Raw genomic sequence first — 57,671 nt, 5'->3', positions numbered from 1 at the left:
GACTTTACAATTTTAGCATTTGTAATTTTTCTAATGGTAAAGGGGATGAATAATCTGAAGAGAAAAGAAGAAGCTGCAGCACCGGCGCCAGAACCTGCTGCACCAACTAAAGAAGAACTGTTGTTAACAGAGATCAGAGATTTATTGAAAAAGTAATTTTAAATAATAAAGTAGAATAGAATGAAAAAGTATTTATTAGGCGTGTGTATTTTAATCGCCTCTCACCAAGCTTTTGCACAAGTAGATTCCATTGCATCTGCTGCACAAATGGTAAAGACAAAAAAAGGAACAGATACACTTTGGAGAAACACGATTGCTTTTGGTATTAATTTCTCAAACGTTGGCTTGAATAACTGGGCCGGTGGGGGACAAAATGCAATGTCCTTTGTAGGTGTTGTGGTTGGTACCGTTGCATATCACAAAGACAGAGTGCACTGGAATAACTTTTTAGATCTGGCATATGGTTTTCAGCGGTTAGGAAACAAATCGGCTCCTTTCAGAAAAAGTGATGACCGTATTTATTTTCAGACAAAGTTTGCTTACGAACAGACAAAGAAATTGCGTTATGCTGCTTTAGCTGATTTTAGATCTCAGTTTGCACAAGGTTTTAATTATTACGATAACGTCAAAAAAGATTCTTCGGTTAAGATTTCAGACTTCCTGGCACCTGCATACATTAAAGCTTCTATCGGTTTGGAATATTTACCATTCAAGAGTACCAGTATTATCTTTTCACCGGTAGCAGCTAAATACACGATTGTAAATGATCAAGCGCTTTCAGATAGCGGTGCATATGGTGTTAAACGCGGACAAACATTAAGAAAAGAATACGGGGTTTCTTTCATGTTAAAATATAAAGCAGATATTTTTAAAAATGTAACGTTTGCTACGCAATTATATTTATTCGATAACTACAACAACTTTAACGTAGATGTATTCTGGGATTGTTTCTTATACTTAAAAGTAAATAAGTTTTTAACTACAACCTTTACAACCAGTTTAATCTACGATGATGATATTAACATTACCAGAGATAATGGATCTGTAGGGCCAGCTGTTCAGTTTAAAAATGTATTAGCAGTAGGGCTTGTATATAAACTGAATGGATACGGAATCAAATAGAACGTAATACATATGTAATAAAAAAGTCTTCATGCAAATTTGCATGAAGACTTTTTTATTTATACAGAATCGAATATAAATTTAATACGTATCTGGTTGAGCTAATATATAATGATTTTTGTGTTTAGCTCCTGTATTGGGAAAAGCATCGATTGAAATTATCTTCAAAGGTTTACCAGTATATACTTGCTGTGCTTTTACTGCATCGCCCGTTTGCATCACTGTTATTTTTGCTTTGCTGTCTGTACCGATCTCATCGTGTGTGAAATGATATTCAAACGACTGGAGGTTCATTTTGCTATACTGGGTAGGAACTTTATAGACTTTTGCTGATGGGAATAACTGCAGTTTAATGACGTGTGTGCTATCAAAATTATGTGTAGTCAAACTCATAAAAACAGGATAGTAATAATCTTTTTCAAGTAGAATGGTATCGTTGTGTTTTAAATTAAAAGCAAAATAGCCGCTGTCGTTTGAAAAGGTTATCAGATCATGATCGTGTAACGATTTTACCTTTACTGATTTTATAGGTTGTTCTGTTGTACCATCGTATATCTTAACATGTATCGTTTGTGCAGATGCTAAACTGGTAATGAATAAGGAAAGGAAGAAATAAAGGAATTTCATATGGTTAATTTTTTAAAACAAGGAACATTTTTTTAGCTCGTTCAACGGCTGCTTTATGTTCAATTATAGGTTGAATATACGAAGAAGTTCCAAACTCCGGCACCCATTTTTTTATATAAATAAACTCCGGGTCAAATTTCTGTTGTTGCGCAGTAGGGTTGAATATGCGGAAATACGGCTGTGCATCAGCACCTGTACCTGCCGCCCATTGCCAGTTACCGTTATTAGCAGAAGCGTCGTAATCCAACAATTTCTGTGCAAAATAAGCTTCGCCCCAACGCCAGTCTATAAATAAATGTTTGGTTAAAAAACTTGCAACAACCATACGTACCCGGTTGTGCATATGACCTGTTTGATTGAGCTCGCGCATTCCGGCGTCTACCAAAGGATAACCGGTTTGTCCGTCACACCATTTTTGAAAATCATCTTCAGATGTTCTCCATTGCAAGACGTTGAATTTAGACTGAAAAGATTCGGTTAAGACAGAAGGGAAGTGATACAGGATCTGCATAAAGAATTCACGCCAGACCAATTCACTTAGCCATACTGCATTCAAAGGGAGTGCTTTTACTACTTTTTCACGGACACTGATCGTGCCAAACCTAAAGTGTATACCAAGCAGCGATGTTCCATTTTCCAAGTATGGAAAATCTCTTGTCTTGTCGTATTCTGTAATAGTCTTACGAATAACCTGAAGAGGAGGAATGGAAATATTCGTTTTTTGAAATCCCAATGTACTCAATGCGGGCATTGCTGTTGGAGCAGTCCGGATGAAGTTGCTTTGTAATGTTTCGGATGGGAAAGGTAGGATGGGAGCGGACGCCAGCTTGCTCAGCCATTTATTTTTGTAGGGTGTATATACACGATACGGCTTGCCGGTTTCATTTAAGATCTCATCTTTTTCAAAAATTACCTGATCTTTAAATGTCTTGAAGGTAATACCATGCTCTGCTAAAAAAGATTCTATTGCAGCATCTCTTTTAATCGCTGCAGGTTCGTAATCTGTATTGGTATATACAGCCTTTATATCATACTGTTTCAGAATCTGCTTAAATGCATCCAGCGGGGTATTATGGTATACATGTAAGTCGCTGCCAAGAGCTTGTAAAGTCTTCTTTATAGAATCAACGGTAGCATGAATGAATTCAACACGTGCATCTATTTTGCTTTCAAGCTTTTCAAGAATGTCTGTATCAAAAATAAAAATGGGCAATACCCGAAGTTCGTTTTTTAACGCGTGATATAAACCTGTATTATCCGTAAGACGTAAATCTCTTCTGAACCAAAAAACAGCAATCTCATTCATGTGATTAAAACTAAAGTGTATTCTTTTTAAACAATTTGTAAGTATTATTGTTTAAAAAATCAATCCTCTTCTTTATAAGGAGTCCAGTACTGTTTTGGTGCTTTGCGTTTCTTTTTCTTAGGTGTTTTCCGTTTGAAAATTTCACTCACTTTATCGAAGCCCTGTGTGTGGAAGATACTCATACCAGCAGCCATTGTTGTGGATGTAGTGGTAGAAGTTATTAAAGCATTTTGATTGATCTTATTATAAACTTTTGCTTTTAAATTTCCGCTTGGACTTAATGTATATTCTACGGTCCATTCACCAACAATATTTGCTGTGGAATTTGTTGTGTTGTTAGAATAGTTACCGCCTTGATGTGAAATTCTAAGACGTCCATCCAATGTAGTATAAGCAAAACGCATGTTGAACGTATTTAATCCGTTTTTATCAAGCGTTGTTAAGTCTACATTTATTTCAAGGTTTTCATCGAACTGAGAAACAAAGCTGCTCAACTGATTAGAAAGTAATTCGCTTAAGTTTGCGTAGGTACTGTTTGCATCCGATGCTACAACGTTACCGATAGGAGAGAGTTTCCGAAGAACGATCAGACTGAATGCCTGTTTGTTCATTTCAGATGGATTACCCGCAACGTAGGCTTCAAAGCTGGTGACATATCCTGCAAATTGTCCGGGGTATTTATCTTCGATTTTTAATCCCAGGTTAATCTCAGGAGTATTCAAATTACCTTTTAATCCCATCAATACATTTACGGGATATTTACGTTGTGCTTCAGGTGAAGAATAAAGCGGGTCATCCGGTGGAACCCCTGTGAATGTTGGTTTTAACGATGTAAAGATTCTGTAGCGTGTCTTGATATCAAGGATCGCTTCATACGGTTCGCCCTGCCATTTGATCGTACTGCCCGGATCAATTGTAAATTCTTTATTAATAATACCTGCAAGTGTGAAGTTGTATTTACCTTTTGTGATTTCATAGTTTCCGAACATGTTGAAATCACCTCTGGTATCAATGGTTAATCGCATGTTGCCATTCCCATTTCCTCTGATAATATCACCAGCTTTTTTGTCAAAAATAATTTCAGTGTACGCATCCGGAGTGATCTCAAAATTGAAATCCATTTCGATACCTGAAAGGTCCGTTGCTTTCTTTTGATCAACGGTTGTTTTTTCTCTGGTAGGATCCACAAAACGGATATAACTTTCATGTTCTATTCCAGCATACGTGTTTAATGGAATGAATATTTTTGTATTGGGTTGAGATTTCGCATTGGCTGTAATTTTAATTTTATTTAAAGCTCCGATAATCTCCCAATTGCCCGTTACATAAGCTTCTCCATAAAAAATATCTCCTTCCTTTTCGCTCAGGTTTAACACCTGGAATCCATGATTTTGTTGAAAATGCCCTTTGAAATCCAATACGAAATTTTTGAAATGAGTATGATTCAAACCTCCGGAGATGACACATGTCCTGTTGTTTACATCTTTCAATTTTACTTTATCGAACGAGATGCGATCATTTTTCAATTCGACATTATCTGAAAAATGATAGGTAGTACCAAGGAATGGAACCGTAAATTGTCCGTTGTCAACATCTATATTACCTGTTACAACGGGCTCTGACAACGAACCGGTGATCGTTGCATATCCTGTTGCATTCCCACTGATGGATGAGAAAACTCCTTCTGCAATGGTGTTTAAAGGAGATATGTCTGTTTCTGTAAAACGCGCAGTCAGATTCATTTCCTCACTTTGGGAAGGACTTTCTGGAATATAATAACCTGTAAGATTAAACACATTACTGCTTTTTCGTAACACATTTACATCCATATTCATTTGTGCGGCTGCTGAATTCCAGGCGGTCTTACCTTCAACATCTCCGATGTATAGGGTGTCCACATTGAAATCGCTTATGGTTAATTTACTATCCACGGTGGATTCTCCTAAATGTAAATTGCCATCAATGATTCCTGTTAATTTAATTGTTGTAATGAAATGTGAGAAATCAGCTATATCAATTTTATTCATTAATAAACTACCGCTTGTTTTTCCTTCAGAAGATTTACCATCCAGTGTTATTCTGTGGTCACCGTTGTATATGGATATACTATCGAATATGACACTGGAATTATTGAAATATATTTTCCGGTCATCTTCGAATGTCCAGTTTTTATCCTTGATGCTTAACGTTGAATTGTTAAATGTAATGATGTTATAAGGTTCAAACAGATCTATGGTGCCCGATACTTTGGTACTGTTCGGAGACCTTTTTTGCTTGGCGTTGAAGTAGAAGTCTGCTTGTTCGCCGGCTAAAACAGATTCAAATATTAAATTTTCTGTTTCTATGTAATTCGAATTTGTTTGGTTTTCAGAAGTAAATGTTACGTTGCCGAGTACTTCTGAGCTGTCGCTTTTTTGTGAACAGAATAGATTGATCTTGTTTTTTCTGAATTCAAATCCATTGTAATAGATGGTATCTATATAAGCCCGCGATTTTAAAATTTTTGTTCGTCCCGAATTGAAACGGCCTTTAACAACTGATTCACCTGATATATATAAACCCGGGGTATAAATATTTAGAAATGAATTTATATCATGCAATTGTATATCGTAATTAGCATGATACGGTATTTCCTGATGTTCTACTTTGTTCTTATAATAATTTACTACATCTAAGCTATCATCCGCAATGCTGCTCGTTACTTCCTGAACAAATTCTGAGAAGTCGTGAGCAATAATGGTTGGTTTGAAATTGCCATTAACAGAGGCACTGATGATATCCGATGTTATTTCAAGTGTGCGCGAAGTGTCGTTTTGAATGTTTGATGCAAGATGCAAGGTGTCAATAAATATCTCTTTGTTGCCGTTGTATAACAGATAGGTATTGGTCAGATAGCCGTTGCCATAAGCATCGTCTATTTCCGTTCCTTTAAAATCAATTGTTAAATTTGTTTTTACTAGAAGGTCTTTATTAAATGCATTCAGATTTAATTTTTTTAGTTTTGCTTTTTCACAAGCAACCGTTACCTGAAGTATTTTTTCCGGCTGACGATAATCCAGCATACCATCGATCTGCATAACCAGATTCGAGTCGGCAATGTCTACATGTCCATTGAACAATGCCTTTTGCAGAATGGCATCAGTACGGATATTTTTATAATTGTATTTATTGAACTCTAAGGAATGGATGGAGGCAACCATTTTCATTTTTAATTTATCAATATCAAAGCCAACACCTTCAACGCTGCCATCCATATTGATGATGCCCAATTGATCGTTCTGAATAAGCTTTCCAAGATTTAAACCTTTGGTCGTTAATTTTCCTGAGTAATAACTATCATCCATGATATTATCTTTCAGATGAAAAGCCATATCTGTTTTTACATAACCGATCGCAGTAGTTAATGCAGCGTTGGCTATGAAGTTTTCAGGGAATCCATTGAATTCAATAGAACCTTTAAAGTGATCGGAAATTTTTAAGGTTGTTCTTACTTCTGAACTGAAAAAAGGAGTGAGCTCTGCCTGATTGATGTTTACATCTCTGAAGTCAGCATCTATATATGTTTTTTCAAAATCAGGTAAACCATCCATATGAAGACTGCCTCTTACATAACTTTTGCCGCTATATAAATTCAGTTTTGAAATACTGAATTTACTGACCTTGCCGGACACATTTCCACTGATAGATATTCTGTAGGGATATTTTTTCAATGCGGATGCAAAATGAGAGATATCTCTTAGATCAATGAATGAACTGTCTAACGTAGCTTTAATATTGGCTTTTGTATTGAAATCTGAAAGATCGGTGATGGTACCGTAACTGATCTTCATGTAATTTTGCAGAAATGAATTTCCTATTCGTGCATACATGTTCTCAAGGTCCATGTAATGCTCACACAACGTATATACACCGGACAATTTATGTACGCGCATGTGTGTGCCACCTTCAATTGTGGTAAGATCTTTGATTCCGATTCTAAACGTATCTGCAAACACATATAGATTTTCGGTTATGCCATAAATGCTATCAAATGAAAAATGGTTATGATCAAATCCGGTTATGTGATCGTTATCAAAATCGTCGTATGCAAAACGCATGTTTATGAGTTTTACATCGTGAATCGTAAATGGCTTTGTAGCGTTTGTTGTGTCTGTACTTGGACCCAGTACTTTACTTAAACCATCTATAAATTCATTGATATTGATAATCTCTGTATTTTTGTAATTGATTAAGTGAACTTCACCATCCTTTAGTGTAGCTTCTTCAATTCGATAAGCGAATGATTTCTCAAATGTAAAAATGCGGTAATCTATTTGCGTTTCGCCCAAATGAATCATTCGGGTATTTTCATAATCATACAACGATACGCCATAAACGGTTATATGATCAAACCAATCGATTTCCAGACGTTCGATTTCAACTTTATAATGCAGATATTCGGAAAGTTCTTTACTTGCAATCTGTGCAACCTTTTCCTGTACATAAATAGTTCTGAAACCTATCACAATGATTGTGAGAAGAATGAGCAAGAGAAGCACAGTATAAGAGACAGTTTTTAAAACTGTCTTTATCAAAATTCTGCTAAAATTCTTTACTTTAGTATTCAATCTATGTCAGTTACACTATTAGCCATCGAATCTTCCTGTGATGAAACAGCTGCTGCTGTCATTCAGGATGGGAATATACTATGTAATATAGTCGCTTCTCAGCGAATTCACGAGAAATATGGCGGAATTGTCCCTGAATTAGCTTCACGGGCACATCAGCAACATATTATTCCGGTCGTATCGCAAGCACTCCTTCAGGCAAATATACAAAAAACAGACCTGAATGCAGTGGCTTGTACATCAGGTCCGGGATTATTAGGTGCATTATTGGTTGGTGTTTCTTTTTCAAAAGCATTTGCTTCTGCATTAAACATTCCTGTGATCAAGGTGAATCACATGAAGGCCCATATTCTGGCGCATTTTGTGGATGATCCTAAACCTACATTTCCATTTATTTGTTTGACGGTAAGCGGCGGACATACACAGTTGGTGATCGTAAAAAGTCATCTGGATATGGAAGTGGTGGGCGAGACCCAAGACGATGCAGTTGGAGAAGCCTTTGATAAGACAGCAAAATTAATGGGCTTACCGTATCCGGGCGGACCGCTGATTGATTCCTATGCAAAGCAGGGCAATCCGTTGGCCTTTCCTTTTCCTACCGTAGAAATGCCGGGTTATAGTTTTTCATTTAGCGGAATTAAGACGGCGTTTATGTATTTCCTGAAAAAGAATACAGCATTGGATCCGGAATTTATTCAGAAAAATTTACCCGATATTTGCGCAAGCGTGCAGCACACATTAATTGAAGTGTTGATGCGCAAATTGAAACGTTTGGTTGCAGATACAGGTATCACCCGCGTTGCGATTGCCGGTGGGGTTTCGGCGAACTCAGGCTTACGCAAAGCGATGGAACAAAAACGCGATACAGACGGTTGGGATGTATACATACCTGCCTTTGAATATTGCACAGACAATGCTGCAATGATTGCAGTGGCGGGTTATTATCAGTATTTAGAAAAAGATTTTGCAGATTGGGATTTGTCTCCTGAACCAAGATTGAGAATTGGAGGAGGTTTATAAAAATGGCTACGAAAGAAATCGTTAAAAACGTAAATATAAAAAATAAAAAGGCATCGTTCGAATACGAATTCCTGGAAAAATATGAAGCCGGAATTGTATTGAAAGGTACTGAAATCAAAGCGATCCGGTTGAGTAAAGCTTCGATCAGCGAAGCATATTGTCTATTTGATAAAGAAGAACTCTGGATCAAGAACATGAATATTTCTTCCTATGATAAAGGCTCTTTTTACAATCACGACCCCTTGAGTGCTCGTAAATTACTACTTAAAAAAGCAGAGTTGAAAAAACTGTTTATGCATTCAAAAGAAAAAGGGTTGACAATAATTGCGCTCCGTTTATTTACGAACGAACGTGGATATGCAAAAGTTGAAATTGCCTTGGCAAAAGGGAAGAAGCTGTTCGACAAACGCGAGTCGATCAAGAGCAAAGATAATGAACGCGAGATGCAACGTGTGAAGTACTAAGTTTTCAGTTGCTAGGTACTAGTTACTAGACTGCGACGAAGAACATTCTTAAAACCTATTACTTAAAACTTATTACATACTAAATTGAAACAATACGGAATTTGCCACTTAAGTGTAGTGCCCATGCGGGCTGAAGCAGGTGATCGTCATGAAATGACTTCACAACTCCTGTTTGGGGATTGTTTTGAAATTTTGGAACAATCAGAAAATGGAAAGTGGAAATACATTCAGAATGATTTTGATGGATATAAAGGTTGGATCGATGCCAAACAATATTTGCCGATAGATGAAGAATATATTCACAAATTGAATCAAACACCAGCGGTATTTTGTAAATCATTGTATGCCTTAGCAAAAAGTGAAACACGTTTTTTCCCTTTATTGATGGGCTCTACGGTACCAATGTATAAAAATGGAATCATTGTAGTAGGTGACGAACCATTTATTTTAGAAGGCGATGTTGGTTATGCAGAACCATTTAATGCAAAGAAAATAGAGCAGACTGCTTTTATGTATTTAGGAGCGCCGTATTTGTGGGGTGGCCGTACGCATTTCGGTATAGACTGTTCGGGTTTCATGCAGCAACTGTTTCGTATGTATTCCATTCCCTTACCGCGTGATGCTTCTCAGCAGGCAGAGATCGGAATTACTGTACCATATGAACATTATCAGCAAGGCGATCTGGCATTTTTCAAAAATGAATTCGATAAGATCACGCACGTTGGAATGATGTTGAATGGCAATAAGATCATTCACGCATCCGGACAAGTACGCTTGGATCTGATTGATGAGCAAGGGATCATTCACGCGGAGAAGCGTATCTACACACACAGGCTGGCGTTCATTAAGAGGGCGGGAGTTTAATAGTTGTCAGTAGTTAGTAAACAGTTGTCAGTAAAATTGTTATTTACATAGCCATGGCTTTAACCGTGGGAATGATAGCAGACTGGCCTTTATTAATAGAGCTGAAGTGTAGTTGTTCATACCTACGAGGTTTTAAAAACCTAGTAAGTATGAACGAAAAATACACCATGGTTCAGTACGCTTAATGATCCTTTAATAAATCATGTATTTTCATAGCTACATTGATTGTAGTCATAAAAATTTGGATGCCGTTCTTGAGGATCCATCTTTTGAATTTGTTTGATTTTGACATAATTTATTTTATTAATTTTTAGAGTATGAGCAAGTCTTAAGACTTATTCACATTGTATATATCTAATTATGCTTCTCTCCTGAGCTAAAATCCAGAGTTATTTCATGTTTTCTACAACTTTTTTCATCAAGGGAAAATAATTGGTTAGGGGAGATTTTAATAAACTACCAACCATCTGAAATTTGTCTTTTTTCTATTACTCCGTGCTCTTCTGGATATAATCTGGAAGTAGATACAAGGATTTGTAATTCATATTGTCTTAAAAAGCTTTGCAAACCACTTTTTTCCTCCTAAAAACTCAAACTTCCTACCACAAACTACCCTAAACTCCCCTAAATCCTTGGTATAAAAGGAATAAAGCCGTACATTTGCAGTCCGTTTTAGGTTAAACGGATCTTAAAAACAAATTTCAGTCTCTTGCCCGTAGGCTGATGTATAACAGGGTGAATATTATGCTTACTCCAAAACCAGAAGATTTTAACTGGGACTTAATTGGTGACAAAGGTTTCGGTGGTACTTATACTGCTGCTGAAAAAGAATCAATCGCTGCTATGTACGAAGGTACATTAAGTGAAGTTACTGAAAAACAAGTATTAAGTGGTACTGTTGTTGGTATTACTGAACGCGATGTTATTATCAACATCGGTTTCAAATCAGACGGACTTATTTCTTTATCTGAATTTCGTGACGTTGAAGGCGGCGTGAAAGTTGGTGAAGTATACGATGTGTACGTTGAAGATCAGGAAAACGCTTCAGGCCAATTGGTATTGTCTCGTCGTAAGGCGCGTATCGTTAAGGCTTGGGAAAATATCCAAGGCGCTCTTGATAACGATATCATTATCGAAGCTCTTGTAAAAAGAAGAACTAAAGGTGGTTTGATCGTTGATCTATTCGGCGTTGAAGCTTTCTTACCAGGTTCTCAAATTGACGTTAAACCAATTCGTGACTTCGATATCTTCGTTGGCAAGAAAATGGAAGTTAAAGTTGTTAAAATCAACTATACAAACGATAACGTTGTAGTATCTCACAAAGTGTTGATCGAAAAAGATATCGAAAAACAAAAAGCTGTTATACTTAACAACCTTGAAAAAGGACAAGTATTAGAAGGTGTTATCAAAAACATGACAAACTTCGGTGTGTTCATCGATTTAGGTGGTGTTGATGGTTTACTTCACATTACAGATATTTCTTGGGGCCGCATAAGCCATCCACAAGAAGTGTTGAACTTAGACCAAAAAGTACAAGTAGTAGTATTGGATTTCGACGAAGAGAAAAAACGTATCTCTCTTGGTATGAAACAACTTACTTCTCATCCTTGGGATGCTCTTGCTGCTGGCATTGAAGTTGGTTCAAAAATTAAAGGTAAAATCGTTAACGTTGCAGACTACGGTGCTTTCCTTGAATTACAACCAGGTGTTGAAGGTTTGATCCACGTATCTGAAATGAGCTGGTCTCAGCATTTACGCAACCCACAAGACTTCATCAAAGTTGGTGATGAATTAGAAACAGTTGTATTGACATTAGATCGTGACGAACGTAAAATGTCTTTAGGTATTAAGCAATTGACTGAAGATCCTTGGACTAAGTCTGACGCGATCTCTAAATATGCTGTAGGTACTAAGCACACAGGTCTTGTTCGTAACTTGACTAACTTCGGTTTATTCATCGAATTAGAAGAAGGTATTGACGGTCTTGTTCACGTATCTGATTTATCTTGGACTAAGAAAATCAAACACCCATCTGAATTCGTTAAGGTTGGTGATAAATTGGATGTAGTTGTATTGGAGTTAGATGTTGAAAACAGAAGACTTGCTTTAGGCCACAAACAATTAGAAGAAAACCCTTGGAATACATTTGAAACAATCTTCACTCCAGGTTCTACTCACACTGCTACACTTATCTCTAAAAACGATAAAGGTGCTGTTCTTGAGTTGCCATACGGTATCGAAGGTTTCGCTATGAACAAACACTTAGTGAAGGCTGACGGTGCAAATGCAGAACAAGGTGATTCATTAGATTTCAAAGTATTAGAGTTCTCTAAAGACGACAAACGTATTGTATTGTCTCACACGAAAACGTTCTCAGAAGTAGCTGAAGATGCTGCTGCTCCTGCAGATGCTAAGAAAAAGAAAGCTGCTCCGGCTAAAGGTGGTGCTAAAGCGCCAGCTACTGCGAAAACTCCTGCTGTAGAGAAATCTACTTTAGGTGATATCGAAGCTCTTTCTAATTTGAAAGATACAATGGACGGAAAGAAGTAATTCTTTCTTCTCTATAGATAGTTTGAAAGTCCCGCTGAAAGGCGGGACTTTTTTTTTGACCTTATTTTTTATGTACTTTTAATTTACTTATGGAAATGGTCAATAAAAAAATAGTAAGTCGTGGCTTTTCAAGAAAACTAGTTGTTGTACTTGTAAGCATTATTTTATTTTTACTGCTCATTTCTGCAGGTTTGCTGTATCAAGCTCAAAATGATTCAGGTCTTTATTTTAAAGCATTTTTTATTTTTTTATTAGCAATTAGTATTTACTTTTTTACTCTATTCCATGATATTATAGAGGATGTGGATATTGATAAATCAACAATTTGTAGACACTATCTTTATAGTTTTAAGAAAGATAAAGTTATTCCATTAACAGAAATCTTAGGCTATTACATTTATGCCGATGGTGGCCTTCGAAGAATTGTATTGGTGTTAAAAGATAAAAGTGAATTGAAATTTTCAGATACATTTGATTCTTTTTTCAAGGACTTTCAAGAATATATTTTCAAAAACTATCAAATGATATCACATAAAAATCACAAAGTTTATAGCCAAAAAAGAAAAGAGCATGAATTACATGTTTATCGTACTTTGCCGCCTATTATTGCGAAAGCTAATTATGAACACGAAACTTTTGAGCTTCATTCTTTATGGATGGCTGGAATATTTGGCTTGTTGTATTTTACTTATTACTTGGGTTCTATATTGAATGTAATTAATCTGATTTGTTTTACTATGATTGTGATTTCATATTTTTTGATAAAAAGTAGAAAGGCAAAATTGAATTCCTCAAAAGAATTTAATGATGAGTAATAATCATTCATTATTACTCATCATTAAAAAGCGTAATAATTTTTATTGCAATGTATAATTCGCATTCAATTTCACCTGTATCACCTCAGCAATTTTATTAAATACAATTTGAGGCACTTCTATTTTATGATCTACTAATTTAACATCGAATGTTGACGTTAGATTTACTTTTTTAGTTGCATCAATAGTTAGAGTTCCATTAATTGTTCTTGGTTGTGCAACACCATGGATGGTTAATGTACCCTTACTGGTGACGGGATATGTGCCAGGTTTTGTATAATCAATCGTTTCATTTATTATTCCTGAATACGTTGCTTTTGGATATTTATCACTTTCAACATATTTTTCATTGAAGTGTTCCTGCATCAGCCCATTTTTAAATTTGAATGAAGTCATTAATACAACACATGCAATATTTTTGTTGGAAGGGTTGATTGCAGAGATCATAGTTGAAGAACTGGCTTCAATATTTTCCATGGGTGTTTCAGAATAAAAACTAATTTGGCCCGTAGATGTTTTATACATTGGTTGACCTTCATTTTTAAAGGACATGGTCATTCCCAATAATAGGGCAGTAGCAAGAATTGAAATACTATATTGTTTCATAGTTAGTGAGATTTATTAAATGAAAAGACTCTTGAAATATTGAAACCTAAACGGATTTCGCCTTTGCCCCATTGTGAAACGGTGTAGGGGATGGCTTGAACTTCATTAATTCCAAAAGAATTGATAACAAATACTTGAAACACGTGTCCACCGGTTTCAACATCAAGCCCAAAACCTAAACTGTTGTGATATGCATTCATTTGTACTGTATATTGACTTATTCGAATAACATATTCTCCGGATAGAGATAAGCTTTTTGTAAGTTTGAATCTTCCTGCAGTTGCTAAGCTTAACATGTCGTTTTTATCCGTTGTATTGATTACTTGATTGTAATGAATAAATGTTGGGCTTAGTTGTACAGATAGTTTTTTAGTGAATTTTCTGGCAATCATCAGTTGATACATATACGATATCCTGCTTGAAAAATTCTCATATTTATTTATACCCGTTAAAGCTGCCGTTGCATCTTTTTCACTCGTAATATTTATTGATATTAAACCTGTTAGGGTTATTGGCATACTACCATTTGTAGTTTGGCTTAGGATTTTATATTTTAAAAATCCGTCAAACAATTTATGATCCGAACTTCTACCAATTCCAATCATGAATTTATCTGTTATGCCATAATCAAAACCAATCCGTATGTTTGCAGGCCCATCGAGTCCGTAAAAATTGTATGATCCGGAACTAAAATCACCAAAGCGATGCGATATTCTAAAATCTAAACTGTTTTTAGATAACGTCTCTACCGTTTGACAGTTAATGATTCGCGTCGCTTTAAAAGTTGCCTGGGTATATTGTTTAGTTTTATCCGCTTCTGTATTTAGGTTTTCAAGTAAATCATCTTGTGCGTTGGAAACCTTAATTGTACACACAAGTATGCTTAGTAAGATTATTTTTTTTAGATTTTTCATAATTTGAGTATTATTCAGGCATACCAGCATCAATCCATCTCTGGATTCTATCAATTTCGCATTGGTGAACTCTTGTTGAGGGAGGCATGGCCCTATAGCCGGGTTGAGCAGTCATTGTGCCGATTAGGCTTCCATTTGCTGCGGATGTTTTGACACCTTGATAACTGTCCAATACAACATTGATGGAAGATGAGGTTGCTGCCGTATGGCAAGAGACACAATTGGACTGCATAATTGCATTTATAGAGCCGTTATATGTATCAGCAAGTGCTGTATCGCAGGTGTTAATTAAAGCAGCAGCAGGATGTATTTCATCGAATTTATCGTAGTAGCAAGAATATTGCATAAATAAAAACGCACCAATAAACAGGAATAAGAATGGGTTTAATTTCATATTAATTGTATTTAGCTCCTTGCATGATCCATGTATAAATTGTTAAGATTTGTGTTTCTGACAGATGTCCAGTAATAGGCATTTTACTTTCACCTTTTAGGGTTGTAATTCTTTGGTATATATCGCTTTTTTTCGCATTAGAAGGAGTAACATAATTTATGATATCATAGTAATAGATTAATTCGGCTTGCTCGCTCATGCCATCGTGGCAACCAGCAGTTGCACAATTATTCATAATAATTGGTTGTACATCTGCTTGAAATGAAATTTCCGGTTTATCCGGAATTACTGCTGTGTGTTTGCATGCAAGTAAGACTCCGATTAATGGAATAAATAAGAAGGCGAATCCCCATTTATATTTCTTGTAATTCATCATTTGATAGGTTAGGTAAAATAATTGTTGCAACAGTTATTTTGAAAAGTATCTTTAGATTCTGAGTATTCTCTGAGTATTTCATTAAAAATGAGATGTATTAACAATTATATAATACCACAAGTACGAGGTCATTGATGTGTGTGATTAGGATCATTATGTATTGTTTTGAAATATGAAAAGAGTGTTATTGAAAAGTGTATGTGCGGTATTTTATTATGTTAAAAAGCATAGTTATGAAACATACTATTCATTTAGACATAAAGACTTAATCACCCTTCAAGCTTAATCAAGTTATAACTTCTCTAATATTTTGATAGTAAGTGATTAATGATGGGATTATAAAATTCTTTTGCAAAAGCCTTTCTTCTTCGTCCGTTTTTTATAACTTTGCAAACCTCAATAAAGGGTTTCGTGGCCGAGTGGCTAGGCAGAGGTCTGCAAAACCTTCTACACCAGTTCGAATCTGGTCGAAACCTCGTAAAGTCTCCTGATCCCGATAGCTATCGGAACGGGAGACTTTTTTATTTGTATAAAACCTGAAAAACTCACGTCTAAGCCCGGTTTGAAACATTTTTCAATATATTGTAGTACAATTAACCTATATACATTTCATTTGAGCTATGAATCCGCGCTTAGAATACATCCAGAACCGAATCGGTAAAGTAGTTCACGATAGTCCGTCAGCGATCAGCAATTGGCTTCAAATGACCCCTGTGCTTGCCGAAAACGGAAAGATCATAGTGACAGTACCGGTAAGAGCAGATATGACCAATATGATGAAAACAATTCATGGTGGCATCGTTGCTACCATTCTGGATGATCTCTGTGGTACCGTTTGTCTGATCTCTGCTGATGAATTCTTCTATGCAACTGTAACGCTGAACGTAGATTACCTGAGACCTGCACAGATCGGAGATGTGTTGACCTGTACGGCGGAAGTCATCCGCCAGGGCAAGAGCATCATAAATGTGCATGCCACCTTAGCACTTCCGGACGGAAAGCTGGTAGGTCGTGCCAGCTCAAACCTGATTAATACACAGATCAAAACGCATTAATTCTTTCCATTCTATAAAGCAGAAAAGTCCTCCGTCCCGATCCCGATCGGGACGGAGGACTTTTCTGCTTTATAGTGTTTTTTTATAGACTACCTAAATTTTTTTTGATTTTTTACAACTCTATAAGCATTGTTCCCGTTACACACTACTGAGACCCAATACATTTCAAATTTTAAACTTTACTACGCAGCTGCATGTAACAACTAAACGACTAGAGACTATGGAAGAAATTGAAAAAACACTTAAAGCTTATAACTGGAACGAAGAGTCAACAATTCGTATTCTTTTAAACAGTAATAATAAAAGTATGTTAAAAGAATTTCTACCTCTGTTTAGGAGATACACAGATGCAATCATTATAAATTATCAGGAAGGGCTTGCCAACAGAGCCATGATCAGTATAGGAAAGAATACGATTTCCCTGGCATAACAAACATTACCTTATTAACGATCTCTACACCCCATTTGCATTTATATACCATGAATGCAAATGGGGTGTAGAAGTTTTAATCAATTTGCAAATGTGTTGCTACCGCAATTCTGTTCCAGCCATTGATTGCCACAACAGCCATAATTATTTGGGCAACATAATTTTCCCCAAATAGCTCCACAGCCTTTTTATATACAGCATCCGAAACTCCATGCTGATGGATCACCGTAATTTCTTCGGTTAAACCAAGGATTGCTTTCTCTTCTTCGGTAAACAGATCTGTTTCCTTCCAAGCTGCTAATACAAATAAACGCTGCAATGTTTCACCGTTTTGGATCGATTCTTTAGTATGCATATCCAGACAATAGGCGCAACCATTGATCTGTGAAGCGCGCGTTTTGATCAGATTGATATGGCTCTTGCTAAGTTCGCTTGTTTGAAGATAGGCTTCAAGCCCGACCATTGCTTTATATCCCTTTGGCTGCAATGCTCCCAGATTTAATCTCTTTTCCATAATGTGTTTTGTTTTTGTATGGAACAAAACTAAAAGATGGGTTATTGAAAAAACTTAAACTGGTTTAAGAAATATTTTTTTTACGAATTTCACTTAAATATTCCGGAGTGAATCCTAAATAGGATGCTAACAGATATTGTGGTATGCGCTGAATAAACTCCGGGAATTTATTGCGAAAATTTAAAAACTGTTCTTCTTTTGAAAAGGTATGCTGATACTTGGAACGAAGCTGCGCTGCAGCAGCTGCTTTCTGATATACAAGCCGGAAATAACGTTCCATCTTTGGAACTTCTGTGAGTAACTTTTCCTGTGCCGTGTAAGAAATTCGTAATAGTTCTGTATGTTCTACAGCCTGAATGTAGAAATCGCCCGGCAATTGATTCTGAAAAGACATATAATCGCTGAGCCACCAATTTTCAATAGCAAACTGTGTTGTTTGTTCAACACCTTTGTCATCGATAAAAAATAAGCGCAGACAACCTTTTAACACAAAGTAATTGTGTTTGCAAACTTCTGGTGTATGCAGGAGATTTACTTTCTTCTTTACTTTTTCGCTTTCAAAAAAAGTATGTATCTGAAATGCTTCTTCATCTGTGATGTCAATAAATCTGCGAATATGAGCAGCTAGTTGATTCTGCATTGTGAAATGTATTTACAATAAATGTATTTTAAATACCAGTTATGAAAGTTACAGAATCAAATTCAATTCCTGTAATCAGTGTGTAGTATTATCTGTTAAATGGTTGATAAATTAATATATAGATCAACAACCGTGGGCAATGAAAGGCGTTAATATCTTAGCGTTCGCATTAACAAAAGATAATTTAATACATATTTCAATCTTAACTTTTAACCCCTAAATTGAACAGTTATGGAACAAGTAGAAAAAGAATTAAAATTAGTTAAATGGACAAACGAATCCTTTATCGAAATACTAATGAACAGCAATAATAAAGAACGTTTAAATGAAATTTTGCCAATAATAAGAAGATATACCAGCGCGATTGTTGTGCATTATAAGATGGATCTGGAATCTGCAGCTCGTGTTAGCATTGGCACAAAAGTATTTGCCGTTGCATAAGTTTCCCGAAAGGGAAATGCACAATACTTAATATAATACCGAATTTTATAGAGCAATAAGCATATACGGATATATGTTTATTGCTTCTTTATTTTATCCCAAACATCTCTTTCATTGCATTCCACAAACTAGCCTTTAATGCAACAGTTGTTTCCAGTTTAGCTAATGCATCTGCTAATAAAATAATTGTGTTATTATGTTTTTGTATCGCGTATAGATCTTTTGAAAGGCGAGGCGTAAAGGCATCTGTCGGTAAGCCGAAAGATAGGATAATACGTGGCTTTAATGTTTCTATGTGGGTCAATGAAACAGGAGTGGAGACGAGCAAAACACCGCAGTCGTTGTAATCCAGCTGCACCGCTTTAACGATCTTACCCAACATTTCCTGTTGTGCAGAAGTCATTGAGTATGATACATGCATCAAGATTAAAATACCATTGCTATATTTCCCTGTTGGCTTTAAAGCTGGAGCTTCCGGTGCTTTAGATGAAATTTCTTCTTTAACCGCTGTTAACGATGGGGAAGCAGGAATCGAAGGCGATTTCGGAATACTTGGAGTTGCTGTGGTTACAACTGTTTCTTTAGGTGCTTCAACGGCTTTCGGCATCTCTACAGAAGTAGTTGATGCAGCCTGAACGGGTGTTGCTGCAATTGCATTCGGATCATTAATGATATATAATGTATCTGAAAATATGTCTTTCCAGTTTCCGGGATTAATTGCTTCTGCCATAAATGCTCCTGCTAAATCAAGTGGTGAATATTATTAACTACAAATTACAAAAAAGAGGCAGGGAATTATAAATTATGATTTATGAGTTATGAATTAATTCTCAACAATTTGTCTGAATTTGGATTTGTTTGATTGATTGGCAAATTTGGATTAAGGTAGCTTTTTAATTATTAAGCTATAAAGCACTAAATCTTTAAATTTTAAGTGTTAAAACAAGTTGGTTCTGACCTTGATTGAAAGACAAAACAAGAACCACTAAATCCAAACTTTCCAATCAATCAAACAAATCCAAATTCAGACAGTTTTCTCATTTTCAAGGGTTAATAATTAAATAATATCGGATTTGGCTCAGGTTTATAAGTTTTCATCAGAATGATGTAACTTGCAGGCTATAATTCTATTTAACATTCAATAAAATATGTCAAAGGGACCTATTTCTCAGTTTATTCAAGAGCATTATTTGCACTTTAACTCTGCCGCTTTGGTAGATGCAGCAAAAGGATATGAAACGCACTTATTAGAGGGTGGAAAAATGATGATTACGCTTGCCGGTGCTATGAGTACGGCGGAATTGGGTAAATCATTAGCAGAAATGATCCGTCAGGATAAAGTACAGATTATTTCATGTACAGGTGCTAACCTGGAAGAGGATATTATGAATCTGGTTGCGCACTCACACTACAAGCGTGTACCGAATTACAGAGATTTAAGTCCGCAGGATGAGTGGGATCTGTTAGAGAACCACTACAACCGTGTTACAGATACATGTATTCCTGAAGAAGAAGCTTTCAGAAGATTACAAAAGCATTTATTTAAAGTTTGGGACGACGCAGACAAATCCGGCGAACGTTATTTCCCGCATGAATTCATGTACAAAATGTTGTTGAGTAAAGAGCTTGAACAATATTATGAAATTGATCCGAAGAATTCCTGGATGCTTGCAGCAGCAGAGAAAAACCTTCCGATCATTGTTCCGGGTTGGGAAGATTCTACCATGGGTAATATCTTTGCTTCATACTGCATCAAAGGTACATTCAAACCAACTATGACGAAGTCTGGTATTGAATACATGATGTGGTTGTCTGATTGGTATGTAAAGAATTCTGAAGGTAAAGGTGTTGGTTTCTTTCAAGTAGGTGGTGGTATTGCAGGTGATTTCCCGATCTGTGTGGTACCAATGTTGTATCAGGATATGGAAATGGAAAACATTCCATTCTGGAGTTATTTCTGCCAGGTTTCTGATTCAACAACATCATACGGTTCGTATTCAGGAGCAGTACCAAACGAAAAAATTACCTGGGGTAAACTAGATATTCATACACCGAAGTTTATTGTAGAGTCTGATGCTACGATTGTAGTGCCATTGATCTTTGCATATTTGCTGGGATGGTAATTGTAGGTTTTAAGTAATAAGTTTTAAGTGTTAAGTTTGGAAACGGACTTAACACTTTTTTTTAAATGCGATATCGTAAAATGTAAAAGATTTCATCTTAGAACTTAAAACTTATTACTTAAAACCTAATTCCCTTTATTCATCCGCATCATCTCTGAATATCCCAATCCCATTCCCAACGCCTGTATAGATTGCGTGATGCGTTTCGATTTTGTTACTTCTGTTTTGGCAGCATCGATCCATTTTGAAAAATAATTCTGATGTGATTTTGTAAGACTTTTATAATACTCATACGCAGTTGGATCATCTTCAAGACACAAAACAAAATCCGAATTCAATTCATATTCTTTCGGATCAAATTCAATCCGCACGGTTAATGTGCCGCCCATAGCCTTGTGTGTTCCTTTACGCATGGAAGCGTTGATGGGCATTATAAATTCACCGTCTCCCATAGGAAGAAGAGCTATGCCTTCAATCGGAAATTTATCTAATGTGCCTTTCACCCGAAAACCTTTTCTGTTGCTGGGTTGCATCGCTTCTGAAATATCAATAGGAATATAGATAAAACTCCAACCCGTTTTTTCACCATTCTTTTCAAATTTCTCAATAATAGCTTTAAAGGTATGCATATGAAATACATTAAAATAGTTAGAAATATACTAAAGCTAAAATAATTACCATAGATGTTCTACCAAACTTTTTTATTTTTTATGATACAATATGTTAACTTGTTTGAATAAGGGCTGAAATACGATTAAGCCAAGAAGTATCTACCATATGAATCCATATCCATTTACAGGATTAACAACGAAAGAAGTTCAGACTTCCAGAAATCAACACGGAGCGCACATTGTTGATGAGAAAGCGAATCATCCAATATGGGATATATTTAAAAAAACGGTTTTTGAGCCAATGTTTTTATTGCTTTTGGCTTGCACAATTATTTATTTTTCATTGGGCGAATTATCAGAAGGGTGGTTTATGTTGGGGGCAATTGTTTTGGTGTCCGCTATTTCATTTTATCAGGAAAATACAACTCGAAAAGCGCTGGAGGCTTTAAAAGAATTTACACAGGCGCATGCGCATGTGATTCGTAATAATGAAATTGTTCAGATTACTTCAGATGAAATTGTTATCGGAGATTATTTGGTTGTTTCAGAAGGAGAGTTGATTCAAGCGGATGGAATCATCAAACAATTAAATGATTTTACTGTTAATGAATCTATTTTAACGGGGGAATCATTTGCCATAGAAAAAGTAATTGATTCGGATGACAATTCATCTGTGTTTCAAGGTACCTTAGTTGTCTCCGGTCAATGTGTATTTGAAGTCAAACAAATAGGTAGTCAAACAAAACTTGGGCAAATCGGTACCTCAGTTGATGCTATTTCTATTCAAAAAACACCATTAGAAAAACAAATCAATTCTTTTGTTACATGGATGGCAATTATAGGCAGCAGTATATTTTTACTGATATGGATATATACGTATTATCAAACAGGAGACTTACTAAATAGCTTATTAAAAGGACTCACCATTGCAATGTCTGTTTTGCCTGAAGAAATACCAGTTGCTTTTGCAACCTTTATGGCTCTTGGTGCCTGGCGCTTGATGAAAGTAGGTATCATTGTGAAACAAACTCAAACTGTTGAAGCTTTAGGTTCGGCTACAGTTCTTTGTACGGATAAGACAGGAACAATTACTCAAAATAGAATGTCATTGAGTACGCTCTATGCCTTTAAGTCAAATACTGTTTATAATTCTGAATCCTTTAATTTGGAGGATGCTCAGGTTGTAATTTCAACCTCTATGTGGGCGAGTGAATCTGTTCCCTTCGATACGATGGAGATAGCAATTCATGATGCGTATAAGCATTCTACAAAAGAAGATGTTCGAAAAGCATATTCTATGATTCATGAATATCCATTGGGCGGAAATCCTCCTATGATGACGCATGTTTTTGAGAATGCAGCAGGAGATAGAATTGTAGCTTGTAAAGGCGCACCTGAAGCATTGTTGAAGTATTCTGTATTAGCTGAGGATGAGAAAAAAAATATTTTAAAACAATTAGCCGATTTTGCTTCAAAAGGTATACGTGTATTGGGAGTTGGGCGTGCACGAATTGAAGGTGCTGATTTTCCCAAGCAACAGGAATTAATTTCGTTTGAGTTCTTAGGTTTGATTGGTTTCATTGATCCTCCGAAGGAAAATATTTCAACAGTGTTTGAAAAGCTTTATAATGCGGGTATAGAGATCAAAATAATAACGGGTGATAATGCGTTAACTACTGCTGCTATTGCAAAGCAGGCAGATTTTAAAGGGTATGATAATGGAATCAATAGTGATGCATTACTTGCATTATCCGATACAGAATTCGATTCAGCTGTTTGCAAATATTCCATATTTACACGTATGTATCCGGAGTTAAAGCTTCGTATTGTAGAGCGACTAAAAGCTCAAGGATATATCGTTGGTATGACAGGGGATGGTGTAAATGATGGTCCAGCGCTTAAAGCAGCTAATATTGGTATTGCAATGGGCAAACGGGGCTCAGAAATAGCTAAGGAAGCGTCTTCGCTCATTCTTACGGATGATGATTTTGGGAAAATGGTAGATGCTGTAGCTATGGGAAGACGTATCTATACCAATTTGAAAAAAGCTATTCAATATATTATTTCGATTCATATACCTATTATTTTAACTGTTGCAGCACCTTTATTACTTGGCTGGATCTATCCTGAAATTTTCACTCCGGTGCATGTGATTTTTCTAGAGTTGATTATGGGGCCAACCTGTTCCATCGTTTATGAAAATGAACCTATGGAAAAAAACAGCATGAATGTGCCACCACGACAATTGGGTAAAACGTTTTTGAATATAAATGAATTGTTAATAAGCATTGTACAAGGCCTTGTGATTACTATTGGTACGCTGAGTATGTATCAATACTCCACAAGTCAAGGTAATAATGAGGAAATAACACGGTCAATGGTATTTGCAACATTGGTGTGTTCCAATATTATTTTATCACTTGTGAATCGCTCGTTGCATTATAGCATATTCAGAACGTTATTTTATAAAAACAGATTGATGGTTTTTATTCTCGTAGCTACCTTTATTTTATTATGTGTTTTATTATATGTTCCAATTGTTTCAGCCTTCTTTAAACTTGGCTCATTATCTATCGGACAATTATGTATATCTGTTATTGTTGCAATACTAAGTGTGTTGTGGTTTGAACTATATAAGTGGTATAAAAGAGTAAAATGAGCAAGCCAATTAAAATAATCCTTACAATTGCAGCAATCATCCTTATTGCCTTGCCTATGTGTTATCAGGCATACATCAATAAGTTATTCGTCTTTGATGAAGGATATTATTTTATAGCTGCTAACGAATTGGGTGAACGTGGACGTTTTTTTATATTTTTTGATCCTACGAGTCATTTACAAAATACCAAGCCGTATCTATTCGTATTTATTCAAACCTTATTCGGTAAATGTTTTGGATGGAACGAATGGTCATTGCGGATACCTATAATAGCTTCGGCTGTAACATTGATTCTCTTGATCTATTTTTCTATAAAACGAATCGTTCAAGACCATTGGTGGGCGCTTACCTCAGCAGCAGTCTTATTGCTGATTCCTTATTTTGTATGTCCGCATATGGCATTTACAGGGGATCATGATGTGCCATTAATTTTATTTACAACTGGATTTATATTTTTTTATTATTCTTTTTTAGTAGAACCTGAAAAAAATACCTATCAACGATATTTATTATGGGCTATTTTATTCGCAACACTATCTATATTAACAAAGGGGTGGATGATTGTATTTTTTCTTCCAGCTAGTTTTGTCTTTCTATTTCTATATAAAAAACACACGCTGCTTTTTACAAATGGTTATTTTTGGATGGGAATGGTCTTCTCAATCCTTGCATTAGCAAGTTGGTATTTGGGTAGAGAATATTTGGATCCAGGATATTTAGAAGCTGTTTGGACCTATGAAATAGGTAGATATCATACATTTATTGAACCTGTTCATCCTGAATGGAATTATTACTGGAAAATATTATTTGAAATTCAATTGCACTATTGGGTGCTTGGTTTTATACCTGCAGCAATTTTTTTATTAAAAAAAATGAATGGCTCTCAAAACAAATTCATTTATTATATTCTTGTTCAGGCACTGGCATTTCTGTGTATTTTTTCTTTTTCAAAAGTAAAGCTACTTTGGTATGATGCCCCCATCTTACCACTATGTGCTGTTATAATAGGTTTTGGTATTTTTGAAACATTCAAACGTATCTCTACTTTTTTTTATTTTCAACAACGTATTGTTATCGGTATTCTATTTACGCTGGTCTTTTCTGTTTTCTATATACAGATTTTTACAAGGTCTTTTAGTAGATTTTATATGGAATCATACGGTGATTTTATGGTTTCAAAACAAACAGATATTCCGTATTCAATTGCCTATGCAGAATACAACCCGCATTTACTTTTTTATGAGCAGTATGCTACTAGGTTTTTGAAGCAATCGCATGTATTGAAGAAACGTCAGTCAAGCTTTCAGGTTGGTGAAAAAATATTGGTTTGTGAGCCCGTTCTTATGTTCAATATTAAACGGAAATATGAATATGAAACAATAGATTCATTAGGCAAAAGTGTTTTCATACAAATAAAAAAGTCCCGCGCTGAATAGCACGGGACTTTTCATAAATATGTTTTTTGTTGATTATTCTGCAGCTTGTCTATATACTACATTGTAAGGAGTTGCGCTTATACTACCAGTCATAGTTGCTGAATTACCTGTTGAGTTAGAGTTACTAGGATAATAACCCAATTCAATCGAATAATCAAAACTAATTAAGCCAGTACTACTGTCAACAACGAGGTTATCATACGTAATGCTTGAGAAGTTTGGACTCGTATAGTTAACTAAAGAAATGGGACTAACATTAAATGGATAGTTATAATCAGTTGTTGTTCCAAAATAAAACATGTTATTGTTACTTAGCTTTCTATTTGATACGATTGTAACATAAGTGTTATATATTTCTGGTGTCAGTTCTGTTGTACGTAATTGAGGATCGTAATAATCCAATGAAAAATCGAATTTGATATAAGAATTTCCAGTTGAATCGTATCTGGTAATACTGTAGTTATAGGAAGTACCTCCTTCACCATACACTACATTAAAAGCATTGTCAGCGGTGCTCTTATAATATTGATAATTTAAATTTAAGGTAAACGCAGAATCATTTGTGTATGTTGTTCCTTCAAGTTGTCCTGTGATTGAACCGCTTTTATAAGCAGGTGTAGAAGCACTTGCGCCTGCAGGTCCAGGTTCTCCTTTGTCGCCTTGGCGGCAGCCAACAAATGTTGTTGCAAGCAATGCTGCAAAAATTACTCCGATTGATATATGTTTCATGATATTAAGGGTTTAGTCTTTGAAATGGTTTCTATCTGCAAATTATTATTTAAAAATTAATAATGTATTAAAAATGGGTTACTAAATTTCATTTATTTTTCTTATATGTAATTATTTGAAGTTTTATTGAGATTATTTTATTTATTCTGATTTTTCATACAAAAGATTATATTTGTCTAATTATTAATTATTTAGTTATGTTAAAAAATACACTTTTAAGTTTTAGTTTTTTCCTTTATTCATTTCTTTCATTTTCTCAGACCTGTGATCCCAATGATTTATATGATCAGATCATTTCGGATTACCATTCAACAATTGCGCGTAGGCAAGATGGTTCATTTGTTGTTTGGGGAGAAGGGAAAGCAAGTGATGGAGTTGGGAATGTATTGGTGCCACAACAAATTAACAGCACAAATTATCCAGGTTTAACAGGTACACCTTTAAAAGGTGCATTAGGTTCCAATACTATTAATAATTCTCAGGCAATTTTATTGACTACAACGGGTTTATTCGCTTGGGGAACTCGTAATATTGTTATTAATCAAGTTTTTACTACGAGTACTACGTTTCAAAAAATTTCCGTCGCTGGTAAAAGTGACGGTCTGCCGCCTAACGTATTGCCCAAGGATGTAAAAATCATGACTGCAACGTTTCATTCATTGGCAATCGTAACGGACTCAGGTCATGTCTGGGTGATTGGGGCGACAAAAGAACTCTATGGAGATGGCTCTACAGCAGGATCAAACTCATGGCATCAGGTAAGAACAGCTGTTGGAGCATTTCCTATACTTGCAGGAGTTGTTCAATTGCGAATGAGCATAAATGGGGTGTTTGCTGTTGACAGCAGTAATAATTGGTATACCTGGGGAGTGAGAGTATATAATGCAAATGCTGCTGCTACGTCATATAGACGAGCAACTCTTATGACCAAACCATCCGATTTTCCAAATGAGATGCCAAGAATGATTGCTGTTACGTCCGGAATGTTCAAAATAACAGGAACAGCATATTTTGTTTTAAGTCAATCAGGAAATTTATATTCTATGGGTGATGGAGATAATGGTATTCTTGGTATCGGTTCTGTTTCTAAACAATTAGCATGGGGAAGAGTCAAAAAAAACAGCACCGAAAATCTGGAAAATGTAATGTTTATAAGTGTACAGGAACACGATGCTGCATTGTTGTCGGCTTGCGCAGTTACGAAAGAGAACAATTTATATTACTGGGGATCTAATGATTATTCATCATTAGATGGTGCATTACCAAATTTTTCAATGTATCCAGTTGTGCCGGATGGCTTTATCGTTGGTGTTGATAAAGCAAATTATGCAGAAAAAGGCGGACATACATTGGTGTATGTAAAAGATGCTTCCGATCGCTATTGTTATGTTGGGCATCGGGTAAATGGCAGTATGGGCGATGGCACAGCAACAGATACATATGAATTAACAATGAATTGTACCAATACTGCAGCCGTTCCTTTATGTTCCTTATGTCCTGCAACGATTAATAATAAATTAACGCAAACGCAATCGGATGCGTGTGCAGGTTCACATGTGCATGAATTGATAGGTGCAACTTCTACATTAAGTAATAATAATGGAGTTTTTTACCAATGGCAATCGTCGGTCATTTCAAAAGAGGGGGGATTTACAAACATTTCTTCGGCTACAACAAAAAATTATATTCCGAAGCCACTTACTCAAACAACTTGGTATAGAAGAATAACAAGTAATGCTTCACCTAATTGTCCTTTTGATAGCAGTAATGTATTGCGGGTTTCTGTAAACCCAATTCCTTTAAAACCTTTAGTTATGACCAGTTCAATGGTCTGTGCTGGAGATGCAATCGCTCTGCTTTCTTCAGCAGCAACTGGTGTGGAGTATAATTGGGAAGGTCCTGACAATTTTGTATCCCAACTTTCGGCACCGGTTATTAATAATGCAGCAGCTGCTAATGCGGGAACATATAAATTATCGGTTACAGATGCCAACTCGTGTGTGAGTGATACTGCATCAACAGATGTTGCAGTGTATACAATTGCACTGCAAATTATTACTCCTAATACGGTATGTGAAGGGCTGTCAATTGCTTTGGAGGTATCCAATCCTCAACCGGACTGGAATTATTTATGGACAGGACCTAATGGATTTATATCAGATAAAAAAGCACCGCTTATAACAAATGCAAGTGTTTCTAAGATGGGGTCATATAGTTTGAAGGTAACGGATCCAAAGTGTCAAGTGTCGGAGTCTATTGTAATATCTCTGGATAACTGTGAGAATACACTTTCCATCGCTGAAGGCTTCTCGCCTAATGGAGATGGAGTAAATGATGTGTGGGTTATTCGTGGGCTTAGTTTATATCCCAATAATTCCATCGTGATTTTTAATCGTTGGGGAGAAAAAGTTTATTCTGCTGCACCTTATACCAATGATTGGAATGGTAGATGTACAGCAGGATTGGTAGCAGTGGGAAATGGAGAATTATTGCCGGAAGGAACTTATTTTTATTTGTTTGATAAAAATAATGGGGATGCACCAGTGAAAGGTTCAATCTATATAAAACATTAATTTATGAAAACGTTTAAATACTTTTTGCAAGCATTTCCAGTGATGTGTTTGTGTTTATCAAATCATGCATTTGCCCAGCAGCAATCGTCGTTTACAAATTATATGTATAATGTACAAACATATAATCCTGCGTACGTTGGCAGCAGACAAGCAATTTCGGTAGTAGGACTATACAGACTTCAATGGGTTGGATATGATGGTGCGCCTAAGACACAGACCATTTCTGTTAGTGCACCAATTGCCAAACAAAAACTCGGTTTAGGTTTATCTTTTGAAAATGATAAGATAGGACCTATGAATTCTACAAGTGCTTACGCAGATTTTGCCTATCATTTACCTTTGACTGAAAAATCGAAATTGTCTTTTGGTACAAAAATTGGCGTGAATCTTTTAAGTACTTCGCTTTCATCTGTGAAATTAGACGATCCGAATGATGTTTCTTTTAATTCCAACATGCAAAATAAAGCAATCCCTAATGTTGGATTTGGAATGTATTATTATTCACCTAAATTTTATGCAGGTATAAGTACTCCTCAGATTTTGACCAAAACAGTTTCCGGAGAATATCAAGGACAGAGTATGAATCTATATCAGCAAAAGGTACATTTTTATATGATTGCCGGAACAGTATTCAATTTAACAGAAGCACTGGATTTGAAACCAACCATGCTTACTAAAGTTGTTGCCGGAGCGCCTGTGCAAGTTGATTTAACTACAACTCTTATATACAAACAACTTCTATATGCTGGTATTATGGTTCGCACAGGCGAATCTGTAGGCGGGCTGTTTGGTTTTATGTTTTCAAATACATTACTGTTTGGTTATTCATACGATTGGACTATTTTAAATAAAACGAATTCATATCATTATGGAAGTCATGAATTGGTTCTTAGATATGATTTTGCATTAAAGAAGAATAGAAATAATAAAAATTTATTTTTAGGATATTTTTAATCATGCATGTTACATAAAGACAACAAATAATCACATAAAAAAATCCCGTCCCGATAACTTCGGGACGGGATTTTTTTATGTGATTATTTGCAATAGCTACTCATTATTTCCTAGAATCTGTATCCAGCTTTTATGAATTTCTCCGCCGCAACCAGCTTTTAAGTAATAATAATACATACCATCGCTTGTGTGTAATGCTTTCCAATCATTGTTGTAATTATCGGCTTTGAAGACTTCATTTCCCCAACGGTTATAGATCAAAAGGGTAGATCCTGTAGCCAGCATAGGTTTATTTAAGTTACCTACTTCAGTGATTTTCAATACATCATTCAAACCATCTCCGTTCGGAGTAATCAAGTTTGGCACTGAAAGTTTCTGAAAATCTATCGAAGTAATTTTTACCGAATCCAGATCGGTTACACAACTGGTATTGATATTATCTCTTACAAACAGGTAATAGGTTTCGCTAACAGAAGATGTGGTTACTGTATAGTCCGGAGTACTTTTTTCATCTGAATGGGATGCACCTTTTTTAGTCCATACATACGTGTATGATCCGGATCCGCCTGTTACATATGCTTTCAAATCTCTTGCAGAGCCAACACAAATGGTATCTAATGGTTGTGCAATTGAACTGATTTCAAATCCTCCTGTACCTACAGATACTTTTACAATAGCTGTGGTTGGTATTCCGCATGCACCGGATATCTGATACATATACTCATATACTGTATTGGTAGATAGGTTCGATACCGTTGCCTTATTAGGCGGTACTTGTGTGATTACCTGATTGGGATCACTTGTAACAGCTATCCATGTACCCGTACCATTTACAGGAATATTCCCTGTAAGTGTTGTTGAGGAAGAACAGATGATTTGATCTGCGCCTGCATTTGCCACGTCATTTGATGGTGACATAAGCAATGAGTCCAGGGTAAATGCACTACATCCGTTTTTCGTTTCGGTTACCTTAATCGTGCTTTTTGTAACACCAGCATCTGCTGTAAGTTGATATGTATCATCACCTGAAACAAAAGTAATGTCGCCATTTACAATTGTCCATTGATACGTGCTCCCTGTAGCTGTATTATCCGGGGAAGCTGTGAAGATTAATCCTGTTGTGCCCGGGCATGCTTGTGTCGGAGCACTGATGGTTGGAGGTACAACTATTGTTGTGGTTACCATTACCGTATCGCTGTCAAGCAAGCCACTTGTTGTATTTCTTACCGTCCACACAACATAGGCTGTATCACCTGTAAATGTTATGGTAGCTGTTGGACTAGTAGCAGGATTCACAGTACCTAAACTACCTGTTGCAAATGTCCATGAACCGCTTTCATCTGTTGCTAAAGCTGCTGCATTTAATAACGTAGTATGCGTATTACAAAGTTTAATGTCTGTACCTGCATCCGATGTTGGTGGAACAGGAGGTACACAGGATTTGTAGATTGCTTTTACCGGTACGCGGGCACAAGCAGTACCTGCAGTTACGATCCAGCGATACATACCAGGGATTGCATTGTTTGCCCAGCCTTGTGTACTGTTACCCGTAAAGCTAATTACTCCACCATAAGTTTGTGGGTAAGTCATACCGTTTTGATACCAATTCATATTTGAACCAGTTATCATTTTCAACACATAGCCTGTACCCACTGGAACAGAAATCCCAACGGGCATTTTTAAGATCACAGAACTACCAAGCACACAACCATCTGCTGCTGTTGGAGTCCATAGAGCTGATGTACCTACAATATTACCCAGAGCATCTTTAACCTGAAGTTGTATTGCTCCGGATGGGCAATTGTAAAGGTGCATCTGAACATAAACGGAATCAATTGTAATACCTGTTAACACATCAAATTTCAACTCTGTTTCAGATTGAACACTACGATCACCTCCTCCAGACAAACCGTTTCCTGTTAAGGGTAAACCTACCGGAATTCTAAACGATGCAGTATCCTGAACATAGAAAGTATAATCTGCCGTTGGCGTTGCTGTAAATGTATACGAATCTCCGCCTTTTTGTGCAAGGTCTGCATCAGCCGTGCTTGTTGGGCTTGTCCACCATTTGTATTTACCACTGTTGTTTGGTGTTACATTCAAGGTGATACTTCCCGGATCACAATATACTTGATTTGTAACCTGAGGTGCTTTTGTTGTAATGATTACTTCATCTGTTTGTAATCCGCATATAGGGTCACGCACTTCTACTTTATAGGTACCGGGCGTATTTACAAAATACGTTTGATTTATATTTATACCTTCGGCAGCAACTCCGTCTTTATACCATTTATAAGTAACACCAATGCCTGTATAGCCTGCATCAAGTGTTACAGATGCAGGATCGCAAAGCTCTCTATCCGGTCCAAGATCGATTGAGTATACATCGGATATTACAACGATATCCGATTTGGTACATGAACCTCCTGCAGTTACACATACAGAATATGTTCCGGGAGTTGTAATTATTTTAGAATAAGGAGCTCCCATACCAGAACCTGATATAACCCCAGGTGCATTTGCGCTCCAGGTTACTGTAGTAGTATCCGTATGGGGTACACCAGCATCTAAAACCAAACCGCCTGCTCCTAAACCACACAATGTTTTATCCGGACCTAAATTAGGCTGAGGGCCTGATGACCCATATGTACAGCCAGGTATAAAAGAAATATCATCCAATGCAAAATCAGACTCACCGCCGTTACCGCCGCAACCAATAAGTTGTTTACCTTCAATACTGATTGTAACAACTGCAGGTGGATTGCTGCCTGAATTCCATACAGCTTCAAATTTTTGCCATCCTGAAGATAACGGATTGGCACCACCATATTGGGGAGCATCAATATCTCCATTATTAAGATTTTGACCGTTTACATCAAAGTTTAATTTACCAGGGTAATTAGGATTGTCTTTTAATGAATTCACCCATACAGAAAAGTAATAATTTGTGTTGGGTTTTACTGCTACATCCTGCTTCCATATTTTTACACCAAGAATACAAACACCATCGACCATTAAAAACTTATCATCACCTGACGGACTATGATCACTGAATGTTGAAGAGAAGGCATTGTTAAATGCCGGCATTTGTGAACCAGTTCCAACAAACAAATAACCCGGTACAGAAAAGCCTGAGGTGAATTGTACGTAGCCATCTGGCCCTGTATTTGGATTATTATCTGAGTCGTGGGTGAAGTCCCAGTTGTTAAAGCCATCAGAAAAGTCTCCATTTACAATCAGGTTTTGTCCTGAAAGTAAATCTGTGGGGCAGACCTGAGCATAAGTAGTGAAGGAAGCTATCAATAAGCAGGTCAATACTAAGAGTAGATTTTTTTTCATTTAGGGGTAAACTAGTGTGATTTTTTACTAGTTCTGTATACTTTAATATGAAAAAAAAGGTTTTCGATTGTAATAAATTGTTAAAAAATAGAAGGTAAAAAAGTGTTTTTTTTCAATGGAAGGAACAGTTTATTCAACACTTTGAATTAACTGTTCCTTCCATTGAAAATTTAGGAAGAAGCATTTAGAAAGCCGTTTAATTTGGATTCAATCAATGAACAGGGAACGAGCATGGGTTTTTCAATGATTGCAAAATGAGCAAGGGTAGCAGTAATTTTATACGTACCCTTAATTTGGCCCAAAGGGGTAGGTAAAGAGAAAGATCCTGAAGAACTGTTTCCTTCAAAAGCAGCATTTTCAACTTTCAGTATAGATTCCTGAATGGTTTTGATCATTTCATTTACATTCTGTGTAAATGGGATATCGAAGGTACAAGCAGCCATTTTTTTTCGCAAGTTACTTATTACTTACATAAAAGTTCAACATTTTTTGTCCAATTTAATTAAGAGGTAGGTATAAGTACTTAAAAAAATGGCTTTTAAAATCACATATTTTATACGAGTTTCTAACATTGGCTAGCAATGTTTAGGAATTTAATTATATCTTTATCGTAGCAATTGAATATTCAATAGTTCGTATGAGGCTTTATTTACTTGTAGTAGTAAGTGTTTTTTCATTAATGGGGAGTTATTATTCTCTGGCTCAGAAAACTGCTGCCGGTTGGGTATATGCTTATTCCTTTGATGGAAATGCGTACGATATTGGTCCAAACCGTGTGCATGGCCAAATGCAAGGGGGAGTTGCTGCAGCAACCGATCGATTCGGGCGTGCCGGTAAAGCATTAAGTTTTAATGGAGTTGATGGTTTGGTGCGCATTCCGTTTGGTAAAGAGCATAATCTGACTACCAGCAATTTTGCTTTTACCGTTTGGCTTTACGTAGATAAATATACGCCCTCGCCACTTTGGGAGGCTTTAAATTCCAGCAATTATTCTCCTATTTTTTGCAAAACAGAAACCGATACGCATTTTCAATTTCGTTTTGGAGCTTCCGACAAAGGATTTTATTTTGACGGTGGAGAAGAAGGCGCTTCAAAAGGATTGTATACAAAAAATGGAGTTACACTGGTTGCCGGTAAATGGAATATGTTAGCAGTTACATTCAATGGATATGTTGCAAAGTATTTTTTAAACGGACGCTTGATTGCATGTGAAAATATTTCTACAACGTTTGTTCAGAACAATCAGCCCTTAATCGTGGGTTGTGATTTTCCAGGTCAGGCAAGTTATTTTTCAGGTAAAATGGATGACTTCAACATCTGGCAGAAATTTATTACCGAAGAAGAAGTTCGCGAAATTTATGCGGTTCAATCCAAGCAACCTTTTATACCACCCAATATTACGGTAGCGCCGGCGGTTGTTGTGACGAAAATAGATACAGTTAAAGCAGCAACCCCGATCGATACAGCAAGAGTTGTTGTTAAGACTAAAGCTGTTATACCAGTTGATTCAGTCCCACAAACAAAAGTTGTTGTTCCTGCTCAGAAAGATGAGTCTGTTTTTGAAGTTAAGAAAGGAAATAAAATTGTATTGAAGCACGTATTGTTTGTGCAAAGCAAAGCAGAATTTTTACCTGAATCGTATGCTGAACTGGATCGATTGGTTGCAACCTTGAATCAGAATCCAAATGTAACTATTGAAGTATCGGGCCATACAGATAATCAGGGAAGCAGAGAATTGAACCTGAAACTTTCTGAAGAACGAGCCAATAAAGTAAAAGATTATCTGGTGAGCAGAGGTATTGATACGAAGAGAATCAATACCATTGGATATGGGCCAGACCATCCAATAAGTCCGAATGATACTGAAGTAAACAGAAGATTAAATAGAAGAGTAGAATTTGAAATTATTCAAATGTAAAATTGATCTTATAGAACATAAAAAAAACGTCCTGAATATCAGGACGTTTTTTTTATGTTCTATAAGTATTAATGCCTTCGATGAAAGCGAAGGTATTAATATATTTACATAGAATCTAAAAACCTCTATAAATAGAGAAGTCCCGCTTTAGACGGGACTTCTCAGAATAATAAACTATAAACTTAATCGCAATTATTTTTTGCCTACTAAAGCAATATCTAATGTGATATCGTCAGATAATAACAAGTCTTTAGCTGCTTTGTATGCAACGCCATATTTTTGACGATTGAATACCAATTTACCAGTAGCTTTCACACCAGCAGTAGTATCAACAACGATATCTGTTACCGTTTCAGAATTTGTTTTACCACGTAATGTTAAATCACCTGTTGCAGAGTTTCCGTTAACAGATTTAATAACGAATGTAGCAGTAGGGAATGAATCAACTGCGAAGAAATCAGCACCACCTAAGTGACCGATTAATCCAACTCTTGGAGTCTTTTCAGTATAGTTGCTGTCTGTTGGGTTGATTGATTTTAAGTTAGCAGTGAATGAACCGCCAGTGATCTGTAAGCCTTTAGCTGTGAAAGTTCCTTCAGAGATCTTAAGAGTACCAAAATGCTTGTAAACAAATTTACCACCCATGTTGCCTTCCCAACGGATTAAAGATGCAGCAGTGTCTGCAGTGTAAGTAGCTTCAGTACCTAAAGAATCAACTGCAACAACGTCTGCTTTTTTTTCAGAGTTACATGCAAACATAACAGCGGCTAAAATTGCGCTAGTAAAAACGATTTTAATTTTCATATGTGTTAGAATGGTTTAAGAATACGTGTTTAAACATTTAAATTTAACAATTTTAAGAAAGAGTTTTTATATATCCAAATATAAGTTATTTATAATTGATTACTAATAACTTAATGTTAAAATTGTGGTAGGGTATATGAATGAACATCCGTTAATATATATGGATATTCATTTTTTTGAATACTTGTTCCTGTGCAATTTTACAGATTATCAAAAAGTGCCTTTAATTCGGTTGCTTCTGATGGTTTCATTCTTCCTGCAAGGATTAAACGCAATTGCCTGCGTCGTAATGCACCAGCAAATAATTCTTTTTCACGATCTGTTTCGGGAATAACTTCCGGAATCGGAATCGGTTTTTTATCTGCATTTAATGCCACAAAAGTGAAAAAAGCTTCGTTGCTTTTTGTTTTAATCCGGGTCAATACATCTTCAGCCCATACTTCAATATGCACTTCCATGGATGTTTGAAAGGCACGGGTGATCTTGGCTTCTAATGTTAGGATATTACCCAATGCAATGGGAGCTTTAAAAGAAACATTATCTACCGAAGCAGTTACAACTCCATTACCGCAATGCCTTAAAGCACATATAGCACCAACTACGTCCATTAAATACATGAGTCTTCCACCCATTAAATTATTTAAGGTATTGGTGTCATTTGGTAAAACCAATTCAGATTTTATCACTACTGATTCACTGGGATGTCTTGCTTCCGGATTCATATTTTATTTGTTTTTGCGTTCCAGCCGTCTTTGCCTACAAGTGGTACAAAACGGAAGTCGCCGCACTCTTCCTGAGTAATTTCTTTTTCGCTTACTTTGGTAAGACGAAGCATTTTTTGATTTTTTTGATCGCCTACGGGAATAACCAGAATACCGCCTACTTTTAATTGCTCAATCAATTTTTGAGGTACATAGGGAGCACCGGCAGTTGCAAGGATTCGATCGTACGGGCCAAAGCGTGCAAGTCCTTCACTGCCATCTCCGCAGAAGAATTGAGCTTTGTAGCCTAGTGATTGCAACATCTGTTTCGATTTTTCAAATAGGCTTTTATGATATTCGATCGTGAATACATTCGCACCCATCTCCAACAGAACAGAACACTGATAACCTGAACCTGTTCCAATCTCTAATACTTTCATGCCTGGTTCAAGCTTTAACAGGCTTGTTTGAGATGCAACCGTATAGGGTTGGGAAATTGTTTGACCATCGCCGATCGGAAATGCTTTGTCCTGATAAGCATGTTCTAAAAATGCATTGTCTAAAAAGATATGTCTTGGCACCCGATTTATCGCCTCCAAAACAACATCATCGTTAATACCCTTGTCTCTTAGTATCTTAATGAGTTTTCTTCGCAACCCTTTATGTAAATAGGAATCTTCAGGCATTATTAATTCGGTAACTGGTAAATATTTTGAATACTAAAATAGTTCTACTTCTTCGGATTTAATAATTTAGCATAGAAATAGATTCTGATAGTGAATAATTAATTTTTAAATACATTGAAAAGACCGTATTACAGTTTAATTCCTGCTTCTTTAGATTTTATAGCTTCTCTGTGTGCATGGATCTTGTTTTTTTATAATCGAAAACAAATCCTTCACGAAGAAACAGAAGCTTTTGGTATTGCATTGATTGCAAATGCAGCGGTGATCGGTGTATTTTGGGTGGGTTTAAATACACTTGCAGGTTCATACTCGGATATATTCGGCAAAACACGCATCAAAGAATTGTTCAAAGGGTTTAATCATACCTTGATCGGAGTGGTGATTATCTTTTTTACCTTGTTGCTGGATGACCAAGGAGTAAATGAATATCATGAATATTATAAAACATTTGGAGCGTATTTCATTATACAATTTATCTGTACCTCCATTTCTAAAATTATTTCCTTTACCTATTTAAGAGAACAGATCTCTTCCGGAAAAATTTATTTCAATACCTTACTTGTTGGCTCAGGAAAAGCTGCACGTAAAGTGTATGATGAATTGGAAAAACGAAAATCCACGTTCGGTTTCTCATTTGTTACGTATTTGCCGACATCTGAAACAAGTACGGATGTATGTGCACCGGTTTTGAAATCGATTGGTGATCTGGAGCGCATCAATACAGTGATTCATCGCTGTCATATTGATCGTGTAATGATTGCGTTGGAAAAAGAAGAGCACGATTATCTGGAACAAGTGCTTGGAGCATTAGAAGGCGAATCTGTAAAGACGAATATCATTCCTGAAAATTATCAATTGATATTGGGTTCAGTAAAAGTAAAATTGTTATCCAATTTGCCTTTGCTTGAAATTAATCAGGATCTGATACCGGTATGGCAAAAAGCGTTGAAACGATTGATTGATATTGTTGCTGCATTAGGTGTATTGATTGTGGGTTTTCCATTTTTATTCGTTGTTGGATTGCTTACAAAATTAAGTTCTAAAGGTCCGGTGTTTTACAAACAGGAACGAATTGGCAAAGATGCGAAGCCCTTTAAGATCATTAAATTCAGAAGCATGTATATGGATTCTGAAAAAGCCGGTCCTGCTTTGGCGAACGATAAAGACAGTCGCATTACACCTTGGGGAAAGATCATGCGCAAGACACGTCTGGATGAATTTCCGCAGTTTTACAATGTATTAAAAGGGGATATGTCGCTGGTTGGTCCGCGGCCTGAGCGTCAGTTCTTCATCGATCAGATTATGGCACAGGCGCCGTATTATAAGCACTTGCATAAAGTCCGTCCGGGTATCACTTCCATGGGACAGGTAAAATTCGGTTATGCTGAAAACGTGGATGAAATGGTAGAGCGTTTGCGTTACGATATTTTATACATTGAAAATATGTCTTTGTCTTTAGATTTCGAGATCATGCTGGATACGGTGTTGATCATGTTTCAAGGAAGAGGGAAATAAAGTACTAAGTACAATGTACTAAGTAAAAAAGAATGTTAGCTATTCTTATTACTTAAAACTTAAAACGTATTACATAAAATGTTTACAGGAATCATAGAAAGCTTAGGTGTTATTGAGAAGATTGTTGAAGAGCAGGGGAATCTGCATTTCACCGTTCGTTCATCGATTTCGCATGAATTAAAGATCGACCAGAGCTTGTCGCATAATGGAATTTGCTTAACGGTGGTTGCTTTGGGCGATGATACACATACCGTAACGGCTATTCAGGAGACGATCCGTAAGACTAGTATCTCTGAGTGGAAGCAAGGCATGCATGTAAACTTAGAGCGCGCTATGTCTGCACACGGTCGCTTTGACGGACATATTGTACAAGGACATGTAGATCAGGTGGCATTGTGCACGCAACGCAAAGACGATAACGGCAGCTGGCTGTTCACTTTTCAATACGATGCTTCATCGGGTAATGTAACCGTAGAGAAAGGTTCGATCTGTGTGAACGGTATCAGCCTTACGGTTGTAGATTCCAAAGACGATGCGTTCTCCGTAGCAATCATTCCATACACATTTGAACATACTTCTTTAAAAGAATGTGTTGTTGGTTCAAAAGTGAATATTGAATTTGATATTCTGGGTAAGTACGCAGCGAAGCTGTTGGGGAGAAAGTGAACAGTTGTCAGTAGGCAGTGGTCAGTAAAATGAAAATTTAAAAGTATGAATAAAATTATAGGGTGGTTTTTAGTTATATTTTTCAGTACTATATTGTTTGTCTTTGGCGTATTTTTACTGTGTGTACTTTTTGATTTTCCTGAACCTACTGCGAATTCAACTTCAGATAAAGTAACTTCCTTCTTGGGAGCTGGACTTTTTATGCTGTTGTCAATTTGGGGATTAGGTTATGGATGGAGAACAATTAAAAAAGGAGTTCCGATAGCAACGATAGCTTATAATAAGGTATTGGATATTTCTCTTAAAGGCAAAATAGAATTTAAAGCGTATCGTAATTTGATGTTAGGTTTAATCTTTAAAAAGAAGTTGTTTTTTTGGATGTCCATTATTATAATTTTATCTGTAATACAATTGCTTGCTAGTGGTTCAGAAGCGGGTTCAATGCATTATTTTTATGCTCTTTTTATGATTGTATTGGTTGTTGTTTTTCCTGTGTCAGTTTTCCTGCAGATTAAAAAACTTTATAATACAGATGCAATTTTCAAAGAAATCTTGACATATCATGTAACAAATGCATCGATACAAATTATTGGAGATACAGTTAATTCTACTCAACAATGGACGCACTTTATTAAAATTAAAGATACACAACACTTTTATTTATTTTATTCTGGTGCAATGGTTGCAACCTTACTAGAAAAGAGATTGTTTTCAGAAGAGGAACTAAACGAGTTTGCTATTTTTATTAAGTCGCTCAATATTCCAAAGGAGTAAGACTAAAGCACCATCTTCGTTTTGAGTAGTTCAAGAAATAGTTATCTAATTTATCAAAACTCGGACTTTTGAAGCGTCCGGTTAGTGTGCCTCCGGTGGGAACGGGTACAAATGCATTTACCTGTTCTATGCAGGTAGAGAATTTTGATAAAACGGCTGCTGTAATTTTAGCAAACGGTGGAGTAGTTGCCTTACCTAAATTTGCAATACCGGGTAGATGCTGGCAAGGGTACTTTCTGGATCCGGATAACAATACGTTTGGAATTTTTCAGGTAGATGCTGAAGTGAAGTAATAGCCGTTGAGTTTCTTGGGGCGATGCCCCAAGTTTTTGTATGTAAGCCTTTCAGGCTTATCGATTCACATCAAATCCTCAGGCTGTAAGCCTGACATATTATAACTTGGGGCATCGCCCCAAGAAACTTAATCTTTACTAAAAAATTTTCTCTCAATAATTCCCTCCAGCCAAACAATAATTGAAGTTGCAAGGATGCCTACAAGTGCGCCACAGAGCACATCTCCCGGATAGTGTACGCCGAGATATACACGGCTTAATGAAACAATAATAGCCCATACTAAAAGTACATAAATCATCACCTTCATTTTTTGAAATACATCTTTCAGCACGAAGAAAAAGAACACTGCAAATACATTTGCTGCATGCGACGAAACAAAGCCATATTGGCCACCGCAAATTCCGTCGATCAATATGAGTTTAATGTTTACAGCATCGTTGTGACAAGGCCTTAATCGGGCTACCCAAGGTTTTAATAACGCAGATGCTGTTTGATCGGCAAGAGCAATACAGCAAGCGATCAAGATTAGATTGATCCAGATGCGCTTTGGATTTGATTTATAAAGCAAAAATAAAAGTACCGCGTACCACGGAAGCCAGGTGAGCTTCGCGCTGCAAAACAGCATCGCAGCGTCCATCCAATCACTCTTAAAGGTATGGTTGATCCACACCAATACGTCTACATCGATCTGTTGTAATGCTTCTAACATTAGATTGCGAGCCAGTTTGGTTGTGCTTTAAGCCAGTCAATTGTTTCAGCTTCCTTGCTTCCTGCTGCAGGCTGGAAATCATATGTCCAGTTGGCTTCAGGAGGTAAGCTCATTAAAATAGATTCGATTCTTCCGTTTGTATCCAGACCGAATTTCGTTCCTCTATCATACACCAGATTAAACTCCACATACCTTCCTCTGCGAAGCTTCTGCCAGTTACGTTCTTCTTCAGTAAACGATTTGGATTTATTTTCAGCAATGATTTTTGTATATACTTTTGGAAATAGATAACCCAAGGCACAAACAAATTCAAACAGCTTCTCTTTGCTGATCGCAGCGTCACTTCCCATGCGATCAAAGAAGATACCACCAACACCTCTGGATTCACCACGGTGTTTGATGTAAAAGTATTTATCCGCCCATTCTTTAAATGTAGAATAAAACGTTTCATGGAACTGATCACATACATCTTTCAACGATTGATGAAATGCGATTGCTTCTTCTTTCACAACATAATGTGGAGTAAGGTCAATACCGCCGCCAAACCACCAGGTTCCGTTTGTCATTTCAAAATAACGGATGTTCATGTGTATGATCGGCACCCATGGATTGGTTGTATGCATCACAATGGATACACCTGTTGCATAGAAATCTGCCTGGGGAAGATTGAGTGCTTTTAAGATATTATCCGGAGTAGGGCCATGTACGGCAGAGAAATTAACACCGCCTTTTTCAATTACAGCACCTCCTGTAAGTATATTGCTTTTTCCGCCGCCGCCTTCAGGTCTTTTCCACTCGTCTGTTTTAAACGTTGCTTTGCCGTCGGCTTTTTCAAGCTCGCTGCATATATGCTGTTGAATTTTCTGAAATTCTTTTTCTATGGTTTCTTTTGTAAGCATGTCTGATCAGAATGGATAACCTAAGCTAAAATTATAGACAGGTAAATTATTTTTATTTTCAAATTTAAATAATACAAATCGGTCTTCGACTGGATGTACCGGATCCCATGCTTTGAATGCTACATCTAAACGTACAATGATAAATGTAAAATTCAATCGCAAACCAACACCAGTACCTACAGCAATTTCAGGAATGGATTGAAAATATCTGAATTCACCGCCCGGTCTGTTTTTATCTTTGTTGAGAAGCCATACGTTACCTGCATCTATAAAATATGCTCCTTCAATAAAACTGTATAGTTTTCTTCTTAATTCGAAGTTGGTTTCAATAACAATGTTTCCGGGCTCTTCATTGGTGTACTGCTGACTTGGATCGGGATTGGCATAGGAGCCTGGTCCCAAACGTCTGTAACGCCAGGCTCTGATCGAATTGGTACCACCGGCAAAGAAATACTTTTCATAAGGAAGTACGTTACTACCGCCTTGTTTAAGGCCCGATGAACCATAAGGTTTAGAAACTCCAAGATTTGCACGAAATGCCAATATGGTTTTTACTTTTATAGGTTTATAATATCTGAAGTCTACCTGAAGTTTTATGTATTGATAATATTGCAAACCGAATAAACGGTTGTTGGTTTCGTGTGTAAGTGTTTTGTTAATTAAATTAGGTACGATACCACCCAATTCAAAAGAAGGTCGGATGTAGTAAGATGGTATTTTCTTGCCCAATGCGTGATTACTGAATGTATAATTTAAATTCATATTGGTTACAATAGACGGGAGGAAACTCACATATAAATTGTTTCCATTATTTTTTAGATTTTGCAGATATTCTTCAAACTCGACCATTTTTATCGTACTGTTGATGACGTTAATATCGATTGGGGTGAATGAAAAATAAGAATACATACTTGTTTCCCAAAGGTACGTAAACTGCGATCTGAACCCGAACCGATCGTACTCGGGACGTTGTGTAGAACTATACCCCAATGTAACTCTCGTTTTAGGATTGTATTTGGCAGCAGAAAACCGAAAGCGTGTAGGTACAAGCAATTGCGGAAAGGTAAGACTGGTGCTGATACCCCATTCAACAGTTTGTAATTTGTTCTGATTGTCAAGTACAGATGCTTGTCCTTCTAATGCATAACGCACATTAAAATCAAGTATTTCATAGTTTCCAAAGATGTTTCTGTCTCTGAAATTTATATTGAAGAATGGACCGGGTATAACACCCTGCACAACGTTTAAACCATATTCCTGTGAGATGGAATATTTTTGTAAACGACTTGTATAGATATGCATGTCGAGTGTAGCTGAATCTCTTTTTACGAAATTTACATTTACAAATCGATACATATCCATGGATCCCAGCTGCTGCTGTGTTTTCAACAAAGAGTCTTGTTTGAAATAACTGCCAGGTCTGGAACGTATCTTGCCATCTAAAATTTTGTAATTGTAATGCAGATTGTTCCGGCAATATTTAATTGATTTGTAAGTGAGAGTATCGCGGTATTGACTGATCGTGTCGTTTGTTTTGATCACAGGGATATACACAACATTATTGATCTTATAACGCATGTGTTTTGAATCCACAGGTTGGTCTATTTCAAGCGTAAACTTTATGGTATGATTACCAAGAGTACTGCTATCTATGACAACGTTTATATAGTCTTTTGAAAATTCGTAGTAACCGCTATTTTTTAATAATCTATAGATTCGATCTCTTTCTGTATCGATTTTAGCCTGATCGTAATTGTCATTTTTTTCAAGCTTAGAACCTTTTGTATCTCTTACAATTCTAAGTATTGCAGTGTCTTCAATGTCGTATTCAAAGGCTCCATACTTGTATTGATCACCTTCATGAATGCGGTAGCTTACAAATGTTTTTCTGCCGAGTGTATCAATCTTGTAGGTTACTTCATTATTAAAAAAACCTTTGCTGAATAAATAGGTTGAGATCTGATCTTGCGTATATCGAATCACTGAAGTGTCCAGGATAGAAGGATATTCACCGAATGAACCCATCATCCAGTTGCCATTCACTATTTTTTTTTGAAGTTTTTCAATCTTCTTTTTACGTTTTGCAAGAATTGCTAAATAACGTTTTTCCGTGTAAGGCTTTTTTGTAATTTTTTTATCGTATCGTATTTTTGTTGCCTTTATTTCCTGATGAATATAACTCGTATCGTAAAAAGATTTTCCGATGTAATGGATCGTTAAATAGGGAGTCAATCCAACAAGTTTATATTGTGCTTTTTGTTTGTATAAACTTTCTATCTCTGATTTATAAGAACTTTTTGCACCTTTTGTTTTTTGAGAATACAACATGTACTTTCCCTTATAATCCGGGTCTGTGGCAAAATAACTAATAGATGGTTTGCAACCCTGAAGCAGAATGATTGCGAGTATGAGAGTAAAGATGTAATATAGTAGCTTCAATTCGAATTCAATGTTAACGAAACAGACTGTAAAATTCACTAAATCTCTTCAAAATAAGAAATTTCGAAGACTTTATAAGCAATTTATTATTGAAGGAGAAAAAACGGTCTTGGAAGTACTGGATTCAAATATCTCCATTGATAAACTATTGGTTACGGAGTACTTTAAAAATAAATATGCTACACAATTAAAGCCATTTGAGAAGCTTATTGAAGTGGCCGGAGATGCTGAATTAAACGATATCGGCAGCTTGCAAAGCAACGATTCAGCGATAGCAGTTTGTGCCATTAAAGATGAACCGATACCTGGTGTAATTAATAAAGAATGGGCTATTGTATTGGATAACATTAACGATCCGGGCAATCTTGGTACCATTATCCGAATTGCAGACTGGTATGGAATCAAAAATATTATATGTTCGGAAGACACAGCCGACTTATATAATCCCAAAGTGATCAATGCATCTAAAGGCTCCTTTTTGCGGGTTTCTGTAAGTTATACAGATCTGCCAACATTTTTAAAAGAGCAGAAAGTGGTAGTATACGGGGCTGACCTGCATGGTGAAAATATACACAAAACAGTATTTTCGCACGAAGGTATATTGGTAATGGGGAACGAAGCACATGGAATAAGCGCAGAGGTTAAAAAGCTATTAACGCATTCATTGACAATTCCTCGTTTTGGTGTGGCAGAGTCCTTGAATGTTGGGATTGCAACGGCCATCTGCTGCGATCGGATCAAGTCTCAATTGTAATTAATACTCTTCCGTATTCGCTTTTTCTATTAAAATTTCTGCTTCCGCTACACCTAAATAGCGGTCAATAAAATGATGCGCAACATATAAAAGCGGCGTTAGTATAAGTGCTACACTGAATTTATAGATGTAGTTAATAATGCCTATAGAAACTATCTGTTCAATGCTCCATTTGTGATCGCCGGCTAATAGATAGAATGCAATAAATAGTACCACAAAACTATCGATCAGCTGGGATATAAGCGTAGAGCCAGTTGCGCGCAGCCACAACCATTTTTCCCCGGTTGATTTGCGTATGGCATGAAACACATATACATCCAGTAATTGTCCGATTAAAAATGCAGTAAGCGAAGCAATAATGATTGCTTGTCCTTGTCCGAATATACGACGGTACGCATAGTCGATATCAAAGGGCGCACCATTTGCATCGGTTTTATTTACATCCAGCCAATAATCAGATGCTGTAATGTGTGTTGAAATATAAAGTATGAAAAAACTGTAGGCAATTAAGCCTATGGTAAGAAAGGTAACTTTCTGAACACCTTTTTTGCCGAAATATTCATTGATAATATCGGTTGAAATAAACACGATGGGCCAGATGATGGCACCTGCAGTAAGATTGAAATCAAGTTTGAAATCTGTAAATAATGAGATCTGTGCAGGGGAGAAATCAAACGTTTTTTCAATGGAAAAAATTTTCACTCCGATCAGTTCAGCAAGCAATGCATTGGTAATAAAAATGCCTGCAAGAATAATGAATAACGTTGTTTTCTTTTTATCCGTTGTTTGTTCCATCCGTTGAATTGCGATCTGATAGTGAGAACGTGGTACCTTCTATGCCTAGTGCTGTATTTTTAAAGATGGAACCTGCTTCAGCAAGGAAGGGTTCTACATCGTAATAGCGGGAAGAGAAATGGCCAATGATCAATTTGCCTACCTCCGCTTTTTTAGCGAATTCCGCAGCTTGTCTGGCCGTGGTATGATATGTTTTAGCGGCTCTGTCCGATAGCTCATCCAGAAACGTACTCTCATGATAAAGCAAGTCTACACCTTTAACAAGGGGGAGAATGGCTTCAGTATAGCGGGTGTCTGAACAATAGGCATAGCTTCTGGATTTCAACGCAGGCATACAGCAATCCTTTACAGCAACCTTGATCGTCTCATCTTCATTCAGTACATCTATTCCTTGTTTCAGTTGAGCAATTTCCAGTAAACTTAATTTCTCCGGCAATTTTTCTTTATTCAATTTTAATGGCTTGGCTTTTTCTTTAAATAAAAAACCGTTGCAATGAATGCGGTGCTCTAACGGAATGGTGTATACATCTATTAACGGATGATCTACAATGTGCACGCTTTCCTTGGAATCAAGAGGTGTGTACTCTAATGGAAATTGTAAGATGGTTTCCGAATATTTTAATTGAATCTGAATGATTTCATCCAGACCTGCCGGTGCAAAAATGTGTAAGGGATTTTTTCTTCCGTACAGATTCATGGTACTTAAAAGCCCGATCAGACCAAAGAAGTGATCGCCATGTAAATGGCTGATAAAAATATGAGATATTTTTGTATGATTCAGTTTGTAACGGCTCAGCTGATACTGCGCCGCTTCACCACAATCAATCATAAAATATTCATTGTGTATTTTTAAAAGTTGGGCCGATTGGTATCGGCCCTTTGACGGCGTTGCCGAACTTGAACCCAGTACGGTTAGTTCAAAGTCCATCGTATATTATTCTGCAGACTCTTCGTCTTCTAAACCATTTTCAATTTCATGAAGAAATACCGCATCGATACCTTCTTCAACTGTATTCAATAATGTCAAGATCGTATCAAGTTGAGAAATCTTCAATAATTTCATTACGTGATCATTTACATTACACATTACAAATAACCCGCCGCTATTAGCGCACACGCGATTACCGATTAAGATTGAACTCAATCCGGATGAATCCGCATATTTTACATCACTCATGTTTAAAATGATGTTGTTAAAACCTTCAGCATTTAACGTAACCAATTCAGTTTTTAAATCGGGTGCAGTGATCGAAGTTAACTTCTCTTCGTGTAATTGGAACAGAACGTATTTCTCTGTTTTTTCTATTGTAAATTTCATAAGTTCGGATGTAAAATCGAAATGTGATTATTTATAAAGCTGTTAAAATATTTTTCAAAATACGTTGTTCAGGATTTGCTTCAGTTGGTTTTATAAACTTTTCGCCAATCACTTTTTCATATAATTCTATGTAACGATCTGAAATACTTGCAACGATTGCATCTGTCATTTCAGGAACTTTTTGTCCGTCTTTTCCCTGGAAACCATTTTCGATCAACCATTGACGCACAAACTCTTTAGACAATTGTTTTTGTGCTTCGCCTGATTTCTGGCGTTCCGCATACCCCTCAATGTAGAAGTAACGAGATGAATCGGGTGTGTGGATTTCATCGATCAGATAAATTTTATCCCCAACCTTACCGAATTCATATTTTGTATCAACCAGAATCAAACCTTGTTTAGCCGCAAGCTCTGTACCACGTTGAAATAAAGCCTGTGTATATTTTTCAAGCTGAACATAATCTGCTTCGCTTACAACACCGCGCGCTAACAGGTCTTCTCTTGAAATATCTTCATCATGTCCTTCATCTGCCTTTGTAGTAGGAGTGATGATCGGAGCGGGAAGCTTATCGTTTTCTTTTAATCCTTCAGGCAATGCAACACCGCATAAGATACGTTTGCCTGCTTTGTATTCTCTTGCTGCATGGCCTGCTAAATATCCGCGGATTACCATTTCAACTTTGAAGGGTTCGCATTTAACACCTATGCTTACAGATGGATCCGGAGTAGACAGGATCCAGTTCGGAACGATGTCTGAAGTTTGCGCAAGCATCTTCGCCGCAATCTGATTTAACACTTGACCTTTGTATGGAATTGCTTTTGGCAATACAACATCAAAAGCCGAAATGCGATCGCTAGCTACAACAACCAATTTATCTGCGAAGTGATATACATCACGTACTTTACCTTTATAAAACCCAGTTTGTCCTGGTAATTCAAAATGTGTTTCTTTTATTGCATTCATACAAGCGTACTATAATCTTTCAAAGATAGTTTCAAAAAATGAGCTTTAAAAGCGAATAAAAATGGAAATGGTTAATTTATAGCTATTCCGTACGATTTTTTAACCACATTTTAGAAAAATCAGCCTTTATTCGAATACTTTTTCCGAAACCATAAAGTTATTCTTATAAAGTTCTTTTTTTACTAATTTCCCTGCAGCAGAAAAAAACTTCCATTCCCCATGCTTGTTGTCGTTGATGTAATTGCCCGAAGTTTGTAAAACTCCGGTGTCATAAAACTGTTTGTATACGCCGTATTTTTTATTGTTTTTGTAGATGATCGATTCAGCAAGGGCTGCATTAGGATGATAATATAAAAACGTACCTGTGCGGATGTTGTACGAATAATATTCTTTGGAAGATAATACACCATTTTCATAATAGGAAAGTACTTCACCTAAGGTCTTACCGTCTGTGTAGGGAGTTTGCTTATTCAGTTGACCGTTTTTATAAAAGAGTTTTACCAAACCATTCGGAACAAACGTACTGCCCGTTGCCTGCTGTTTTACAAGGTATGTACCTTGTTCTTTTAGCTCACCTGTTTCATAAAATTTCTTCTGAACAACTTCCGTACCTTCGTTCGAATATTTTTCAGTTTTACTTATTTTTCCATTTTCAAAATAGCTTGTATTATCGCCTGTTTTGATTCCGTTTTTATAATGATATACATGTTTAGGTGTTCCTGTATCGTACCATCCGCGGTTCTCTCCGTTAAGTTCTCCATTCAAAAATGCCCCTTCAAGTATCAGCTGGCCGTTACTGCTGTAACTCTTGAATGTACCTTGCTTTTTACCTTTCTGTAAGATCGATTCGGTTTCAAGCTGACCGTTTTCATAATAGGTTTTAAAGGCACCGTTTAATACTCCATAGGCATAATTTTCTTCCGTACGAATGCTGCCCGAAGGGTAATACGTTTTTGTTACACCATGCTGTGTATTGTCCAGATAATTCGACTCAGAAAACAATTTACCATTTCTGAAATATTGTTTTACAGCACCATCCAGAATGCCGTTTTTATAACTGGCGTCTACACGCTTTTCTCCTTCTGGAAAATAAGAAGTAATGATGCCATCTAATTCATCGTTTGCATAATTTCCTTTTTGAGAAAGTGTTCCGTTTTCAAAATAGCTTATAAATGAACCATTACGAACACCTTTAGAAAATTCAGACTCAATTTTTAATTTGCCACTGTTGTAATATTCCTTATAAGTACTGTCCGGAATATCGTTCAATAAAAAGCATGTTTTAATTAATTGTCCGTTGCTGCTGTAGTATTTATAAGCTGTATAAGGCACCTCGGTTGTATACTTTCCTTTTACTGGAGTGTAGACTTCTTTTGCAATTACTGTTCCGGATTCGGTATAGTAATATGCCGTGTCCATCTTAACATTGTTTTTATACGTTACTTTATATTTTACCAATCCATGACCGTAGTACAAAGTGTATGGACCTTGTTTTTTATTGTTCACATAAAAACAATGTATCAGTGTATCTCTGTTTTGTGAGAAGGAGTAGTAGTAACCATTTTTGATTGTTGAATCGGTTGGCAGCACTTGGTATTCTTCGCGTACAGGTGTACTGATGCCAATGGAATCATAGGCATCATAATGTGTGTACACCACTTTTTGCGCAGCAGCGGAAAGTGATAAAAGGAAAAATACGACGAAGAAACGAACTGACATAATTAACTTAGATTTTCGATAACCAATGCGCTTGAACCGCCGCCGCCATTGCAGATTCCGGCAACACCCAAACGAGCATTGTGTGTTTTTAGTATATTCAATAACGTCACTACGATGCGTGCACCCGAGCAACCGATCGGGTGACCAAGAGATACAGCACCACCCCATATATTTGTTTTGTTAGCATCTAGTCCTAACTTTTGATTCAGGGCAAGACAAACAACTGCAAAGGCTTCGTTCAATTCAAAATAATCAATGTCTTTTATAGTAAGACCAGCCTTCGTAAGCGCTTTGTTAACCGATAACTCCGGTGCGGTTGTAAACCACATCGGGTCCTGTGCTGCATCCGCATAAGATATAATTCGCGCTAACGGTTTCAGATTGTATTGCTTCAATGCTTCTTCGCTCACCAAAAGTACTGCTGCTGCGCCATCATTGATCGATGAAGCGTTTGCAGCGGTTACTGTACCTTCTTTATCGAACACTGGTTTTAATTGCGGAATCTTATCAAAATTTACTTTCGTGAATTCTTCATCGGTATCCACAACCGTTTCCTGTCCGGGTTTACCAGGGATTGTAACTGGAGTAACTTCCTTTTTGAATACACCATTTTGCCACGCAGCAGCTGAACGTGTATACGATTCGATTGCGTATGCATCTTGTTGTTCACGGCTGATCTTTAATACTGCTGCAGTATTTTCTGCGGCGTTGCCCATGTGACAATTATTGTATACATCCCACAAACCGTCTTTGATAATGCCGTCTGTAAGTATTCCATTGCCTAGTTTATAACCTTGTCTGGCTTTATCTAAGTAGTACGGCACATTCGACATACTTTCCATACCACCGGCAATTACGACATCCGCATCACCGCACATAATCTGCTGTGCAGCCAGTATAATGGCTTTCAATCCGGATGCACATACTTTATTTATTGTTGTAGCTTCTGTTGCGTCAGGTAATCCTGCAAACTTAGATGCCTGTCGGGCCGGAGATTGTCCAAGACCTGCGCTCAATACATTTCCCATATATACATTTTGAACAGCTTCTTTGGGAAACTGAATCGAATTTAAACAGCCTGAAATAGCTGCTGCTCCAAGTTGTGAAGCACTTAAAGACGAAAGACTACCAGCTAAGCTTCCAATAGGAGTGCGGCTTGCAGCGACAATGTATACAGGTTTCATAAAATGTTTTACGTTAGATGTGTTACGTTTTAAGAACGCAATTATTATCAGATTCGTTTTAAATAAAGGCGTTTAAATTTTACGCAAATGATTGTGTATTGTTTTTCTTAAAACATATTACTTAGAACTTATTACCTAAACTACCAGTCCGGTTGATTCATGTTTTTCGGAACGTGTTTTTTTACTTTTTGATAATATTGAGATTCCTGTTCCTGAATGTATTCTAATATTTTTTCTGCGTGTTGTTTGCTTAAGCGTTTTTGTTCGTACAACATGCGGAAGTACATATCGGATTGACTTGAACCATCCGGGTTAAAGGTATTATCTGTTTTTTTATTTTTACTATCTGGATTATTTTGAGAATCCTGAGAATTACCTTCACCTTTGCCACCACCTGAAGAACCAGGATTCGTTTGTTTTTGCAATGTTAATTTTAATAATTCATAGTTGTACGCTGCATGTGTATTAGTAGGATTTACACGCAGCGCTTCTTTGAAATAATAGATAGCTAATTTATAGCGTTTCGTGCGATGCTGTATAACACCCAACTGACAAAGCGCTGTAGAACGTATCAATTGATCCGGACTGAGAGAAAGTTCTGTATACAGCTTGGCTGCAGCGTCATAACTTTGTGCTTTGTAATGCGCGTGTGCCAGATTTAATTTTATCGGATCCGAATTGGGTTCGTATGCAGTAAGAAGTTTATCGTAGTAGTTTATGGCTTCGCTGTAGTAATGTGTTTTGTATGCTTCAGCTGCTTTTATTTTTAACGTATTGGAATCTTCGATCTTATTAAAATAAAACCAGAAGTTTGTAAAAAACTGAATGAATAGAAAAAGTTTCAGCATCATATTTCAACCGTTTTAACTGTAATTAAAACATCTAAAATAATTAAACCAAGAGCGATATATAAAAAGTAATAATATTTATTTCCTGTTACATCAATTTTTGATAAACCGCTGCTTTCGCCTTTGTAGTTTCGAATCTTAGAATACAATGCAGGCTCATTATTTTGCTTGCTGCTTACTTCATAGTACGTTGCTTTGGTTACAGAACATAACTTTATCAATGCTTCCTTATGAAGAATGGATACCACATCTTCATTGTTCTTATCTTTTTTATATGTTTTTTGAAACGGTATACGACTGCCCATCTCTGTGCCGATACCTACAATATTAAATGCTGAAAAGGCATCCGTTTTGTTTGGCTGCACATCCGTGTCTATGCCTTCTCCATCAGTTAACAGAACAACCACTGTAGGCTTCGTGTTGCCTTCTTTGTTGTACGTGTTTAAATACGTATTGCTCAATCGTATCGCATCGTAGGTATTTGTGCCTGTATTATCGAACATATCTGTTGTGGCAGTGCGTTCGAATACTAAAAAAGTTTCGTGGTCGTAGGTAAGCGGACAAACAATAGATGCTCCTGTTGTATAGGCAATGATGCCAAATTGATCCGTGGGATTTTGATTTACAATGTTGTGAATGATGGTATGAGCTTTCTCCAGTCTGCTGGGTGAAACATCCCGGGTATCCATAGAAAGGGAAACATCCAGTAAGAATAGTATGTTTTTGGATTCAACAACAATATTGGATTTATTTTTACCAAAAGAGGGGCCCATTAAGGCAAGTACAATACATGCGAGAACGATACATCTGAGCATGAACTTCATGTAGATCCGGAATCGGATATTGGCACGTGTTTTTTTTGCGATGTTGTTGATCCGCAGAAAAAATATCCCATTTATCAGTAGAAAAAGTCCTACAGATATATAAATAAACCAAGAGATGGGAGAGTGGAAGTGCATGTCTTACAATGAGATTCTAAGCTACGAATTGCCCTTTACAATTCAAAAATTAAATATTTGTGGAAATCTTTTGCACTATACTATGGTTTATTAGAAACAAAATATTACCTTTGTGAAACTTTTAAGGGAGAGGTGACTGAGAGGCCGAAAGTAGCCGTTTGCTAAACTGCCGTACGGGCGACCGTACCGAGGGTTCGAATCCCTCCCTCTCTACAGAGCAGCTTAAAATAGTTGTTGAAATTCTACGAAAGTAGTACACGTTCTTTAAATAAGTGAAGGTTTCCTTCTCGTTCGGGGTGTAGCGTAGTCCGGTCATCGCGCCTGGTTTGGGACCAGGAGGTCGCAAGTTCGAATCTTGCCACCCCGACTTTTAAAGTTTCAGGTTCACTTGAAACTTTTTTTGTTTAAATAACCTACAGAATGGTAGTAGGTTGATAAATAAAGTATTGACTCTGTAGTTCAGCTAGAAAGTACATAATGACTCCGTAGCTCAGCTGGAATGTTGAGCATCCCGTTTAAGACGGGAAGGTCAAGCGTTCGAATGAAGAACGTTTAGAAAGAATAAAAAGTATTGACTCCGTAGCTCAGCTGGAATGTTGAGCATCCCGTTTTAAGACGGGAAGGTCAAGCGTTCGAATGAAGAACGTTTAGAAAGAATAAAAAGTATTGACTCCGTAGCTCAGCTGGAATGTTGAGCATCCCGTTTAAGACGGGAAGGTCAAGCGTTCGAATGAAGAACGTTTAGAAAGAATAAAAAGTATTGACTCCGTAGCTCAGCTGGAATGTTGAGCATCCCGTTTAAGACGGGAAGGTCAAGCGTTCGAATGAAGAACGTTTAGAAAGAATAAAAAGTATTGACTCCGTAGCTCAGCTGGATAGAGCAACTGCCTTCTAAGCAGTAGGTCAAGCGTTCGAATCGCTTCGGGGTCACATGTAAGGAACAGTGTTGTTCCTTTTTTTGTCTTGTTTGTGTTGTTGTTTTTATTGTTCGGGGTGTAGCGTAGTCCGGTCATCGCGCCTGGTTTGGGACCAGGAGGTCGCAAGTTCGAATCTTGCCACCCCGACATTGAGAGAAGCAATTCTCTTCAAAAGCCTTTGAATCGTATGATTCAAAGGCTTTTTGTTTTTATCCACAGCATATTAAATCATTATTTTTCAGAAAAAATGTGACCTATTCGGTTACCTTTATTATACTTGCAGTTAGGTAACCGAATAACAGTTAACCATTTGATATACAACATATTATTTAGTTCTGTTTACCTTAATTCGGTTACCTGTTTATGACTGTTTAGTGACCTAAAAATCACCAAACAAAATCAAAACAAATAATATCATGCAAGTAAAAAACACATTCTCAATTCTGTTTTGGATTAACAAATCAAAAGTTAAAAATGGCGAAGCCCCAATCTGGGCAAGACTTACAGTTGATGGAGCAAGAGTAGAAATTTCTATCAAAAGAAGTATTAATCCGGAGAATTGGAATTCAGAGAAAGGACAGGCAAAGGGAACAAAAGAAGAAATGCGGACACTCAATAATTATATAGACCAGGTTCGTCTGCAGATTTTAAATTGTCAGCAACAGTTAATGGCAGATAAAAGACTAGTAACTGCAGAAGCAATAAAAAACATGTATCAGGGGAAAGATGAAAGAGAGCATTCATTGATGTCATTAATACATTACCATAATACAGAGTTAAAAGAGACACTGGAGTGGGGAACAATGAAAAACTATCATACGACCCAAAAGTATGTTAGTCTCTTCCTTAAAGAGAAGTTACACACCTCGGACATTTTTCTATCACAGCTCAATTATAAATTTATTTTTGACTTTGAAATGTTTGTTAAAGGGTATCAACCGGTGGACCATCATAAGCCATGCGGACAAAATACTGTAATGAAACATATTGAAAGATTACGCAAAATGATAAACCTGGCTATCCGCAACGAATGGCTTTTAAGAGACCCATTTGCAAAATTCAAACCTACCTTTGTTAAGACAACGAGAGAATTTTTGACAGCTGAAGAACTAATGAAAATTGAAAATAAGGAATTTTCCATTCAAAGACTTCAGCAAGTTAAAGATCTATTTGTTTTTAGTTGTTATACAGGGCTAAGTTATATTGACGTAATGAATCTCAGTAATGAAAATATAAGCCTTGGAATAGATGGTGAATTATGGCTGTATACAAATAGACAGAAAACAGACAATTCTGTTCGTATTCCTGTTTTACCGAAAGCTTTGGCTTTAATTGAAAAATATGAGTTACATCCCAAAGCATTGGCTGAAGGAAAGTTGTTTCCGAATATTTCTAATCAACGATTAAATAGTTATTTGAAAGAAATAGCAGACCTGTGTAGCATTGGTAAAAATCTAACTTTTCATCTAGCCCGCCATACATTTGCTACTACTATAACATTAACAAATGGAGTGCCTATGGAGACAGTCAGTAAATTATTAGGCCATAGCAGCATACGTACTACTCAAATATATGCTAAAGTAGTAGAGAAGAAAGTGCGCGACGATATGAATATGTTGAAACAAAAATTGGGGTAGTCTTCGAATGTCAATGTCAAGGTAAGCATTTAGAATGTTTATAAATGGATTTTTTATTCGATATTACTTATTGGAACAGCAACTATAATAAAAATAGCAATTCAGAAATTATTCCAGAAATATTACAAAATTGGTTTAATATATTGTACCTGATTTTGGCATAAATACATTATGAAGATACTTGTTATAGAAGACGAAGCAGGAATGCTTCATAGCATTACAGCATATTTTGCTAAGTCCGGCTATGTATGTGAAGTAGCAACTACGTTTGCAGAAGCAGAAGAAAAAATTCATCTGTATGAATACGATTGTGTTATTCTTGACATTACGTTACCGGATGGGAATGGCCTTGATATTCTGGAACAGCTTAAAAAGAGAAAATCACAGGCTGGCATCATTATTCTGTCTGCTAAAAATTCGCTAGATGATAGGGTAAAAGGGCTAACGCTGGGAGCCGATGATTATTTACCTAAGCCCTTTCATCTTACAGAGCTGAATGCAAGAGTTGTCGCTATTCTAAGACGACTGAAGTTTGATGGTAGCAATGAAGTAACTATTGGGAATATAATTCTTAACCTTGATACCAAAAAAGTTTACGTTGATAAAGAAGAATTGATTCTGAAAAAGAAAGAATACGAACTGTTACTTTTTTTTATTTCGAATAAAACACGCATCATAAGTAAAACATCATTGGCAGAACACATCTGGGGAGATAACGCAGATAGGGCAGATTCCTTTGATTTTTTGTATTCACAAATTAAAAACCTTCGCAAAAGGCTACTGGAATATAAAGCCAACTATAATATCGAAGCCATTTACGGTATTGGATATAAATTTGTAAACGTATGAAACTATTAAATATTACCACAAAGTATTTTTTGATTCTGATTTTGACAATGCTTCTGATCTGGTGTGCCGTTTTTTACTTTTCTCTGCGCTGGACTATATACAAGGACGTTGATGAATACCTTACTCACAGGCAACATGAAATAAATAAATCGTTTAGCAAGAACCCTAGACTTATTACAGATAAAACTTTATATCACACAGATTTTAAAGTAAAGGCGATATCTGAAAAAGAGTATGAGAAATTTTTACATAAATATGAATTTGGAAAGTTTAAAGATACAGGAATGCATGATGAACTGGAAGATGAAGAAGAACCTTTTCGTAAAATGGAATCTGTTTTTACAAGTAATGGTAAGTATTATAAGCTCACTATTATTGCTTCTCTTCTAAATTCGGAAGAATTACTGGCAACTATTTTAGTAGACATTCTTATTTTTTCTATTCTACTGTTTGGATTAGTTTTTATTCTCAACAGAGTATTGCTTCGCAAGCTTTGGAATCCGTTTTATGAAACCATCTCGAAAGTAAAACAATATAAATTAGACAACGACAGTCGGTTGGAATTGGCACCTACCAATATCATTGAGTTTAAGGAATTAAATAATTCGGTGGAAGAACTCATTCAAAACAACCGTAAGGTATATATGAGCCAGAAGCATTTCATTGAAAATGCTTCCCATGAAATGCAAACACCTCTAGGTATCATTCAAAATAAAGTTTATATGCTGATGGAAGAGCCTACACTTACTAATAGTCAGGCAACCATTATTGATGATATAACCGAGCATGTAGAAAGGTTGTCTAGATTGAATAAAACATTGCTGTTATTATCCAAGATTGAGAACAAACAATTCGCAGAAAATGAACCCATACAAATTACTCAATTGATTGAATCCTGTTGCGAAGATTTTTCAGATCTGATTGAATTTAAAAAACTTGATTTAAAACTCGAAAAGTATGCTTCCCCAGTAATAATAATGAATGTCGACCTTGCAAGAATTCTATTTTCTAACATCATTAAAAATGCTATTAACCACAATATTAATAATGGATTTATTACCATATCTATTGAGGTAAATCAAGTGACAATAGCAAACAGTGGTAAAGAATTATCTGTAAATCCGGAAACACTTTTTGAACGCTTTAATAAGAG

Annotated in this window: 52 protein-coding genes and 5 tRNA genes (2 of these 57 cut by a window edge); 29 read left to right on the top strand and 28 right to left on the bottom strand. The window is 36.5% G+C overall.

Features of this window, described 5'->3' with window-relative positions:
• Together mscL and A3EE_RS0113955 are read left to right on the top strand one after the other, a co-directional pair.
• Nucleotides 1-156, top strand: partial view of a large conductance mechanosensitive channel protein MscL gene (gene mscL / locus A3EE_RS0113960; RefSeq protein ID WP_018344064.1) — the end only. The gene continues 270 nt to the left of window position 1, outside the view; 156 of the gene's 426 nt are visible here — the last part of the coding sequence; the start codon falls outside the window, past its left edge; its stop codon occupies nucleotides 154-156.
• A gap of 24 nt (nucleotides 157-180) precedes the next feature.
• On the top strand, nucleotides 181-1,122 hold the full coding sequence (locus A3EE_RS0113955; RefSeq protein ID WP_018344063.1) for a DUF3078 domain-containing protein: 942 nt from the start codon (nucleotides 181-183) through the stop codon (nucleotides 1,120-1,122).
• 81 nt (nucleotides 1,123-1,203) lie between these two features.
• Here A3EE_RS0113955 and A3EE_RS0113950 read toward each other — a convergent pair whose 3' ends face one another.
• From A3EE_RS0113950 to A3EE_RS0113940, 3 genes are read right to left on the bottom strand one after another with little or no spacing between them, the layout of a single operon-like run.
• Nucleotides 1,204-1,749 (bottom strand): hypothetical protein, encoded by a 546-nt coding sequence (locus A3EE_RS0113950; RefSeq protein ID WP_018344062.1) that lies wholly within the window; start codon nucleotides 1,747-1,749, stop codon nucleotides 1,204-1,206.
• 4 nt (nucleotides 1,750-1,753) lie between these two features.
• Entirely contained in the window at nucleotides 1,754-3,055 is a 1,302-nt protein-coding gene (locus A3EE_RS0113945) for a cryptochrome/photolyase family protein (RefSeq protein ID WP_018344061.1), read from the bottom strand.
• 59 nt (nucleotides 3,056-3,114) lie between these two features.
• Nucleotides 3,115-7,593, bottom strand: coding sequence for a translocation/assembly module TamB domain-containing protein (locus tag A3EE_RS0113940; protein WP_018344060.1), 4,479 nt, complete (start codon nucleotides 7,591-7,593; stop codon nucleotides 3,115-3,117).
• A gap of 72 nt (nucleotides 7,594-7,665) precedes the next feature.
• Here A3EE_RS0113940 and tsaD point away from each other — a divergent pair, with 72 nt between their 5' ends.
• From tsaD to A3EE_RS0113915, 5 genes are all read left to right on the top strand, one after another.
• On the top strand, nucleotides 7,666-8,682 hold the full coding sequence (tsaD, locus tag A3EE_RS0113935; protein ID WP_018344059.1) for a tRNA (adenosine(37)-N6)-threonylcarbamoyltransferase complex transferase subunit TsaD: 1,017 nt from the start codon (nucleotides 7,666-7,668) through the stop codon (nucleotides 8,680-8,682).
• Between the two features lie 2 nt (nucleotides 8,683-8,684).
• Nucleotides 8,685-9,146, top strand: coding sequence for an SsrA-binding protein SmpB (gene smpB, locus A3EE_RS0113930; RefSeq protein ID WP_018344058.1), 462 nt, complete (start codon nucleotides 8,685-8,687; stop codon nucleotides 9,144-9,146).
• Between the two features lie 123 nt (nucleotides 9,147-9,269).
• Nucleotides 9,270-10,010 (top strand): C40 family peptidase, encoded by a 741-nt coding sequence (locus A3EE_RS0113925; RefSeq protein ID WP_018344057.1) that lies wholly within the window; start codon nucleotides 9,270-9,272, stop codon nucleotides 10,008-10,010.
• Between the two features lie 744 nt (nucleotides 10,011-10,754).
• Nucleotides 10,755-12,560, top strand: a complete 1,806-nt coding sequence (gene rpsA / locus A3EE_RS0113920) for a 30S ribosomal protein S1 (protein WP_033418100.1) — start codon at nucleotides 10,755-10,757, stop codon at nucleotides 12,558-12,560.
• A gap of 89 nt (nucleotides 12,561-12,649) precedes the next feature.
• Nucleotides 12,650-13,375 carry a hypothetical protein gene (locus tag A3EE_RS0113915; protein WP_018344055.1) on the top strand — a complete coding sequence of 242 codons (726 nt, stop codon included), beginning with the start codon at nucleotides 12,650-12,652 and terminating at the stop codon, nucleotides 13,373-13,375.
• 42 nt (nucleotides 13,376-13,417) lie between these two features.
• On the opposite strand, the gene A3EE_RS0113910 is transcribed toward A3EE_RS0113915, so the two are convergent.
• The 4 genes from A3EE_RS0113910 to A3EE_RS0113895 are packed head-to-tail and all read right to left on the bottom strand — an operon-like array spanning nucleotide 13,418 to nucleotide 15,665.
• Nucleotides 13,418-13,981, bottom strand: a complete 564-nt coding sequence (locus A3EE_RS0113910; RefSeq protein WP_018344054.1) for a YceI family protein — start codon at nucleotides 13,979-13,981, stop codon at nucleotides 13,418-13,420.
• A gap of 2 nt (nucleotides 13,982-13,983) precedes the next feature.
• Nucleotides 13,984-14,895 carry a DUF5777 family beta-barrel protein gene (locus A3EE_RS0113905; RefSeq protein WP_018344053.1) on the bottom strand — a complete coding sequence of 304 codons (912 nt, stop codon included), beginning with the start codon at nucleotides 14,893-14,895 and terminating at the stop codon, nucleotides 13,984-13,986.
• 10 nt (nucleotides 14,896-14,905) lie between these two features.
• Nucleotides 14,906-15,289 (bottom strand): hypothetical protein, encoded by a 384-nt coding sequence (locus A3EE_RS20700; protein ID WP_018344052.1) that lies wholly within the window; start codon nucleotides 15,287-15,289, stop codon nucleotides 14,906-14,908.
• Between the two features lies 1 nt (nucleotide 15,290).
• Nucleotides 15,291-15,665, bottom strand: coding sequence for a hypothetical protein (locus A3EE_RS0113895; protein ID WP_157447030.1), 375 nt, complete (start codon nucleotides 15,663-15,665; stop codon nucleotides 15,291-15,293).
• A gap of 405 nt (nucleotides 15,666-16,070) precedes the next feature.
• Between A3EE_RS0113895 and A3EE_RS0113890 the strand changes: the two genes are divergently transcribed.
• The 3 genes from A3EE_RS0113890 to A3EE_RS0113880 all read left to right on the top strand — a co-directional run bounded on the left by A3EE_RS0113890 (nucleotide 16,071) and on the right by A3EE_RS0113880 (nucleotide 17,150).
• Nucleotides 16,071-16,141: transfer RNA gene (locus A3EE_RS0113890), tRNA-Cys, on the top strand.
• Between the two features lie 144 nt (nucleotides 16,142-16,285).
• The gene (locus A3EE_RS0113885; protein WP_018344050.1) at nucleotides 16,286-16,720 is read left to right on the top strand and encodes a PaaI family thioesterase; all 435 of its coding nucleotides are present in this window, start codon (nucleotides 16,286-16,288) and stop codon (nucleotides 16,718-16,720) included.
• A 220-nt stretch (nucleotides 16,721-16,940) separates the two neighbouring features.
• Nucleotides 16,941-17,150: a hypothetical protein gene (locus A3EE_RS0113880; protein ID WP_018344049.1), complete on the top strand. Its 210-nt coding sequence runs from the start codon at nucleotides 16,941-16,943 to the stop codon at nucleotides 17,148-17,150.
• Nucleotides 17,151-17,226: 76 nt separating this feature from the next.
• Here the strand turns inward: A3EE_RS0113880 and A3EE_RS0113875 are convergent, their stop codons facing one another.
• Nucleotides 17,227-17,664 (bottom strand): carboxymuconolactone decarboxylase family protein, encoded by a 438-nt coding sequence (locus A3EE_RS0113875; RefSeq protein WP_018344048.1) that lies wholly within the window; start codon nucleotides 17,662-17,664, stop codon nucleotides 17,227-17,229.
• A gap of 64 nt (nucleotides 17,665-17,728) precedes the next feature.
• Nucleotides 17,729-18,304 (bottom strand): Crp/Fnr family transcriptional regulator, encoded by a 576-nt coding sequence (locus tag A3EE_RS0113870; protein ID WP_018344047.1) that lies wholly within the window; start codon nucleotides 18,302-18,304, stop codon nucleotides 17,729-17,731.
• Nucleotides 18,305-18,535: 231 nt separating this feature from the next.
• Between A3EE_RS0113870 and A3EE_RS0113865 the strand changes: the two genes are divergently transcribed.
• Entirely contained in the window at nucleotides 18,536-18,745 is a 210-nt protein-coding gene (locus A3EE_RS0113865; RefSeq protein ID WP_018344046.1) for a hypothetical protein, read from the top strand.
• Nucleotides 18,746-18,833: 88 nt separating this feature from the next.
• Here the strand turns inward: A3EE_RS0113865 and A3EE_RS0113860 are convergent, their stop codons facing one another.
• A complete protein-coding gene (locus A3EE_RS0113860; protein ID WP_018344045.1) occupies nucleotides 18,834-19,475 on the bottom strand; it encodes a hypothetical protein in 642 nt (213 codons plus the stop codon).
• A gap of 418 nt (nucleotides 19,476-19,893) precedes the next feature.
• On the opposite strand from A3EE_RS0113860, the gene A3EE_RS0113855 reads away from it, so the two are divergent.
• On the top strand, nucleotides 19,894-20,868 hold the full coding sequence (locus A3EE_RS0113855; protein ID WP_018344044.1) for a deoxyhypusine synthase family protein: 975 nt from the start codon (nucleotides 19,894-19,896) through the stop codon (nucleotides 20,866-20,868).
• Nucleotides 20,869-20,993: 125 nt separating this feature from the next.
• On the opposite strand, the gene A3EE_RS0113850 is transcribed toward A3EE_RS0113855, so the two are convergent.
• Nucleotides 20,994-21,497, bottom strand: coding sequence for a YdeI/OmpD-associated family protein (locus tag A3EE_RS0113850; RefSeq protein WP_018344043.1), 504 nt, complete (start codon nucleotides 21,495-21,497; stop codon nucleotides 20,994-20,996).
• 148 nt (nucleotides 21,498-21,645) lie between these two features.
• Here A3EE_RS0113850 and A3EE_RS0113845 point away from each other — a divergent pair, with 148 nt between their 5' ends.
• Together A3EE_RS0113845 and A3EE_RS0113840 are read left to right on the top strand one after the other, a co-directional pair.
• Complete coding sequence (locus A3EE_RS0113845) at nucleotides 21,646-24,138, top strand: cation-translocating P-type ATPase (RefSeq protein WP_018344042.1); 2,493 nt, start codon at nucleotides 21,646-21,648, stop codon at nucleotides 24,136-24,138.
• Nucleotides 24,135-25,574, top strand: a complete 1,440-nt coding sequence (locus A3EE_RS0113840; RefSeq protein WP_018344041.1) for an ArnT family glycosyltransferase — start codon at nucleotides 24,135-24,137, stop codon at nucleotides 25,572-25,574. The genes A3EE_RS0113845 and A3EE_RS0113840 overlap by 4 nt, the downstream gene beginning before the upstream one ends.
• Nucleotides 25,575-25,607: 33 nt before the next feature.
• Here the strand turns inward: A3EE_RS0113840 and A3EE_RS0113835 are convergent, their stop codons facing one another.
• Nucleotides 25,608-26,303 carry a hypothetical protein gene (locus A3EE_RS0113835; protein ID WP_018344040.1) on the bottom strand — a complete coding sequence of 232 codons (696 nt, stop codon included), beginning with the start codon at nucleotides 26,301-26,303 and terminating at the stop codon, nucleotides 25,608-25,610.
• Between the two features lie 197 nt (nucleotides 26,304-26,500).
• On the opposite strand from A3EE_RS0113835, the gene A3EE_RS0113830 reads away from it, so the two are divergent.
• Nucleotides 26,501-28,876 (top strand): T9SS type B sorting domain-containing protein, encoded by a 2,376-nt coding sequence (locus tag A3EE_RS0113830; protein WP_018344039.1) that lies wholly within the window; start codon nucleotides 26,501-26,503, stop codon nucleotides 28,874-28,876.
• 3 nt (nucleotides 28,877-28,879) lie between these two features.
• The gene (locus A3EE_RS0113825; RefSeq protein ID WP_033418066.1) at nucleotides 28,880-29,830 is read left to right on the top strand and encodes a PorP/SprF family type IX secretion system membrane protein; all 951 of its coding nucleotides are present in this window, start codon (nucleotides 28,880-28,882) and stop codon (nucleotides 29,828-29,830) included.
• A 96-nt stretch (nucleotides 29,831-29,926) separates the two neighbouring features.
• Here the strand turns inward: A3EE_RS0113825 and A3EE_RS0113820 are convergent, their stop codons facing one another.
• Together A3EE_RS0113820 and A3EE_RS0113815 are read right to left on the bottom strand one after the other, a co-directional pair.
• Nucleotides 29,927-33,169: a T9SS type B sorting domain-containing protein gene (locus A3EE_RS0113820; protein WP_018344037.1), complete on the bottom strand. Its 3,243-nt coding sequence runs from the start codon at nucleotides 33,167-33,169 to the stop codon at nucleotides 29,927-29,929.
• A gap of 170 nt (nucleotides 33,170-33,339) precedes the next feature.
• Nucleotides 33,340-33,612 carry a hypothetical protein gene (locus A3EE_RS0113815; RefSeq protein WP_018344036.1) on the bottom strand — a complete coding sequence of 91 codons (273 nt, stop codon included), beginning with the start codon at nucleotides 33,610-33,612 and terminating at the stop codon, nucleotides 33,340-33,342.
• 194 nt (nucleotides 33,613-33,806) lie between these two features.
• On the opposite strand from A3EE_RS0113815, the gene A3EE_RS0113810 reads away from it, so the two are divergent.
• Nucleotides 33,807-35,087, top strand: a complete 1,281-nt coding sequence (locus A3EE_RS0113810) for an OmpA family protein (RefSeq protein ID WP_033418063.1) — start codon at nucleotides 33,807-33,809, stop codon at nucleotides 35,085-35,087.
• Between the two features lie 192 nt (nucleotides 35,088-35,279).
• Here A3EE_RS0113810 and A3EE_RS0113805 read toward each other — a convergent pair whose 3' ends face one another.
• From A3EE_RS0113805 to A3EE_RS0113795, 3 genes are all read right to left on the bottom strand, one after another.
• Nucleotides 35,280-35,891 carry a YceI family protein gene (locus A3EE_RS0113805; RefSeq protein ID WP_033418052.1) on the bottom strand — a complete coding sequence of 204 codons (612 nt, stop codon included), beginning with the start codon at nucleotides 35,889-35,891 and terminating at the stop codon, nucleotides 35,280-35,282.
• A gap of 200 nt (nucleotides 35,892-36,091) precedes the next feature.
• Nucleotides 36,092-36,613, bottom strand: coding sequence for an acyl-CoA thioesterase (locus A3EE_RS0113800; RefSeq protein ID WP_018344033.1), 522 nt, complete (start codon nucleotides 36,611-36,613; stop codon nucleotides 36,092-36,094).
• Nucleotides 36,610-37,278 (bottom strand): protein-L-isoaspartate(D-aspartate) O-methyltransferase, encoded by a 669-nt coding sequence (locus tag A3EE_RS0113795; protein ID WP_018344032.1) that lies wholly within the window; start codon nucleotides 37,276-37,278, stop codon nucleotides 36,610-36,612. Before A3EE_RS0113795 ends, A3EE_RS0113800 begins: the two co-directional genes overlap by 4 nt.
• A 114-nt stretch (nucleotides 37,279-37,392) precedes the next feature.
• Here A3EE_RS0113795 and A3EE_RS0113790 point away from each other — a divergent pair, with 114 nt between their 5' ends.
• From A3EE_RS0113790 to A3EE_RS21065, 4 genes are all read left to right on the top strand, one after another.
• Entirely contained in the window at nucleotides 37,393-38,793 is a 1,401-nt protein-coding gene (locus A3EE_RS0113790) for a sugar transferase (RefSeq protein WP_018344031.1), read from the top strand.
• Nucleotides 38,794-38,871: 78 nt separating this feature from the next.
• The gene (locus tag A3EE_RS0113785; protein ID WP_018344030.1) at nucleotides 38,872-39,459 is read left to right on the top strand and encodes a riboflavin synthase; all 588 of its coding nucleotides are present in this window, start codon (nucleotides 38,872-38,874) and stop codon (nucleotides 39,457-39,459) included.
• A gap of 45 nt (nucleotides 39,460-39,504) precedes the next feature.
• On the top strand, nucleotides 39,505-40,233 hold the full coding sequence (locus A3EE_RS0113780) for a YcxB family protein (protein ID WP_018344029.1): 729 nt from the start codon (nucleotides 39,505-39,507) through the stop codon (nucleotides 40,231-40,233).
• A gap of 68 nt (nucleotides 40,234-40,301) precedes the next feature.
• Nucleotides 40,302-40,526, top strand: coding sequence for a VOC family protein (locus A3EE_RS21065; protein ID WP_211208936.1), 225 nt, complete (start codon nucleotides 40,302-40,304; stop codon nucleotides 40,524-40,526).
• Between the two features lie 128 nt (nucleotides 40,527-40,654).
• Here A3EE_RS21065 and A3EE_RS0113770 read toward each other — a convergent pair whose 3' ends face one another.
• From A3EE_RS0113770 to tamL, 3 genes are read right to left on the bottom strand one after another with little or no spacing between them, the layout of a single operon-like run.
• Complete coding sequence (locus A3EE_RS0113770) at nucleotides 40,655-41,236, bottom strand: phosphatase PAP2 family protein (protein WP_018344027.1); 582 nt, start codon at nucleotides 41,234-41,236, stop codon at nucleotides 40,655-40,657.
• Complete coding sequence (hemF, locus tag A3EE_RS0113765) at nucleotides 41,236-42,135, bottom strand: oxygen-dependent coproporphyrinogen oxidase (protein WP_018344026.1); 900 nt, start codon at nucleotides 42,133-42,135, stop codon at nucleotides 41,236-41,238. The genes A3EE_RS0113770 and hemF overlap by 1 nt, the downstream gene beginning before the upstream one ends.
• 6 nt (nucleotides 42,136-42,141) lie before the next feature.
• On the bottom strand, nucleotides 42,142-44,613 hold the full coding sequence (gene tamL, locus A3EE_RS0113760) for a translocation and assembly module lipoprotein TamL (RefSeq protein WP_483782817.1): 2,472 nt from the start codon (nucleotides 44,611-44,613) through the stop codon (nucleotides 42,142-42,144).
• Between tamL and A3EE_RS0113755 the strand changes: the two genes are divergently transcribed.
• Entirely contained in the window at nucleotides 44,585-45,328 is a 744-nt protein-coding gene (locus A3EE_RS0113755) for an RNA methyltransferase (RefSeq protein WP_018344024.1), read from the top strand. The two genes, tamL and A3EE_RS0113755, sit on opposite strands and share 29 nt — an antisense overlap.
• Here the strand turns inward: A3EE_RS0113755 and A3EE_RS0113750 are convergent, their stop codons facing one another.
• The 8 genes from A3EE_RS0113750 to A3EE_RS0113715 form a co-directional block, all read right to left on the bottom strand.
• A complete protein-coding gene (locus tag A3EE_RS0113750; RefSeq protein ID WP_018344023.1) occupies nucleotides 45,329-46,123 on the bottom strand; it encodes a queuosine precursor transporter in 795 nt (264 codons plus the stop codon).
• Nucleotides 46,104-47,051 carry a ribonuclease Z gene (locus A3EE_RS0113745; protein WP_026209777.1) on the bottom strand — a complete coding sequence of 316 codons (948 nt, stop codon included), beginning with the start codon at nucleotides 47,049-47,051 and terminating at the stop codon, nucleotides 46,104-46,106. The genes A3EE_RS0113750 and A3EE_RS0113745 overlap by 20 nt, the downstream gene beginning before the upstream one ends.
• Nucleotides 47,052-47,057: 6 nt before the next feature.
• Complete coding sequence (locus A3EE_RS0113740) at nucleotides 47,058-47,441, bottom strand: STAS domain-containing protein (protein WP_018344021.1); 384 nt, start codon at nucleotides 47,439-47,441, stop codon at nucleotides 47,058-47,060.
• Nucleotides 47,442-47,472: 31 nt separating this feature from the next.
• A complete protein-coding gene (locus tag A3EE_RS0113735; RefSeq protein WP_018344020.1) occupies nucleotides 47,473-48,405 on the bottom strand; it encodes a phosphoribosylaminoimidazolesuccinocarboxamide synthase in 933 nt (310 codons plus the stop codon).
• A 126-nt stretch (nucleotides 48,406-48,531) separates the two neighbouring features.
• Nucleotides 48,532-50,124 (bottom strand): toxin-antitoxin system YwqK family antitoxin, encoded by a 1,593-nt coding sequence (locus tag A3EE_RS0113730; protein WP_051081619.1) that lies wholly within the window; start codon nucleotides 50,122-50,124, stop codon nucleotides 48,532-48,534.
• A gap of 2 nt (nucleotides 50,125-50,126) precedes the next feature.
• Nucleotides 50,127-51,308, bottom strand: a complete 1,182-nt coding sequence (locus A3EE_RS0113725; protein ID WP_018344018.1) for an acetyl-CoA C-acyltransferase — start codon at nucleotides 51,306-51,308, stop codon at nucleotides 50,127-50,129.
• Between the two features lie 140 nt (nucleotides 51,309-51,448).
• The gene (locus tag A3EE_RS0113720; RefSeq protein ID WP_018344017.1) at nucleotides 51,449-52,159 is read right to left on the bottom strand and encodes a tetratricopeptide repeat protein; all 711 of its coding nucleotides are present in this window, start codon (nucleotides 52,157-52,159) and stop codon (nucleotides 51,449-51,451) included.
• Nucleotides 52,156-52,929 carry a VWA domain-containing protein gene (locus A3EE_RS0113715; RefSeq protein WP_018344016.1) on the bottom strand — a complete coding sequence of 258 codons (774 nt, stop codon included), beginning with the start codon at nucleotides 52,927-52,929 and terminating at the stop codon, nucleotides 52,156-52,158. Before A3EE_RS0113715 ends, A3EE_RS0113720 begins: the two co-directional genes overlap by 4 nt.
• Nucleotides 52,930-53,241: 312 nt before the next feature.
• Between A3EE_RS0113715 and A3EE_RS0113710 the strand changes: the two genes are divergently transcribed.
• From A3EE_RS0113710 to A3EE_RS0113680, 7 genes are all read left to right on the top strand, one after another.
• A tRNA-Ser gene (locus A3EE_RS0113710) sits at nucleotides 53,242-53,328 on the top strand.
• A 79-nt stretch (nucleotides 53,329-53,407) separates the two neighbouring features.
• Nucleotides 53,408-53,482, top strand: a tRNA-Pro gene (locus A3EE_RS0113705).
• A 489-nt stretch (nucleotides 53,483-53,971) separates the two neighbouring features.
• Nucleotides 53,972-54,045: transfer RNA gene (locus tag A3EE_RS0113700), tRNA-Arg, on the top strand.
• Nucleotides 54,046-54,104: 59 nt separating this feature from the next.
• Nucleotides 54,105-54,179: transfer RNA gene (locus A3EE_RS0113695), tRNA-Pro, on the top strand.
• A 269-nt stretch (nucleotides 54,180-54,448) separates the two neighbouring features.
• Nucleotides 54,449-55,669, top strand: a complete 1,221-nt coding sequence (locus A3EE_RS0113690) for a site-specific integrase (protein WP_018344015.1) — start codon at nucleotides 54,449-54,451, stop codon at nucleotides 55,667-55,669.
• Nucleotides 55,670-55,840: 171 nt separating this feature from the next.
• Entirely contained in the window at nucleotides 55,841-56,518 is a 678-nt protein-coding gene (locus tag A3EE_RS0113685) for a response regulator transcription factor (protein WP_018344014.1), read from the top strand.
• Nucleotides 56,515-57,671: the 5' portion of a sensor histidine kinase gene (locus A3EE_RS0113680; protein ID WP_018344013.1), read on the top strand. Its footprint extends 124 nt past the window's final position; 1,157 of the gene's 1,281 nt are visible here — the first part of the coding sequence; its start codon is at nucleotides 56,515-56,517; its stop codon lies beyond the right edge, outside the window. Before A3EE_RS0113685 ends, A3EE_RS0113680 begins: the two co-directional genes overlap by 4 nt.

Source organism: Cytophaga aurantiaca DSM 3654, assembly GCF_000379725.1.
Taxonomy (GTDB): Bacteria; Bacteroidota; Bacteroidia; order Cytophagales; family Cytophagaceae; genus Cytophaga; species Cytophaga aurantiaca.
The sequence above is the reverse complement of the archived record's forward strand: the minus strand, read 5'-3'. Positions and strand labels throughout refer to the sequence as shown.

Coding starts and splice junctions, on each gene's coding strand:
- A3EE_RS20700 (WP_018344052.1), bottom strand. CDS start 15,289: ATGAAATTAAACCCATTCTTATTCCTGTTTATTGGTGCGTTTTTATTT.
- A3EE_RS0113855 (WP_018344044.1), top strand. CDS start 19,894: ATGTCAAAGGGACCTATTTCTCAGTTTATTCAAGAGCATTATTTGCAC.
- rpsA (WP_033418100.1), top strand. CDS start 10,755: ATGCTTACTCCAAAACCAGAAGATTTTAACTGGGACTTAATTGGTGAC.
- A3EE_RS0113795 (WP_018344032.1), bottom strand. CDS start 37,278: ATGCCTGAAGATTCCTATTTACATAAAGGGTTGCGAAGAAAACTCATT.
- A3EE_RS0113770 (WP_018344027.1), bottom strand. CDS start 41,236: ATGTTAGAAGCATTACAACAGATCGATGTAGACGTATTGGTGTGGATC.
- A3EE_RS0113745 (WP_026209777.1), bottom strand. CDS start 47,051: ATGGACTTTGAACTAACCGTACTGGGTTCAAGTTCGGCAACGCCGTCA.
- hemF (WP_018344026.1), bottom strand. CDS start 42,135: ATGCTTACAAAAGAAACCATAGAAAAAGAATTTCAGAAAATTCAACAG.
- smpB (WP_018344058.1), top strand. CDS start 8,685: ATGGCTACGAAAGAAATCGTTAAAAACGTAAATATAAAAAATAAAAAG.
- A3EE_RS0113840 (WP_018344041.1), top strand. CDS start 24,135: ATGAGCAAGCCAATTAAAATAATCCTTACAATTGCAGCAATCATCCTT.
- A3EE_RS0113850 (WP_018344043.1), bottom strand. CDS start 21,497: ATGCATACCTTTAAAGCTATTATTGAGAAATTTGAAAAGAATGGTGAA.
- A3EE_RS0113945 (WP_018344061.1), bottom strand. CDS start 3,055: ATGAATGAGATTGCTGTTTTTTGGTTCAGAAGAGATTTACGTCTTACG.
- A3EE_RS0113785 (WP_018344030.1), top strand. CDS start 38,872: ATGTTTACAGGAATCATAGAAAGCTTAGGTGTTATTGAGAAGATTGTT.
- A3EE_RS0113720 (WP_018344017.1), bottom strand. CDS start 52,159: ATGATGCTGAAACTTTTTCTATTCATTCAGTTTTTTACAAACTTCTGG.
- A3EE_RS0113820 (WP_018344037.1), bottom strand. CDS start 33,169: ATGAAAAAAAATCTACTCTTAGTATTGACCTGCTTATTGATAGCTTCC.
- A3EE_RS0113715 (WP_018344016.1), bottom strand. CDS start 52,929: ATGGGCCCCTCTTTTGGTAAAAATAAATCCAATATTGTTGTTGAATCC.
- A3EE_RS0113950 (WP_018344062.1), bottom strand. CDS start 1,749: ATGAAATTCCTTTATTTCTTCCTTTCCTTATTCATTACCAGTTTAGCA.
- A3EE_RS0113895 (WP_157447030.1), bottom strand. CDS start 15,665: ATGATGAATTACAAGAAATATAAATGGGGATTCGCCTTCTTATTTATT.
- A3EE_RS0113835 (WP_018344040.1), bottom strand. CDS start 26,303: ATGAAACATATATCAATCGGAGTAATTTTTGCAGCATTGCTTGCAACA.
- A3EE_RS0113875 (WP_018344048.1), bottom strand. CDS start 17,664: ATGGAAAAGAGATTAAATCTGGGAGCATTGCAGCCAAAGGGATATAAA.
- A3EE_RS0113780 (WP_018344029.1), top strand. CDS start 39,505: ATGAATAAAATTATAGGGTGGTTTTTAGTTATATTTTTCAGTACTATA.
- A3EE_RS0113925 (WP_018344057.1), top strand. CDS start 9,270: ATGCGGGCTGAAGCAGGTGATCGTCATGAAATGACTTCACAACTCCTG.
- A3EE_RS0113725 (WP_018344018.1), bottom strand. CDS start 51,308: ATGAAACCTGTATACATTGTCGCTGCAAGCCGCACTCCTATTGGAAGC.
- A3EE_RS0113685 (WP_018344014.1), top strand. CDS start 55,841: ATGAAGATACTTGTTATAGAAGACGAAGCAGGAATGCTTCATAGCATT.
- A3EE_RS0113905 (WP_018344053.1), bottom strand. CDS start 14,895: ATGAAAAATCTAAAAAAAATAATCTTACTAAGCATACTTGTGTGTACA.
- A3EE_RS0113690 (WP_018344015.1), top strand. CDS start 54,449: ATGCAAGTAAAAAACACATTCTCAATTCTGTTTTGGATTAACAAATCA.
- A3EE_RS0113845 (WP_018344042.1), top strand. CDS start 21,646: ATGAATCCATATCCATTTACAGGATTAACAACGAAAGAAGTTCAGACT.
- A3EE_RS0113755 (WP_018344024.1), top strand. CDS start 44,585: ATGTTAACGAAACAGACTGTAAAATTCACTAAATCTCTTCAAAATAAG.
- tsaD (WP_018344059.1), top strand. CDS start 7,666: ATGTCAGTTACACTATTAGCCATCGAATCTTCCTGTGATGAAACAGCT.
- A3EE_RS0113730 (WP_051081619.1), bottom strand. CDS start 50,124: ATGTCAGTTCGTTTCTTCGTCGTATTTTTCCTTTTATCACTTTCCGCT.
- A3EE_RS0113830 (WP_018344039.1), top strand. CDS start 26,501: ATGTTAAAAAATACACTTTTAAGTTTTAGTTTTTTCCTTTATTCATTT.
- A3EE_RS0113825 (WP_033418066.1), top strand. CDS start 28,880: ATGAAAACGTTTAAATACTTTTTGCAAGCATTTCCAGTGATGTGTTTG.
- A3EE_RS0113810 (WP_033418063.1), top strand. CDS start 33,807: ATGAGGCTTTATTTACTTGTAGTAGTAAGTGTTTTTTCATTAATGGGG.
- A3EE_RS0113915 (WP_018344055.1), top strand. CDS start 12,650: ATGGAAATGGTCAATAAAAAAATAGTAAGTCGTGGCTTTTCAAGAAAA.
- A3EE_RS0113865 (WP_018344046.1), top strand. CDS start 18,536: ATGGAACAAGTAGAAAAAGAATTAAAATTAGTTAAATGGACAAACGAA.
- A3EE_RS0113885 (WP_018344050.1), top strand. CDS start 16,286: ATGAATCCGCGCTTAGAATACATCCAGAACCGAATCGGTAAAGTAGTT.
- A3EE_RS0113740 (WP_018344021.1), bottom strand. CDS start 47,441: ATGAAATTTACAATAGAAAAAACAGAGAAATACGTTCTGTTCCAATTA.
- A3EE_RS0113910 (WP_018344054.1), bottom strand. CDS start 13,981: ATGAAACAATATAGTATTTCAATTCTTGCTACTGCCCTATTATTGGGA.
- A3EE_RS0113955 (WP_018344063.1), top strand. CDS start 181: ATGAAAAAGTATTTATTAGGCGTGTGTATTTTAATCGCCTCTCACCAA.
- A3EE_RS0113805 (WP_033418052.1), bottom strand. CDS start 35,891: ATGAAAATTAAAATCGTTTTTACTAGCGCAATTTTAGCCGCTGTTATG.
- A3EE_RS0113815 (WP_018344036.1), bottom strand. CDS start 33,612: ATGGCTGCTTGTACCTTCGATATCCCATTTACACAGAATGTAAATGAA.
- A3EE_RS0113860 (WP_018344045.1), bottom strand. CDS start 19,475: ATGGCAGAAGCAATTAATCCCGGAAACTGGAAAGACATATTTTCAGAT.
- A3EE_RS0113750 (WP_018344023.1), bottom strand. CDS start 46,123: ATGGAACAAACAACGGATAAAAAGAAAACAACGTTATTCATTATTCTT.
- A3EE_RS0113800 (WP_018344033.1), bottom strand. CDS start 36,613: ATGAATCCGGAAGCAAGACATCCCAGTGAATCAGTAGTGATAAAATCT.
- A3EE_RS0113735 (WP_018344020.1), bottom strand. CDS start 48,405: ATGAATGCAATAAAAGAAACACATTTTGAATTACCAGGACAAACTGGG.
- A3EE_RS0113870 (WP_018344047.1), bottom strand. CDS start 18,304: ATGCAGAATCAACTAGCTGCTCATATTCGCAGATTTATTGACATCACA.
- A3EE_RS0113880 (WP_018344049.1), top strand. CDS start 16,941: ATGGAAGAAATTGAAAAAACACTTAAAGCTTATAACTGGAACGAAGAG.